The organism is Microcoleus sp. BROC3 (assembly GCF_036702515.1).
Classification (GTDB): Bacteria; Cyanobacteriota; Cyanobacteriia; order Cyanobacteriales; family Microcoleaceae; genus Microcoleus.
On sequence record NZ_JAUBTQ010000027.1, the window covers coordinates 1 to 57671 of the forward strand.

At 45.9% G+C, this 57671-nt stretch carries 52 protein-coding genes and 1 tRNA gene; 25 read left to right on the forward strand and 28 right to left on the reverse strand.

The genetic code is table 11. The features are described from left to right. Positions 1 to 238: 238 nt before the first annotated feature. Together sppA (QUB30_RS18135) and aroH are read left to right on the forward strand one after the other, a co-directional pair. Entirely contained in the window at positions 239 to 1057 is an 819-nt protein-coding gene (sppA, locus tag QUB30_RS18135) for a signal peptide peptidase SppA (RefSeq protein WP_333335960.1), read from the forward strand. Positions 1058 to 1311: 254 nt separating this feature from the next. Further along, a complete protein-coding gene (gene aroH, locus QUB30_RS18140; RefSeq protein ID WP_333335962.1) occupies positions 1312 to 1737 on the forward strand; it encodes a chorismate mutase in 426 nt (141 codons plus the stop codon). Between the two features lie 158 nt (positions 1738 to 1895). Here the strand turns inward: aroH and crtR are convergent, their stop codons facing one another. Next, positions 1896 to 2786: a beta-carotene hydroxylase gene (crtR, locus tag QUB30_RS18145; protein ID WP_333336251.1), complete on the reverse strand. Its 891-nt coding sequence runs from the start codon at positions 2784 to 2786 to the stop codon at positions 1896 to 1898. 428 nt (positions 2787 to 3214) lie between these two features. On the opposite strand from crtR, the gene pyk reads away from it, so the two are divergent. The 3 genes from pyk to QUB30_RS18160 all read left to right on the forward strand — a co-directional run bounded on the left by pyk (position 3215) and on the right by QUB30_RS18160 (position 6814). Then, positions 3215 to 5002, forward strand: coding sequence for a pyruvate kinase (gene pyk, locus QUB30_RS18150; RefSeq protein WP_333335965.1), 1788 nt, complete (start codon positions 3215 to 3217; stop codon positions 5000 to 5002). Between the two features lie 94 nt (positions 5003 to 5096). Further along, positions 5097 to 5168, forward strand: a tRNA-Thr gene (locus QUB30_RS18155). Positions 5169 to 5608: 440 nt separating this feature from the next. Further along, a complete protein-coding gene (locus QUB30_RS18160; protein ID WP_333335968.1) occupies positions 5609 to 6814 on the forward strand; it encodes a phytochelatin synthase family protein in 1206 nt (401 codons plus the stop codon). A gap of 448 nt (positions 6815 to 7262) precedes the next feature. Here QUB30_RS18160 and QUB30_RS18165 read toward each other — a convergent pair whose 3' ends face one another. The 7 genes from QUB30_RS18165 to QUB30_RS18195 form a co-directional block, all read right to left on the reverse strand. After that, positions 7263 to 8321 carry a potassium channel protein gene (locus tag QUB30_RS18165; protein WP_333335971.1) on the reverse strand — a complete coding sequence of 353 codons (1059 nt, stop codon included), beginning with the start codon at positions 8319 to 8321 and terminating at the stop codon, positions 7263 to 7265. A 257-nt stretch (positions 8322 to 8578) separates the two neighbouring features. Continuing rightward, positions 8579 to 11464: an AAA-like domain-containing protein gene (locus QUB30_RS18170; protein WP_333335974.1), complete on the reverse strand. Its 2886-nt coding sequence runs from the start codon at positions 11462 to 11464 to the stop codon at positions 8579 to 8581. Positions 11465 to 11474: 10 nt separating this feature from the next. Continuing rightward, positions 11475 to 12002 carry a type IV pilin-like G/H family protein gene (locus QUB30_RS18175; protein ID WP_333335977.1) on the reverse strand — a complete coding sequence of 176 codons (528 nt, stop codon included), beginning with the start codon at positions 12000 to 12002 and terminating at the stop codon, positions 11475 to 11477. 106 nt (positions 12003 to 12108) lie between these two features. Further along, a complete protein-coding gene (locus QUB30_RS18180) occupies positions 12109 to 12633 on the reverse strand; it encodes a type IV pilin-like G/H family protein (protein ID WP_333335980.1) in 525 nt (174 codons plus the stop codon). A gap of 116 nt (positions 12634 to 12749) precedes the next feature. Beyond that, on the reverse strand, positions 12750 to 13268 hold the full coding sequence (locus tag QUB30_RS18185; RefSeq protein WP_333335983.1) for a type IV pilin-like G/H family protein: 519 nt from the start codon (positions 13266 to 13268) through the stop codon (positions 12750 to 12752). Between the two features lie 116 nt (positions 13269 to 13384). After that, complete coding sequence (locus QUB30_RS18190) at positions 13385 to 13945, reverse strand: SPFH domain-containing protein (protein WP_333335986.1); 561 nt, start codon at positions 13943 to 13945, stop codon at positions 13385 to 13387. Between the two features lie 117 nt (positions 13946 to 14062). After that, positions 14063 to 14608 (reverse strand): NfeD family protein, encoded by a 546-nt coding sequence (locus tag QUB30_RS18195; protein WP_333335989.1) that lies wholly within the window; start codon positions 14606 to 14608, stop codon positions 14063 to 14065. 175 nt (positions 14609 to 14783) lie between these two features. Here QUB30_RS18195 and QUB30_RS18200 point away from each other — a divergent pair, with 175 nt between their 5' ends. The 5 genes from QUB30_RS18200 to QUB30_RS18220 all read left to right on the forward strand — a co-directional run bounded on the left by QUB30_RS18200 (position 14784) and on the right by QUB30_RS18220 (position 20462). Beyond that, positions 14784 to 16586, forward strand: coding sequence for an AAA-like domain-containing protein (locus tag QUB30_RS18200; protein WP_333335992.1), 1803 nt, complete (start codon positions 14784 to 14786; stop codon positions 16584 to 16586). Between the two features lie 569 nt (positions 16587 to 17155). Continuing rightward, a complete protein-coding gene (locus tag QUB30_RS18205) occupies positions 17156 to 17791 on the forward strand; it encodes a type IV pilin-like G/H family protein (RefSeq protein WP_333335995.1) in 636 nt (211 codons plus the stop codon). A gap of 23 nt (positions 17792 to 17814) precedes the next feature. Further along, complete coding sequence (locus QUB30_RS18210; RefSeq protein ID WP_333335998.1) at positions 17815 to 18585, forward strand: sterol desaturase family protein; 771 nt, start codon at positions 17815 to 17817, stop codon at positions 18583 to 18585. Beyond that, a complete protein-coding gene (locus QUB30_RS18215) occupies positions 18575 to 19189 on the forward strand; it encodes a rhodanese-like domain-containing protein (RefSeq protein ID WP_333336001.1) in 615 nt (204 codons plus the stop codon). The genes QUB30_RS18210 and QUB30_RS18215 overlap by 11 nt, the downstream gene beginning before the upstream one ends. A gap of 172 nt (positions 19190 to 19361) precedes the next feature. Then, on the forward strand, positions 19362 to 20462 hold the full coding sequence (locus QUB30_RS18220) for an iron-containing redox enzyme family protein (RefSeq protein WP_333336003.1): 1101 nt from the start codon (positions 19362 to 19364) through the stop codon (positions 20460 to 20462). Between the two features lie 180 nt (positions 20463 to 20642). Here QUB30_RS18220 and QUB30_RS18225 read toward each other — a convergent pair whose 3' ends face one another. Beyond that, entirely contained in the window at positions 20643 to 21362 is a 720-nt protein-coding gene (locus QUB30_RS18225; RefSeq protein WP_333336006.1) for an SAM-dependent methyltransferase, read from the reverse strand. 256 nt (positions 21363 to 21618) lie between these two features. Here QUB30_RS18225 and QUB30_RS18230 point away from each other — a divergent pair, with 256 nt between their 5' ends. Then, on the forward strand, positions 21619 to 22251 hold the full coding sequence (locus tag QUB30_RS18230) for a hypothetical protein (RefSeq protein WP_333336009.1): 633 nt from the start codon (positions 21619 to 21621) through the stop codon (positions 22249 to 22251). A gap of 219 nt (positions 22252 to 22470) precedes the next feature. Here the strand turns inward: QUB30_RS18230 and QUB30_RS18235 are convergent, their stop codons facing one another. Further along, complete coding sequence (locus tag QUB30_RS18235; protein ID WP_333336012.1) at positions 22471 to 22713, reverse strand: ChaB family protein; 243 nt, start codon at positions 22711 to 22713, stop codon at positions 22471 to 22473. Positions 22714 to 23865: 1152 nt separating this feature from the next. Between QUB30_RS18235 and QUB30_RS18240 the strand changes: the two genes are divergently transcribed. Continuing rightward, positions 23866 to 24828 (forward strand): hypothetical protein, encoded by a 963-nt coding sequence (locus QUB30_RS18240; protein ID WP_333336015.1) that lies wholly within the window; start codon positions 23866 to 23868, stop codon positions 24826 to 24828. A gap of 72 nt (positions 24829 to 24900) precedes the next feature. Continuing rightward, complete coding sequence (locus tag QUB30_RS18245) at positions 24901 to 25707, forward strand: DUF4142 domain-containing protein (RefSeq protein WP_333336018.1); 807 nt, start codon at positions 24901 to 24903, stop codon at positions 25705 to 25707. Between the two features lie 185 nt (positions 25708 to 25892). Here the strand turns inward: QUB30_RS18245 and QUB30_RS18250 are convergent, their stop codons facing one another. Beyond that, positions 25893 to 26261 (reverse strand): Lin0512 family protein, encoded by a 369-nt coding sequence (locus QUB30_RS18250; protein WP_333336020.1) that lies wholly within the window; start codon positions 26259 to 26261, stop codon positions 25893 to 25895. Positions 26262 to 26531: 270 nt separating this feature from the next. On the opposite strand from QUB30_RS18250, the gene QUB30_RS18255 reads away from it, so the two are divergent. After that, positions 26532 to 27446: a branched-chain amino acid transaminase gene (locus QUB30_RS18255; RefSeq protein ID WP_333336023.1), complete on the forward strand. Its 915-nt coding sequence runs from the start codon at positions 26532 to 26534 to the stop codon at positions 27444 to 27446. Between the two features lie 196 nt (positions 27447 to 27642). Here the strand turns inward: QUB30_RS18255 and fghA are convergent, their stop codons facing one another. Continuing rightward, on the reverse strand, positions 27643 to 28497 hold the full coding sequence (gene fghA, locus QUB30_RS18260; protein WP_333336255.1) for an S-formylglutathione hydrolase: 855 nt from the start codon (positions 28495 to 28497) through the stop codon (positions 27643 to 27645). Positions 28498 to 28720: 223 nt separating this feature from the next. Next, on the reverse strand, positions 28721 to 29830 hold the full coding sequence (locus QUB30_RS18265; RefSeq protein ID WP_333336025.1) for an S-(hydroxymethyl)glutathione dehydrogenase/class III alcohol dehydrogenase: 1110 nt from the start codon (positions 29828 to 29830) through the stop codon (positions 28721 to 28723). Positions 29831 to 29908: 78 nt separating this feature from the next. Between QUB30_RS18265 and QUB30_RS18270 the strand changes: the two genes are divergently transcribed. The 3 genes from QUB30_RS18270 to sppA (QUB30_RS18280) all read left to right on the forward strand — a co-directional run bounded on the left by QUB30_RS18270 (position 29909) and on the right by sppA (QUB30_RS18280) (position 33854). Continuing rightward, complete coding sequence (locus tag QUB30_RS18270) at positions 29909 to 30592, forward strand: SDR family oxidoreductase (RefSeq protein ID WP_333336028.1); 684 nt, start codon at positions 29909 to 29911, stop codon at positions 30590 to 30592. A 135-nt stretch (positions 30593 to 30727) separates the two neighbouring features. Continuing rightward, positions 30728 to 31777: a type 2 isopentenyl-diphosphate Delta-isomerase gene (fni, locus tag QUB30_RS18275; RefSeq protein WP_333336030.1), complete on the forward strand. Its 1050-nt coding sequence runs from the start codon at positions 30728 to 30730 to the stop codon at positions 31775 to 31777. 256 nt (positions 31778 to 32033) lie between these two features. After that, positions 32034 to 33854 carry a signal peptide peptidase SppA gene (sppA, locus tag QUB30_RS18280; protein WP_333336034.1) on the forward strand — a complete coding sequence of 607 codons (1821 nt, stop codon included), beginning with the start codon at positions 32034 to 32036 and terminating at the stop codon, positions 33852 to 33854. Between the two features lie 229 nt (positions 33855 to 34083). Here the strand turns inward: sppA (QUB30_RS18280) and QUB30_RS18285 are convergent, their stop codons facing one another. Next, complete coding sequence (locus QUB30_RS18285; RefSeq protein ID WP_333336037.1) at positions 34084 to 34356, reverse strand: GlsB/YeaQ/YmgE family stress response membrane protein; 273 nt, start codon at positions 34354 to 34356, stop codon at positions 34084 to 34086. A gap of 427 nt (positions 34357 to 34783) precedes the next feature. Here QUB30_RS18285 and QUB30_RS18290 point away from each other — a divergent pair, with 427 nt between their 5' ends. After that, a complete protein-coding gene (locus QUB30_RS18290) occupies positions 34784 to 35971 on the forward strand; it encodes a tetratricopeptide repeat protein (RefSeq protein WP_333336040.1) in 1188 nt (395 codons plus the stop codon). A 123-nt stretch (positions 35972 to 36094) separates the two neighbouring features. Here QUB30_RS18290 and QUB30_RS18295 read toward each other — a convergent pair whose 3' ends face one another. Next, complete coding sequence (locus QUB30_RS18295; protein WP_333336043.1) at positions 36095 to 36805, reverse strand: carbonic anhydrase; 711 nt, start codon at positions 36803 to 36805, stop codon at positions 36095 to 36097. 330 nt (positions 36806 to 37135) lie between these two features. Between QUB30_RS18295 and QUB30_RS18300 the strand changes: the two genes are divergently transcribed. Beyond that, positions 37136 to 37951, forward strand: a complete 816-nt coding sequence (locus QUB30_RS18300) for an MOSC N-terminal beta barrel domain-containing protein (RefSeq protein WP_333336046.1) — start codon at positions 37136 to 37138, stop codon at positions 37949 to 37951. Between the two features lie 7 nt (positions 37952 to 37958). Here QUB30_RS18300 and ylqF read toward each other — a convergent pair whose 3' ends face one another. Further along, on the reverse strand, positions 37959 to 38825 hold the full coding sequence (ylqF, locus tag QUB30_RS18305) for a ribosome biogenesis GTPase YlqF (RefSeq protein WP_333218923.1): 867 nt from the start codon (positions 38823 to 38825) through the stop codon (positions 37959 to 37961). A gap of 186 nt (positions 38826 to 39011) precedes the next feature. Beyond that, a complete protein-coding gene (locus tag QUB30_RS18310) occupies positions 39012 to 39425 on the reverse strand; it encodes a universal stress protein (protein ID WP_333045478.1) in 414 nt (137 codons plus the stop codon). A 183-nt stretch (positions 39426 to 39608) separates the two neighbouring features. Here QUB30_RS18310 and QUB30_RS18315 point away from each other — a divergent pair, with 183 nt between their 5' ends. After that, positions 39609 to 40808 carry a phosphoglycerate kinase gene (locus QUB30_RS18315; RefSeq protein WP_333336050.1) on the forward strand — a complete coding sequence of 400 codons (1200 nt, stop codon included), beginning with the start codon at positions 39609 to 39611 and terminating at the stop codon, positions 40806 to 40808. A 186-nt stretch (positions 40809 to 40994) separates the two neighbouring features. Continuing rightward, positions 40995 to 41711 carry a pentapeptide repeat-containing protein gene (locus tag QUB30_RS18320; RefSeq protein WP_333336053.1) on the forward strand — a complete coding sequence of 239 codons (717 nt, stop codon included), beginning with the start codon at positions 40995 to 40997 and terminating at the stop codon, positions 41709 to 41711. A gap of 219 nt (positions 41712 to 41930) precedes the next feature. On the opposite strand, the gene QUB30_RS18325 is transcribed toward QUB30_RS18320, so the two are convergent. The 5 genes from QUB30_RS18325 to QUB30_RS18345 form a co-directional block, all read right to left on the reverse strand. After that, a complete protein-coding gene (locus QUB30_RS18325) occupies positions 41931 to 42596 on the reverse strand; it encodes a response regulator (RefSeq protein ID WP_333336056.1) in 666 nt (221 codons plus the stop codon). Positions 42597 to 42908: 312 nt separating this feature from the next. Then, positions 42909 to 44255: an EAL domain-containing response regulator gene (locus tag QUB30_RS18330; protein WP_333336059.1), complete on the reverse strand. Its 1347-nt coding sequence runs from the start codon at positions 44253 to 44255 to the stop codon at positions 42909 to 42911. 132 nt (positions 44256 to 44387) lie between these two features. After that, entirely contained in the window at positions 44388 to 44555 is a 168-nt protein-coding gene (locus QUB30_RS18335) for a hypothetical protein (protein WP_333336062.1), read from the reverse strand. Between the two features lie 285 nt (positions 44556 to 44840). Next, positions 44841 to 45110, reverse strand: a complete 270-nt coding sequence (locus tag QUB30_RS18340) for a hypothetical protein (RefSeq protein ID WP_333336065.1) — start codon at positions 45108 to 45110, stop codon at positions 44841 to 44843. 80 nt (positions 45111 to 45190) lie between these two features. Beyond that, positions 45191 to 47095, reverse strand: a complete 1905-nt coding sequence (locus QUB30_RS18345; RefSeq protein WP_333336068.1) for a serine/threonine-protein kinase — start codon at positions 47093 to 47095, stop codon at positions 45191 to 45193. Positions 47096 to 47398: 303 nt separating this feature from the next. Between QUB30_RS18345 and QUB30_RS18350 the strand changes: the two genes are divergently transcribed. The 3 genes from QUB30_RS18350 to QUB30_RS18360 all read left to right on the forward strand — a co-directional run bounded on the left by QUB30_RS18350 (position 47399) and on the right by QUB30_RS18360 (position 49753). After that, positions 47399 to 48928: a phenylacetate--CoA ligase family protein gene (locus tag QUB30_RS18350; protein WP_333336072.1), complete on the forward strand. Its 1530-nt coding sequence runs from the start codon at positions 47399 to 47401 to the stop codon at positions 48926 to 48928. Between the two features lie 85 nt (positions 48929 to 49013). Continuing rightward, entirely contained in the window at positions 49014 to 49430 is a 417-nt protein-coding gene (locus QUB30_RS18355; RefSeq protein ID WP_333336075.1) for a XisH family protein, read from the forward strand. Further along, positions 49418 to 49753, forward strand: a complete 336-nt coding sequence (locus QUB30_RS18360) for a XisI protein (protein WP_333336077.1) — start codon at positions 49418 to 49420, stop codon at positions 49751 to 49753. Before QUB30_RS18355 ends, QUB30_RS18360 begins: the two co-directional genes overlap by 13 nt. A 41-nt stretch (positions 49754 to 49794) precedes the next feature. Here the strand turns inward: QUB30_RS18360 and QUB30_RS18365 are convergent, their stop codons facing one another. From QUB30_RS18365 to QUB30_RS18390, 6 genes are all read right to left on the reverse strand, one after another. After that, positions 49795 to 50532 carry a Uma2 family endonuclease gene (locus QUB30_RS18365; RefSeq protein ID WP_333336259.1) on the reverse strand — a complete coding sequence of 246 codons (738 nt, stop codon included), beginning with the start codon at positions 50530 to 50532 and terminating at the stop codon, positions 49795 to 49797. Between the two features lie 153 nt (positions 50533 to 50685). Continuing rightward, positions 50686 to 51780 (reverse strand): Rho termination factor (modular protein), encoded by a 1095-nt coding sequence (locus QUB30_RS18370; protein ID WP_333336080.1) that lies wholly within the window; start codon positions 51778 to 51780, stop codon positions 50686 to 50688. A gap of 239 nt (positions 51781 to 52019) precedes the next feature. Further along, positions 52020 to 52949, reverse strand: a complete 930-nt coding sequence (locus QUB30_RS18375; RefSeq protein ID WP_333336083.1) for a ParB N-terminal domain-containing protein — start codon at positions 52947 to 52949, stop codon at positions 52020 to 52022. Next, on the reverse strand, positions 52946 to 54451 hold the full coding sequence (locus QUB30_RS18380; protein ID WP_333336086.1) for an AAA family ATPase: 1506 nt from the start codon (positions 54449 to 54451) through the stop codon (positions 52946 to 52948). The genes QUB30_RS18375 and QUB30_RS18380 overlap by 4 nt, the downstream gene beginning before the upstream one ends. A gap of 182 nt (positions 54452 to 54633) precedes the next feature. Then, on the reverse strand, positions 54634 to 55686 hold the full coding sequence (locus QUB30_RS18385) for a fatty acid desaturase (protein WP_333336089.1): 1053 nt from the start codon (positions 55684 to 55686) through the stop codon (positions 54634 to 54636). A 257-nt stretch (positions 55687 to 55943) separates the two neighbouring features. Further along, positions 55944 to 56225, reverse strand: coding sequence for a hypothetical protein (locus tag QUB30_RS18390; RefSeq protein ID WP_333336093.1), 282 nt, complete (start codon positions 56223 to 56225; stop codon positions 55944 to 55946). Between the two features lie 120 nt (positions 56226 to 56345). On the opposite strand from QUB30_RS18390, the gene thrC reads away from it, so the two are divergent. After that, complete coding sequence (gene thrC / locus QUB30_RS18395; protein WP_333336095.1) at positions 56346 to 57470, forward strand: threonine synthase; 1125 nt, start codon at positions 56346 to 56348, stop codon at positions 57468 to 57470. Positions 57471 to 57671: the final 201 nt, after the last annotated feature.

The following is a 57671-nucleotide window of genomic DNA, read 5'->3' on the forward strand; positions in this document are numbered from 1 at the left end:
GCGGCCATGAGGAACAGGCATCTTGCCTGTTCCACAATCGAGAATTTTCTTGTGCAACAGGCATCTTGCCTGTTGCGGCCATGAGGAACAGGCATCTTGCCTGTTCCACAATCGAGAATTTTCTTGTGCAACAGGCATCTTGCCTGTTGCGAACACAAGCACAACATCTACCCCGATGAATAAGGCACACTATAAGAAGTTAGCTACAAAAATCCGTAACATTGCCTGTACACTGCCCATGATTTGGCCATTCAAGCCCCGCTACCGCAAACAAATCGCCCGTATCGAAATCACCGGAGCCATAGCCGGAGAAACCCGCAAACGAGTCCTAGAAGCTCTCAAAACCGTTGAAGAACGCAAATTTCCCGCCTTGCTGCTGCGGATAGACAGCCCCGGCGGCACTGTCGGCGATTCCCAGGAAATTTACAGCGCGCTCAAGCGTCTGCGCGAAAAAGTCAAAATTGTTGCCAGTTTTGGCAATATTTCAGCTTCTGGCGGAGTTTACATCGGCATGGGAGCCGAGCATATCGTTGCTAATCCCGGTACAATTACTGGCAGCATTGGCGTGATTATCCGGGGCAACAATCTAGAACGGCTGTTAGAAAAAGTAGGCGTTTCTTTTCAGGTGATTAAATCGGGGCCGTATAAAGATATCTTGGCATTCGATCGAGAATTGACAGATCCTGAACAGCAAATTCTGCAAGACTTGATCGACACCAGCTACCAGCAATTCGTGGAAACCGTTGCGGAAGCCCGGAAATTGGCTGTTGAGAAAGTGAAAAGTTTTGCCGACGGTCGGGTTTTTACCGGTCAGCAAGCCTTAGAATTGGGTTTGGTCGATCGACTGGGAACAGAAGAGGACGCTCGCCGCCTTGCCGCCGAACTCGCAGGCCTCGACCCGGAAAAAACCGAGTCTTGCACGCTAGAAAAACAAAAACCTTTCCTAAATCGCGTTTTGGGGAGTAGTCTGGATATATCCGGGCTTTGGGCTTACAATAATTTGCTGGAATTCGAGCTTTCTACTAGCGGTTTGCCGCTGTGGATGTATCGCCCGTGATTAAATAAATTAGTCATTGGTCGGGAGTCAGTAGTCATTAGTTACCCCCTGGATGATTGGACGATTGAAAATCTGTTGACCTCAAACTCCAATGTGGCGCTTCGCCCGTCATAAGCGCTTCGCGCTGGCTTCGCCTAAGAGTTGGAGGTCAAACTACACAAACGAAGTCTGCTCAAGCGGGGGCTAAGAAATAAAGTGGGTATTTAAGCCTAATTTAGTAGGACTAATGACTAATAACTAATGACTAATGACTAATGACTAATAACAAAAATATGGAGGAAATTTGCGTGGAGTGGCAAGTGCGGGGGATTCGTGGGGCAACTACTGCTAGCGAGAATTCGGTGGCAGCAATTCGAGAAGCGGTGAAAGAATTATTAGATGAATTAGAAGCAAAAAATGATATAAATCCAGATTTAATTATTAGTGCTACGTTTTCTGCTACTCGCGATTTAGATGCTGTGTTTCCGGCCGCGATCGCCCGCGAACGTCCTCACTGGTGTAATGTTCCTTTGTTGGACGTACAGCAAATGCACGTTGAGGGTGCTTTGGAACGCTGCATCCGGTTTTTAATTCACGTCAATTGGCCGGCACATACTGAAATTTATCATCCTTATTTGCGGGGAGCTCAAAATTTGCGCCCCGATAGGAATTTAGCGGTGGCGGTGTCTGGGGAAAAATAATAGATTCACTTTGGGCTTGATTTAAAAGTTAACTCACCATTACAGGTGGGTTTATTTTTTACGGGATTTGACACATTACAAAACCTGCCCTGCGGATATATGGTTAAAAGCTTTTATTATAAAAAAAACCCGGCTTCTCAAAGAAACCGGGTTTTTTGTCAATCAAGGGCCTTCCTGTGATGCAGCCTAATCCCTAAAAAGATGTCATATATAAAACTCCAAAAGTCCTTTTTCCCTTCCAATATTCCTAAACTTTGAGGGGAACCTTTCTCATCCAACAGCGGCTTAACAGCCTCATAAGCAGGCTTGTAATTGTACCAAGGAATCGAAGGCCACAAGTGATGAATCAGATGATAATTCTGCCCCAAAATCAAGATATTTAGAATAGGGCTAGGATATACTCTGGCATTTTTCCAGCGATCGCGCTCGTGAAATGGACGGTGCGGCAAATAATCAAAAAATAATCCCAACGCCAGTCCCACCACCAAAGCCGGAGAAAACCAAAAGTTCAGCACATAACCTAGTTGGTCGTATTGAATGGAGATATACACCACTGCTACAACAAACAAACGGCTGAAAAACCATTCCCAAAGTTCATTTTTCCGCCACAGTTTGCGCTTAAAAAAGAAAATCTCGTGGTAAAAAAACCTCGCAGCAATCAACCACAGAGGCCCGCCTGTCGAAACATAATGGTCTGGATCGTTATCGGGATCGTTAACGTGGGCGTGATGCTGGATATGTACCCGCGTAAACACAGGAAATGCAAAACCCAACATCAGCGCGCTACCGTGTCCCAAAATAGCGTTAATTGTGCGATCGCGGTGCGCTGCATTGTGAGACGCATCGTGAATCACCGTCCCTGCCATATGCAAAGCCAACACGTTCAATGAAAAACAGCACCATTGGGGCCATTCCCAAAACCAGAAACCCCAGTAAGAAATCACGATAATCACCACTGCACTCAAAAACAGCAGTAGTGTCGGATTGAAGTCACCGGGAGGACTCAGAAACTCTTTAGGCACGGTCAGCGGCCGTCCTGCCTCCGACATCTTTGTTAGCACTCCTTAATATTTCACACTTGCGTAGTATAAGATACAAGCCTCTAAATAGTAAAGTTTTATGAAATCACTGTATATAATCTCGATCGCCCGTCGTCTGCACAACAATCAAACTATTGTTGTTTTGCAAGCATACCGATGTTAGATTCGCACAACGCTCTTGGGAAACCCGCAATAAAATGGGTATATCTGTATATTTGTCAAGCCTTGGGGCGAAAGTTATTTTTAAGAAAAGGCGCTCCAAAAGAAAAGATTATCGATCGGTAATAAAGTCAGATATTCTAGAGAATGGTCAATGCCCGCTGTTTTGACGATCGAGAAAATTTTAAGAATTAAGACGTGCGTCATTGCTTGTAGTGAAAGATGAAACGTTAGCCGAAAATTAAACAATAAATCCTCCAGCCACCCCATCTCAATTCATGCAACTGCCAAAAGCCCTACGCCGGACTAAAATCGTCGCCACCATTGGCCCTGCCACTTCGGACCCACAAGTGCTGCGCAACCTCATAGAAGCTGGTGCCACAACTTTGCGACTCAACTTTTCTCACGGAACAGAAGAAGACCACCAACGCAGCATTCGGTTAATCCGGCAAACATCCTTTGAACTCAACCAGCCGGTGGCCATCCTCCAAGACCTTCAAGGCCCGAAAATTCGTTTGGGCCGCTTTGAAACCGGGTCTATTGTTGTCAAAAACGGCGACCCTTTCATTCTCACCAGCCGCCCGGTTCCAGGCACCGAGCTAATTTCCTCCGTCACCTACGAACCCCTAGCAGACGAAGTTCCAGAGGGATCGGTGATTCTGCTCGACGACGGGAAAGTGGAAATGCGCGTCGAAAAAGTAGACCGCGGGGCGCGGGAACTGTACTGCCGCGTCGTAGTCGGCGGGCCGCTTTCTAACAACAAAGGCGTGAATTTTCCGGGAGTTTACCTGTCAATTAAGGCGCTAACTGACAAAGACCGCAAAGATTTAATGTTCGGTCTCGACCAAGGTGTCGATTGGGTGGCCCTGAGCTTCGTGCGCAATCCCCAGGATATGCTCGAAATTAAAGAACTGATAGCTAGTGCGGGCAAGCAAGTACCGGTGATTGCCAAGATCGAAAAGCACGAGGCGATAGAACAAATGGAGGAAATTCTCACCCTTTGCAACGGCGTGATGGTCGCCCGCGGCGATTTGGGAGTGGAACTGCCCGCCGAAGACGTGCCGATTTTGCAAAAGAGGCTGATTGCTACCTCCAACCGCATGGGCATTCCCGTAATTACTGCTACCCAGATGCTCGACAGCATGGTAGGTAATCCTCGTCCCACCCGCGCTGAAATTTCCGACGTGGCGAACGCGATTCTCGACGGAACTGATGCGGTGATGCTCTCGAATGAAACCGCTGTAGGCAAGTTTCCTGTCGAAGCGGTGGCGACGATGGCGAGAATTGCGGTGCGGATGGAGAGGGAAGGAATTAAGCGGAATATTAGGAATGTAGAAGATATCGGTCGATCGATCCCCAACGGCATCAGTCAAGCAGTCAGCCAAATCTCCGAACAGTTGAACGCGGCCGCCATCATGACGCTGACCAAAACCGGCGCTACAGCCCGCAATGTCTCGAAATTCCGACCGAAAACTCCGATTTTGGCAGTTACTCCTCACGTAGACGTAGCCCGACAACTGCAACTGGTATGGGGAGTCAAACCCTTGCTGGTGCTTGATTTACCCTCCACCGGCCAGACTTTTCAATCTGCGATGACTGTCGCCCAGGAAAAAGAGTTACTGTGCGACGGAGATTTAGTGGTGATGACCGCCGGTACTCTGCAAGGGGTTGCCGGATCGACAGATTTGATTAAAGTTGAGGTAGTGACAGCGGTTTTAGGCAAAGGCACCGGTGTCGGTTTGGGATCGGTGAGCGGCATGGCCAGGGTTGCTCGTACTGCTGCGGATGTAGGCAATTTCCACGCTGGAGAAATTTTGGTAGTAGAGCACACCAGCGTCGCTTTTGTGGATATGATTCGCAAAGCGGCCGGTGTGGTGACGGAGGAGGATAGTTTGACTTCTCACGCCGCGATTATCGGTTTGCGGTTGGGCGTGCCGGTGATGGTGGGCGTGCAGAATGCCACGCGGGTAATTCGGGACGGAACTATGCTGACGCTGGATATGCAGCGGGGTTTAGTTTATTCCGGGGCCAGAGGCGGCTCAACCGACGGGGAATTGGTCGTTTAACAAGTTTTGAGTTAGGAGTTGTGGAGTTTTGAATTAAATTCTACAACTCGTTGCTTTTTTCGCTTAGGTTGTGCTATAATTCAAAATTGTCTGTGCCGATGTAGCTCAGGGGTAGAGTATTCGATTCGTAATCGAACGGTCGTGGGTTCAAATCCCACCATCGGCTTTAGGTTTCAGCGATTTTGTCCAAGCCCTGGCCTCAATCTGCGTTCAAAAACGCAGTTTAACGGCTCAAAAATGCTCTCAATCTTTACCGAGAGCATTTTTATTTGCCCTCAATCTTTGGTGGTGGATATGGTGTTTTTTTTTAATAAAGAGTAAGTATTTTACAAGGTTGTGTTCCCACCTTGTAAAAATATTTATTTGTTTCTGGAAAGCATTGATAGAGAGAGGATTTGCATTCGTGACTATAGCCACCGCCTTGGCGGTTACTCTATCTCAGAAAAATGGTCGCGTTTGTTAAAGTTTTCACCCAGAAAGTCAAACGTTCACAGCGCTGTATTGGTAAAATGCAAAAAAGGTAGTAGAGATGTGCATTCATCAGTATCAGTGTAGCGATGTTGCATAATATCTATTAGCCGTTAGCAATGAGGGTTAAAACACTCAATGTCCGCTCAAGGGTTTTATCGTCGTTCACTCCCCGATTCTGCTATTGCCTTTTCCTCAGTAGAAGGAAGGCAAATTTTTCGAGAAGCGTTGGCATTCGGAGGTATGGAAGGGTATTTTGCTCTAGCTGAACAGTTTCATACTCAAGCAGAACCCGCTTTTTGTGGATTGGGTAGTTTAGTTGTTGTTCTTAATGCTTTATCCATCGATCCGGGTCGCATTTGGAAAGGGGTGTGGAGATGGTATGGAGAGGAGTTTTTAGACTGTTGCTTACCTCTTTCAGTCATTAAAGAAAACGGTATCACCTTTGATGAGTTTGCCTGTATCGCACGTTGCAACGGTGCTGTTGTAAAACCTAACCGTTACAACCAAAGCAGTTTGGAAAACTTTCGGCAAGCAGTTCAGCAGGTGACTACTGCGCCAGGTGATATTCATCTAGTTGTTTCCTACAGCCGAAAGGTATTAGGACAAACTGGTGATGGCCACTTCTCACCAATTGGTGGCTATCATCGACAGCGGGATTTAGTGCTTCTGCTGGATGTTGCCCGTTTCAAATATCCACCTCACTGGGTTTCTCTGCCTTTGTTATGGAAAGCATTTGAGCCTATCGATCCGGTCACTAATCAAGGTCGAGGTTATATTTTATTGCAGAAAAGTGAAGGGTTGCAAGAAACCTTTTTTCATATTGTTTTTGATTTACATCAGTGGCGTAGTGTTGCCCCTTACTTTGCAGAAATACTGCCAGACATTCTGAGAAAAGAGCAACCTGATTCAATTGCTTCATTTGTCAGTACCATCCTGCACCATTGGCCTGTGGAGTTCACAACTATGCTGCATACCTCCTCAGAGACGCCAGAGACACTTGAGAAATTACGAGCAGCTATTGAGTTAAATTCACTGTTTAATATTGTTCACCAATACTTGTCAAGCGATGACTGGGATGCAATGTCTGTTGTCGGGAAGTGGCGATCGCAACAGCCATTCGTAGCAGCGACAATAACAGTAATATTACTATCCTGCCCCGAAACGCTCTATGCAACTGTTAAACCAGATTTACGACTGTGGTTGAGTGACGTTCGCTACCTTGAGAAACTAATTTATCCCCTGGATATAGAGATATCTAGATTGAGAGAACAAATGTCAGCACTCCAAGATTTTTACACTTTATATTCAAAAGGACATCAGTGCAATATCCATCAGAGTTAGCACCTACCGCCTTTTGAACTCCCCAAACATCGACTAACTACAAAAGTGAAAATTTAATCTCTAATTTCTTGGTAGAAATGGGCTAACTTTCTTAAGCGCTCGCCCTAGTGCTAATCTGAATGCTCAGTTTGTTAATGCAGAGAATTACCACTTTTGTGGCTAGAAAGTCTTTTTATAGCATTTTTTCTAGATTTATGAAGGGAAAACGGTTTCTTTTCCGCTGCTATAGTTTGACGCCCGAATTTCTGAGTCAGAATGCTGGTTTATTTTCCGTTAAAAATGGATATTTAGCAACCCTTAAGCTAGTTAAGATAGAGTAACAGCAGTAGGGTGGCCGCTGATGTGAAAATATTTCTCCTAATCGGATGAGATGAGATGATAGCAGCGCCCTCCCTACAAGAATTTGTCCTAACCGATTTGGCGAATGCTATACAAACCTGACATCGTATTAGTTCGGGGGTCGGGGGAGACGAAAACTCAGGGGACTGAGGATTTGATTGAGAGTTCGCAGTTGTTCGGCGGTTCCCAAACAAATCAGCATATCTCCTCCTTCGATCGCAGTTTCTCCAGTTGGCCCCACAATCAAAGTCCCGCCAGCGCGCCGCACTGCTAAAACCAAGGCCCCCGATTGCGATCGCAACTTGGCATTTCTCAAAGTTTGCCCGACGTAGACACAAGTATTGGGATCGACCAAAAATTCTTCCATGTAAAAAGAACTATCGGTGCCGGTCAAAACACCGTCTAAAAAATCCATAACTTGAGGCCGCAAAGCCGCCGCCGCCATCCGCTTTCCGCCGGTAATGTAGGGGGATACGACGGCATCGGCCCCGCCCCGCTGCAACTTCTTTACGGCTTCTTCTGTGGTGGCGCGGGCGATCGCCCGCACCTTCGGATTCAGAGTTTTGGCCGACAGTACAGTGTATAAATTCTCGGCATCCGAAGGCAAAGCTGCTACTATGCAAATTGCGCGATCGATCCCCACACTCAGCAAAATTTCGTCCAGAGTCGCGTCTCCTTGGACAGCCGTGTACCCCAGCGCCAAAGCTGCCTCAACCGACTGTATCGCCGAATCTATCACCACAAAAGAGATATATTCGGCCTGAAATTCCAAGGCAATTTGGCGGCCAGTGCGCCCAAAACCGCAGAGAATGTAATGCCCGATCAAAGAATCTACCAATCGCCGCTGCTGCCTAATTCTTGCTCCTTCTTGAAAATATCCTTCAATCAGCGCTTCTGTAAAGCGGTTGACGATGAAACCAATCACAATCACGCCCATCAAAATCAGGCATATGGTAAACATTCGCCCGCGTTGGCCGAGGGGCTGAAGTTCACCGTAGCCGACAGTTGCTAAGGTAAATACTGTCATGTAAGCGGCATCGAGCAAAGACCATTTTTCCACCTGCCAATACCAGAGAGTACCCGTGCAGAAAATGCCGCCAAGGGCGATGACTCCGCCCGTTAAGTCTTTTTGCAGGCGCTGGTACTTTTGCTCTAAAGTTGAATACACCGATCGGGCTGACCTATTACCTATTAGCTGCTACCAATTGTAACCATATCAGCCCTAGACGCAGGGGCGGTCAATCGATTTTAGATTTTAGATTTTAGATTTTAGATTGACCCCACGGATCAATGCCGGGGCTTGAGGATTTTCGATTTTGGATTGATTCCACGGATAAATCACGTGGCGGGTACCATCAAAAAATTCGCGGTCAAAAAGCCAGTTTCTGCGTAGATACTTGGCTGCCAAACTCAAGATTTTGACTCTTAACCCTGTTTTTTTTGCGTGAGTTCCGACTGAGTTCCAATCCCATCGCAGAGGTGGCGATTGTTTGGATTGGCGATCGGATTTGTCTGAAAATAATTGCGGGCGACATTGCAGCCCTGCACCAGCAAATCGTCAAGATTAAGATTCCACAGCATCACCGTACCGTCAGCACTAGCACTAGCGATCGCCTTGCCGTCTGGACTAAAACTCGCACTCCAAACAGCATCTTTGTTACCTTTTAAAGTTTGGATCAACGTACCGTCAATGTTCCACAGCCTCACCATTTTGTCTGTGCTTGCAGATAGCAACATTTGACTGTCGGGACTAAAGCTGATATTTGTCAATCCACTTGTATGCTTTAAAATACTTAGCGGTTTGCCGTCTTTGCTCCAAATTCTCGCAGTTCCCCCAGCACTTGCAGTCGCCAGCATTGCTCCGTCGGGACTGAAAGTTACACTCATAATTTTATCACTTTCAATCTGTAAAGTTCGGAACAATTTGATATCGGTGCTGGCTTCGATTGGCTGCTGTTTTTGCAACTTTTCTCTAACCTTTCTCAAACTCCAAAGTTTAACAGTGCCATCAGCGCCAGCCACAGCAATTATCTGACCATCTGGGCTAAAACTGTTGCTGGTTATCCAACCTCGCTCTACTTGAAAACTTGACAATTCTTCACCGTTGATTTTCCATAGTTTCACAGTTCCATCGGCACTGGCTGAAGCAATAATATTACCATCTCGACTCAAAGATACACTTGTTACTTGACCGCTGTGTCCTTTTAAATTATGAATCAACTGGCCATTTTTTTGCCAAATTTTTACAGTTTTGTCGTCGCTGGCTGAGACAATAAGCTGACCGTTAGGATTGAAGATAGCACTTCTAATTTTATCCGTATGCCCTGTTAATGTTGCTTGCAAAGTTCCATTTATTTGCCAAAATTTGATAAAATTATCATCGGTAGCCGTCACAATTGTTTGACTGTCGGGACTGAAACTCGCGAAAGCAAGGGTACTGGTTTGACCGTGCAAGTGCTGCCGTTCCCGAAAGCTGTAAACTGCCTGTTCGAGGGCGATCGCCACTCGCATCTGAATATCTAAACTCACTCCGAGCGATCCTTTCATTTCTGTAACAGCTCTAATGCTTTCTAGCAAAGCTTCCTCTTTTTTATCGGCAGCCAAAAGCGTTTCTGATAGTAGACTGAGAGTGAGAATTTTGTTATTTCTTTCTTCTATTGATGGTTTAATCCAAAAGACTGCTATCAGAATTAATATCAGTATTCCTGCTGCTACTGTAACTGTTTGCACTCTCAGTTGTTGCTCGCGCCAAAGTTTAACTGCAATCACTTTTTTCTGCTTTTGTGCTTCGCTTAGTTCTTCTAGTAACTTTTTTTCGCGACGCAGTTGTTGAATTTCAGCTTGATGCTGTTTTTCTTGACAGCGGAACTTGGCAAATTCCGCTTCTTGACTAGCATTTAAAAATTGATAATCTTGGGTACTCAAGCTTTTATTTGTCGCCCAGTTTCGCGCATCTTCCAATGCTTGACCGCGTAACAATCGAGATTCATCTTGACACTTTGATACTATCCATGCTGTTAAGGATTCGGCATAGGGGCGCAAGTCGCCGAGTGCTTTTTCTACCCAGTTATGGTTGAATATAGCTGCGTAAATGCGGTTGGATACGGTTAATTTTCCGGCTCGTTTTACCACTAATCCGCTGAGCCGCAATTCAGTTTGTTCGGGAGTATCATCGGCCCAGATTCCTCCAGCCCCACTTAACAAGGGGGGTTCTGAAAATTGCTGATTTCCGCTGGGCCGCAATTCAGTTTGTTCGGGAGTATCATCGGCGCAGATCCCCCCTGCCCCCCTTAACAAGGGGGGTTCTGAAAGTGGCAATATTTTTTGGTATAGTCCTAATAACCTACTGGCGCGGTGCTGACTTCTGAGAAGGCGATCGCGAATTGTTTTGATGTGTACAGGTTCATCAGATGACTCCCAATTATCAATAATATGAGATTGCACTATATCGCTAATTAATAATTGGTTTGTAGTAAAAATTTCAGTTTTAATTTCATCTGTTGAGTCTGATATAAGAGAAGCCGAAGTTAAGCTTTTTAGATAGTGCAGAATCAGCTTGCAAAGCTTTTGAGTCAGAAATGGTTGCCCTCCAGTCCAGTCCAAAATCTCTTTTAAAACCTCTTGAGGATTGTCTACTTTTCCCTCAAACCCTTTTGCTAAAGGCAGAGCTTCCTCTAAGTTAAAACCGTGCAATTCAATAGCTAAACCGATATTAAAGGGCGTGCGAGTTGCATCGCTAATTAAATCGGATGGGGTAGCTACTCCCAGCAAAGCAAATGTAATGCGCTGGTATTCTGAATTGTGAGCTCGTTTATTGTAGCAACATCTAATTAATGCAAAGAAATCGTCTAGCGGTTCTTGGAAACTCAGAACGCTATCAATTTCATCAATAAAAATGACCAGGTTTTGAGAAATTTTGACCAGCAGCAACTCTTCAATTAACTCTCCTAAGCGCTGCACCGGCGGCATCAACTCTCTCTCCCGCCACCAAGTCATAAACTCGACTGGGTTAAACAGGTTGAAGCTGCACAAGAGTTTGTAAGCGACGCCGCCGTACCACTTATCTAGAGAGACTTGCTGGTTGCCAATGTCCGAAAGGTCGATCGTAGCACAGGCAATGCCATCAGCCGAGAGTTTTTGTACAGTTCGCACCAGCAAACTGGATTTGCCCATTTGTCGGGAATTGAGCACGTAACAAAACTCTCCAGCTTTGAGGGCTTGATAAAGTTCAGAGTCAGCTTGTCGCACTACATAAGTAGGTGCATTTTGCGGGAGACTGCCGCCGATTTGATATTGGTAATCGACTGTCATAATCTAGCCTCTAGTGATAACTTTCATACAGTTCTATGGTGCCTGTAGCACAAGCAATCTTACCATTTTGATTGGTGGGTTCTGGTGGTTTAATTGTACCAGGAGAATCAGCTCCGCACAATATAGATGTGGTCGTTGTTATATTTTTAGAAGCATTTGACTCAACTTTTGTAGCAGGAATTACAAAGACACCACCCACAAAGCTTTTAAGGTCTTTTTGCTTTGAGACTCCATAATTAAATGTTGCTTTTTTTGTAGTCAGAAGGGAATATTTGTAATTTTCTGTCTCGGTTTTAATAATGCGAATTCCTAAAGCCTTAACAGAAGTGCTAAAAACACTTTTTTCTGCAAAATAGGATTGCTGACGTTTGTTGATTAAACTAATATAATCTCTGGGTTCCCATTGCTTGTTGATCCTAACCCTCATCTGAAAGGGTGGCACAGCTACCGAAGCTAATACTCCAATTAACATTAAAAACACTAAGTATCCACCAACATTCGATGCAATCCTAGCTGATTTAGAACTTTGTTGACTCATAGTTTTGTATCCTCTCTGTTTGTAGTAAAGACTTTAGTCCGGTAAATCTCAAGTGAATGCCGATTTGATATTGTAATCGACTGTCATTAGATTGCGTATAGTTAGATTATTTGGACAGTTGTGTTGTGCCTTTACCACAAGCAATTTTACCATTTTCATAGGTGGGTTCCGCTGGTTTACTTGTACCCGGAAAATCAGCTTCGCACAATATGGACGTTGTAGTTCTTTCCTCTTTAGCAGCATTGGGCTGAAAGTTTTTAGCAGGAACCACAAAAACACCACCGACATAACTTTGGAAGTTGTTTCCCTTTGTTACTGCATAATTAAATGCTGCTTTCTTAGTGGCACGAATTGAATACTTAAAATTTCTTGTCTCTGTTTTCATGCCAAGTCCTAAAGCATCAACAGAAGTAGCAAAAGCACTTTTTTCTATAAATAGGACTTCCTGTGCGCGGTTCATTGAGCCAACATACGGCACTGCTTCCAATCTCCTATCCTTATATGCCGGGCTAGGACTCAGAAATGATGGCAGAGCGATCGCGCCAATTACCCCAATGCCCATTAAAAGCAATAAGCATCCGCAACCGCCATAAGCTGCATTGCTAATACTTGATTCTTGATTTTTAGTCATGGCTTTGTCTCCTTAAAAATATATACAACCTGAACTAAATTTGGCGAGGCAGAGCCTCTGGATATGCGTTACCAGCCGGAGCTTAGTAACGAGGAAGAATGTGGTCTATAGTTAGATTATTTAGTCACTTGTCTTGTGCCTTGACCACAAGCAATTTTACCATTTTCATAGGTGGGTTCCGCTGGTTTAATTGTACCTGGAGAATCAGCTTGGCAGAATATGGATATTGTTGTTATTCCATCTTTAGCAGCATTGGGCTCAACTTCTTTAACAGAAACTAGAAAGACACCGCCGACATAACTCTTAAGTTGTGGTTGCTTGGAGACTCCATAATTAAAAGCAGTTTGCTTTGTGGCGCGAACTGAATACTTGTAATTTGTTGTCTCCGTTTTTATCCCAAGTCCCAAAGCATTAACAGAACTGGAAAAAACACTTTTTTCGGCAAAATATGCTTGCTGAGCTTTGTTCATTGAGCTAACATACTGTTTTGCTTCCGACTGCTTGCTTCTATTGGTATTATTTAGATAAAATGGCAGAGCTATCCCATTCATTACTCCAATACCGGTTATAAGTAATAAGCATCCGCAACCGCGAGAAGCTGCATTGCGAACTATTGATTCTTGATTTTTAGTCATGGTGTTGTCTCCTTAAATGGTATATACAATGCGAATTAAAGTCGGCGAGGCAGAGCCTCTGGATTTGCGTTACCAGGAAGAGCCTGGTAACGAGTAAAACTAGGGAATACTAATCTCTAAGCTCGCAGCTTTTGTACTTCTTTCCGCTCAATGGATGTCGGCTGAACCACTTTACTGCCGATCGCAAAATCGCGCAATTCCACTCTTGTAAACTTCACACCCCAAGGATCTGTCGCTGTATCCAACTCCTCTACTAAAGCATTATTGATTTCATGGCGAGCCGTGTAAAGTTCCTCCAGAGATAATGTCGCAATGTGAGTCCGGATTGAAAGAATCAGCATATTTAACATCGCTTCCTTGAGATTCTGCACTTTGTAGGAAGCTTTTTCTAAGTCAATTATTCGCCAGTAAACAATAAACTCAACGGTGATGGCAAGGCGATCGCGCGTCGTGCATTGTTGGGGTGCTAGGTTTAAAATTTGCTCGCGCAGAGTTTGTTTATAGGCGACTGTTTCGACGAAGGGAATCAAAAATGTCAAACCAGGTTCGAGTTTCTTGCGATCGTACTTTCCGAAAATTTCAACTAAGGCTTCATCTCCTTGACGGACGATTTTTACGCTGCTGGCTAAGGATACTCCGGTAATTGCAAACAACACCATCAAAAAATACTGATACATAGTGAATCTCCTGGTAAATAGTTGACAGTTGATAGGGACTTCTTAGTCTCTTAGAGAGGAACTTTGTTTGGCAAGAAGCGATTTCAATCGCCGAGTCATAAAAGAGCTAACTCAGATTTAGCCGTTGATGTGAATTAATCTGTCAGGTACAACAATCAGCGTGTTTCCTTCGCGGCGCAAAACGTACACTTTTTGTCTGGGTGCGATCGCCCCTTGGGAATCTTCATTGCGAGCTTTCCACGAAGCCCCTTCATAAATCACCATTCCGGTTTCTCCGGGGAAAATTTCGGAGATTGTTGTCGCTTCGGTTGCTTCGGGAATGACAAACTTTTTGCGAACAATGAAAATCGGTCGAATCCAGATGCTCAGCGCGAGGGCTATCCCCATCCAGTAGAAAATTTGCCAGTCAAAATCTTCATACATTATGTTCGCCCAACTAAACTGAAATGCTACAGACCCTCTCCACAAAATAAAGGATTCAATTAAAGCAGAAGCTCCCATCATTAGCAGGTAAAATCTGTATTTTTGGGGCTGAGTTTTGATGATTAATAGCTCGATCGCACTAAGCACAACTCCCAGCAGCAGCCAGAATAGGGGCGGGGTGAAGGCGAAACCGGGTTGATTAGTGGCTGAGGCCAGCGACCAAATTAGGATAGAATGCACAATGCTTTTACCTCGTTGCGATGGGATTCAACCTTGTTATTTCTAATCTAATCAGGTGGTTATTTGAGTTGGCGACTGAGTTATTTGAAAATTCATCGACTTTTCATCGACTTTTCATCGACTTTAGGGACGGTTGGCATTTATGATGGTTTCAGTGTCTTGATTGTGATAAGCAATGCCACGATCGCTAAGGGTGCGCGAAGAGTGCATTCGCGCAGTTAAATCCTGTCTCCTGAGAAATGGCTTTCCCAGTCAAAAAATCCTGGCTGAGGATTTAGGGATGGCGCAATCTACTGTCAGCCATTTTCTGAATGGCAAACCTGTGGATTATGCCAATTTCATCGAAATTTGTCGCGGATTGGGGCAGGAATGGCGCGATATAGCCGATTTTGACGCGAATTCAGAGCCAGAGGAGGTAGGGCTGGTGAGGGCAAAAGTGGCGATCGTCTTCGAGGGCTTTCCTTCGGATCGCTTCGCTAACGCCAACGCCCGATCGACCTCAAACACCACCCTTTCTCAGCAGTTACACCAAGCTTTGAGTGCGGGAGGGCACGAAGTCTTTTTTATTAACAACAGCAGCGACTCAGCCTCATATTTAAAACGTTGCGATTATTTGCTGTTGCTGATTTCCCAAGAATCGGCCGCTAGCGAAATGATATTGGAACAAGTGCAGCTAGCCAAAGAATTGCACCATTTAACTGCTCATAAACCCGCAATTTTACCGATTTTACTTGAATTAAATACACCGCTTTCTTTTGATTTGCTGAGCTATTTAGCAGGAATTCAGCCCTGGCTGTGGCGCGGTGTTGGCGACTCATTTAAGTTATTATCACAAATTTTAACCATTATCAAAGAAGGTCGCACATCGTTAACTGCCGACCATGAATTGGCTGTAGAATGGAAAGTAATTACTAGCACCAAACAGTCAAAAATTCAACCCCTGCCAGCAGCGCCGCCAGAATTGCCGGGAGGACAAGTTGAAATAGCTTCTCGTTTTTATATCGATCGCCCTCCGATCGAATCCCGCTGTTACGAGACGATCGCCCAACCGGGAGCGCTAATCCGCATCAAAGCACCCAGACAAATGGGCAAAACTTCCTTGATGGCGAGGATTTTGCATCATGCAGAACAGCAAGGTTCTCGCACGGTAGCGCTGAGTTTTCAGCTAGCCAATAGGAAAATCTTCGCTAATTCAGATACATTTTTGCAGTGGTTTTGTGCTAGCATCGGTCAAGAGTTAGGAATGCTGGAGCAGTTGCCCAAGTGTTGGGAATTGGCGGATTTGATTGGCAGCAATCAGTGCTGCAAGGCTTATTTTGAACAGTATTTGCTGTCAGAATCCTCAAAACCTCTGACGTTAGGCTTGGATGAGAGCGATCGCCTGTTTGAATCACCGGAAATTGCCGATGATTTTTTTGGCTTATTGCGCGCTTTGCACGAAGAAGCAAAACGGCGAGATATTTGGAAAAAATTTCGTTTGATTGTGGTGCATTCGACGGAAGTTTATATCCCGCTGGATGTGAATAAATCGCCGTTTAATGTAGGGTTGCCCATTGATTTGCCAGAGTTTAATTCCCAGCAAGTGCAAGACTTAGCAGCGCGACACCAACTGAGTTGGAGTGATACAGAAGTTGCCGAATTGATGGCGTTAGTGGGAGGTCATCCCTATTTAGTGCGACTGGGAATTTATCATATTTCGCGTCAAGATGTGACTTTAAATCAATTGGTGAAACTCCCGGCAACTGAAGCGGGAATTTATAGCGCTCATTTGCGGCGGCATTTATGGAATTTAGAGAAATATTCGGAATTAATGGAGGCGATGAGAGAGGTGGTGAGTGTTTCCCAGCCAGTTAGATTGAGGTCAGAATTGGGGTTTAAGTTAAATAGTATGGGATTGGTTAAATTAGAGGGAAATAATTACATTCCGAGATGTCGATTGTATGAGGAATATTTTCGCGATCGGCTAAATGGCAAATAATATCGAATTATTGAACCGCGAAGATGCTAAGGACACGAAGGAAGAACCCCCCCACCCCCAGGGCAGTTTCATTATCAGAAAAACCAGGATTTTGTAGGGGTAGTGCCCCCGTGCCTACCCCTCCCCAGTGACGCGATCCATTGGCATTGCAGCGATAGGGCACGGAGACGGAGGCACCGCCCTACGAAAAATGAAACCGCCCTGCCCCTTGGGGGAAATGGGGGAGAAAAGAAGTAGATAGTTTTCTGCCGGGAAGGGAGTAATGAAAAGTCGATGAGAAGTCGATGAAAACTCACTCAAGTTCTCAAATAGCCACGTGATTTAATAGAAATAGAGTAGAAGCAAGGCGCAGTACGCAAGGTTTGCAAACCCCACCGCACTCAATCGACTGGATGAAAACGACGCTAAAAAGAACTTGCTTGTTTTTCTTGGCATCGACTGTTCGATTAGGCGATATTAGACAAGCTACGCCTGCACTCGCTGTTTGAGTCTACAATCCCCATGTGTTTACGCTGGGGAGTATGTCAATCACTTGAAAACTACTCTGCTAACACATTTGGACAACCACCATGCAGCTTAAAAAAAATCCTCAACTCGATGCACTCAACAAACAAGCAGTATCGAGAACAACCATGCAGCTTAAGACAAACCCTCAACTCGATGCACTTAACAAACAAGCGGCATCTTCAGAAAAAAACCTTCCCCCTGACAAAAAAAGTAAATCTTGGGTAGGAATCTTACTGAGGATCACTTTTATTTACTTTCCTCTGGGCAGCATAATAGTTGGTGCGATCGCCCTCCCTTCTGTTGTCGGTTGTGGTGGCAAGGCGAAGCTATCAGAAGCTAAACAGTATGTTAACTCAATGAACCGCGCCCAACAAGCAAAATACGCCGAGGATGGCGCATTTTCCAATTCCGTTAATGCTCTGGGCCTCGGCATTAAAACTCAGACAACCAACTATAACTATTCAACCATATCTACCAAAAATGCTGCGTTTAGTTATGGTGTAGCCCGCAGCAATAATCTTACTAGCTATGTCGGGGCTGTATTTTTAGTACCTGTTTCCCAAGCAGCTAACAAAGAGAAGACTACTGTATCCATTCTGTGTGCAGCAAATTATGCTGGAAATACCCAACCGCCTGCTCCTATCCTTCAGAAGGGTAATCCTGTCTGCGCTACTGGTACAGAATCATTGGCGAAGTAAACATCGACATTAATCAGAATCTTATGTTACCTGAAATTGTCAAAGGCTTCATCATCTTAGCTTGCATCTTCATTCCCCTCGAAAGAATCTTTTCCTTGCACAAGCAAAAGATATTCCGTCTCGGATGGGCAACCGATGCCACTTATTTTTTTACAGGTCACTTTATTGGCAGATCGGGCGCTATTGTTGTGACTGTAATTTTGTCGCTGATGACTAATTTACTCAACCCGGAATTGCAAAGCCAAGTAGCATCTCAACCTGTCTGGTTGCAGTTGGCAGAAGCCGTTATCGTTTCCGATATGGCATATTATATCGCTCACAGACTACTGCATGAAATACCCTGGCTTTGGCAATTTCATGCAGTCCATCACAGCATTGAACACATGGATTGGTTAGCAGCCGTGCGCGTGCATCCCTGCGAGCAACTCTTTACTCAGATTTGCAAAATTATGCCTCTTTACTGGTTGGGATTTACCAAGGAGAGTTTGGTGGTTTATGCTCTTTATTCGGCGGCAATCGCTTTCTTAATTCATTCTAATATTAAATTAAAATTTGGCATCCTAAAATGGTTCGTAGCAACCCCACAATTTCATCACTGGCATCACAGTAAAATTCCCGAAATCAACAACAAAAACTTTGCTGTTCAGTTGCCACTGTTAGATTTGCTATTTGGCACTATGTATATGCCAGGGAACAAAATGCCTCATAAATATGGAATTTATGATTCTATACCTGTTGGATATGTCGGACAAATATTCTTTCCATTTTCAAGGATGATGAAAAATGCTAGATAAAAATGCAAAACCAGGTATTAATCGCTATTTTCTGATTTTGCTGGTAATTATGGGTTTGGGCTTGACGAGTGTTGCTTCTGTGGGTGCAGTTGCCCTATTTCATCACATGGATATCCTAACTTTTATCGCCAGTTTAAATACGAAACAAGTAACTGTTGCCCAATTGCAGCAGGGTGAGTTGAAACCAGTGATTTTGATTGATGTGCGATCGCCCGAAGAATACGCGGAAGATCGCATCGGTGAAAGTCCGCTGGTTCCCCTAACTGATATTGAGTTAGGGTTCGGTGTCAAGCAGGTGCAATCCATTGTCAAAGCAAGGGTTAAATCCGATCGACCTCAGCCGATAATTGTACTTTATTGTGCCAGAGGAGGGCGATCGGTTAAAGCATACAAACAGTTGGAAAAAGTCGCTTGGTATTCCCAAGAATCGGCGGGAAACGAGACTAATAATATTAAGGATATTACCCTTAATGTTGTTGTCCTTTCAGGCGGTATCAAAGCGTGGCGGCAAGCAGTGCCGGCTGCAAAAGATGCCCAGATATTAGCCCCAATTACTTTGCACAGCTTGATAAAGTCTCCCTCAGTCACCATGCTTTCGGAATGAATCGGGGCAGTTGTGACCAAATAGATTTTTGTCAAATCTCTATCAATAGAAAGGTGTATCGTGCTGAGAGATTAGCTATCTTCAAGAAAAGTAGCCATAATCCTCAGCAATCTGCAACGGTTGGCTGTTTGGGCAGGCAGCACAATAATCAGAGTTAGCATAACTTTATTCCATGCAAAACACCCTAGAGATACTTGCTTCTTCCGACTCGCCGAGTCTTTCCAAAAAGCAACCCGTAATCCCAAATTATGAAGCAGCCGATCGGCAATTTGTCAATTTGCTAGAAGTCGAGGATTTAGACAAGACGGTGGCGACAAAACCGTTACTTGTCAGCGATTTTGAAAGCGCGATCGCCTACGCAATTCAAGCAGCTTACCAACAGGAACCGGGCGATGAGGCCGCTCACCGCTTTTTGCAGCGCGTACTTTACCGCGTCAACCGCCTCAACTTGTTTTGGTACGACGATTTGCGCCGCTACAACAATGAGCGATCGCACTATTTGCGTTCTGTGCGCGATCGCATTGAGGAACCTTGGCAGCAGTGGGAAATCGCGCAAATCGACGTTGCAGCGCTGCAAAAATTGCCTGATGTCAAGCAAGCCCTGCGCGATCGCGCGGCCGCCGATGTCGATCCTCCGCTAACTGAGATCGATCGCTACCAGCGGGAACAGATGACTGAAGAGGGATACAAACACCTGCTGGCGATCGCCTCCTTCGACGGTTTAGTGGAAGCCAGCCGCCTTTCTCGCATCCTCGGCGGTGCTGGCAACGAAATTCAGTGCACCCTTACCCGAGTGCTGATTGAAGAATACGGCGGCGGTCGCCTCCCCCGCAAGCACTCGACCTTTTTTGCCCAAATGCTCGCAGAATTCGGGATGAGTACGGAACCGGAAGCGTACTTCGATTTAGTACCTTGGCAAGTGCTCGCAGGCATAAATCACAACTTTCTGCTGACGGAACGCAAGCGCCATTTTCTGCGCTACAACGGCGGACTCACATATTTTGAGGTGGCGGGGCCCGTCGCTTACCGCAATTATCTAGCCGCCGCCCAGCGTTTGGGCCTCTCGCAAGCTGCGATGGGTTATTGGGAACTGCACATCAAAGAAGATGAACGTCACGGCCGCTGGATGCTGGATGAAGTGGCGATGCCGCTGGTTGACAGATACCCGCAAGAGGCGTGGGAACTGGTGTTGGGCTACGATCAGGAGAAGTCGATCGGCGATCGGGCTGCGGCTGCTGTAGTGCGATCGATCCAAGTGGCAGAAAGGAATTAACGGCTATCTAGGGTGCATCAAAGACTGATGCACCCTATATCTTGCACCGTTCTCAATAATCCTTTTAGGAACAGGCAAGATGCCTGTTCCACAAGAAATACACTCTTTGTGGAACAGGCATCTTGCCTGTTGCTGACAATAATGGTGGAACAGGCATCTTGCACCTACCAGCGATGTATTTTAAAATGCTGTCATTAACTGAATTAGCTCGATCGACAAATCTCTTTGCGACTTTTCCTGTTTCTTAAACAAAACTCCAGCCAGCAGATAGATATTTTCCGAATAAAAAGCCATTCCCTGTTCTCTGAGAGTTGCGATCGCGCTTTTCACCTTCGGTTCCGAACTATAATACCCAAAACTTAAAGGTGCAATCTCAAAATTCGCAACCGAGTAGCCTCGATCCAAGGCATAATCGACCAAACCCACCGGATTAGAATAGCTAGAAACCATCAGCAAAACTTCGTCACTGCCCAGAGATAAAAGTTTTTTAGCAATTGTAGAACCATCACTCCCGCCGTGCAACAGCGGCTGGTAAATTTTATCATCCACCGCAGGCAAGTAAGGGGGATTTGAGATTACACAATCCGCCGACTCGTATAAAGGCGAATCAAAAAAAGAGCAATTGTTGACCGTGTATTGTTCGCTCAGTTCATATTCCTTAATTTGAGACTGAGCAATTTTCCAAGCTACATTATTTAGCTCAAATCCCTGTATTTTCCCGTCAAAGTCAGTTCTCAGCAAAGACTTAATAACAGGACTTCCCTCTCCTGAACCAAACTCTACGATAAGTCGAGAATTGTCGCTGGCATTTAACACTAAACTTTCCAAGCAGTGCGCGTAAAAATCCGATTCTTCCGGGCAGTGGAATACCTGTTTCAGAGGATGGGATGAAGTGAGCATAAATTCGGTCGGTAACAAAGGTGACTGTTTTTAACTTATCGGACAACTAATAGTGCAGCAATCTGTCGCAAGAGCTATTTTCTAAATTTTTAGAATCTATCTCTTCCGGTTTTACATAATATTGCGATTAAATAACTATTACTGCCGATAGATCGTCACTTTAACAAAATTAATCCGTTTGGCAGATAGCAATTATATCGATTACTGTTGAGATAGGTAAAGGAGCCACTAATTATTAATTTTAATAGTGTCAAACATGACTTTTTTTAATTATTCAGTTCCGCCTCTGCGCCGCAAACAGATTAACATTGCCGTTCAGGATTTAGAAGGGCTTTGGCACGTTCAGTTTCCCCTTGGCAAAGATCGATTTTATTCAAAATTTTATACTTGTCTCGATCGAGCTTGCCTCCTATGGAGCTTGCTGTTAATACCCATATTCGGCACGGCACAATTTTTTTCGATGAGTTGGATGCTGCAAGCAGGTTTGTGGTCAACACTCAGCCTCGTAGGTACAGCAGCTATGGTAAGCTGGACATACTATTGGGTTAAAATAGAACGCCTGACTTGGGTGCTTTACGGTTGGGTAATACTGATGTTATTAGCATTGCTGCTAACCGACTTGGCCATTTTTTTGAGTTGGGGAAAAGTGTTGGCCAATCTCTGTCCCCTGTGGTTGGGAATGAGCGGAATCGGCTATTTTTGGACGGGATGGGCAGTGCGATCGCGCGCGATTTTAGCTACCAGTTTATTTCACGTGTTGGGGATTTTAATTTTGCCTTACACTGGCGGTTGGTATTTCCTATTTACGGGAGCCGTAATGGTATTTAGCTTGCTCGTTTTAGCGGAATTGCAATGGGATATGCGCCAGCCGATTAACACCCTGCATTAACTGGTGTACCGCCGCGATTCTCACAGCTATCAACCTCAAGCATTAATCACACTTCATCAGTACCTTGCTAAAAACTGATGATATCATGACCGCTAGAATAACTTCACTCACATTAGTTGGTAGTGAGGATTTGACTCATCATTTAATGAGGAATGAAGTCCTCACTACACACCGGATAACGGTTATTTTAGCGGACAGGAGAAGACTGATAACTGATGACTAATTGCCACCCGACTGTACAGATTTGCGGGTTTGGTTAGTATCGTCGCCCTTGTGATGCCAAGTACCACCTTCGCCCTGAACATATTCAGATTTTACACTGTTCCAAGCAACGCTAGTAGCACCATCGGCGCTCATTCCATCTTCGCTAGCGCTCTTAAAAGCAGCCTGAAAAATTTGTTGAGCTCCTTGGGGGAGTTCTTGTGCTTCCGAAGGTAAGGTATCAAATTGTTGTTCTGGCATAATGACCTCTAATTATTAAACATAAATTTAATCTTATATACTAGAAGCCACTACTTTCCTCTCTCTAAAAGCAAGTTTTAGACCGCATTTTTATCATTCTGAGGACAGATGTAATATTAAATTTATTCTGATCCTAGAAGGCCAGGGGCTTGCCGTTGCTGGTTGGGCAGGATTTGGGTAATTTCCTTGCTCAAACAGCGATTAATCTGATTTCGGCTTTTTAACTTGCGAACTTAGAAAAAGCGATTAACATTAGATAGCGACTTCGGGGAAGAATTCGATGCAGCATAGTTGATGTCCGCTTGGAAAATGTGTTAGAGAACAAGCGCTCTCTGGCATATCTTTGGTTTTACTATATCAGGGTTTAGCCGATCGCACTCACAAGCAATTCTGACGACTGGGCCGCCGCTGGTTAATTTAATCTCGCGCGGGCCCGACTCGGATAGTCCTCACTTCGTCTTCTGGTTGGAGGTAAGTCAAAACCCTGTCACAAGCCTTGCTGTTAGGCGGTTGCACGCGATCGGCCGACTCTGAGCGGTCGATCGTGCGTTTTGAGATAATTTAGTTTCCTGGGAAAGTTTGAGCGGTATTCTGCGAGTGCCCAAATTGCCAGCAGCAAGTTAAGGAAAAATAGCGCTCAAAAATTTTGAAACTAACTCCTCTGGCGTAGCCTTAAGCCAAAATTGACGGTGAGAAAATCAAGAATTTGTACCTCAAAGCACCACCAGCCGGGGAAAATTTATAGGAAGAACCGTGCCCTTGTCTCAGAAATCCGGTTGATTTGTATATGTCTCGTTACTCAACCAAAAATTTTTCAGAGAAACCCGCTTTCTATCCCCGTACACAAATTTTGATTTACCTAGTCGGCCGCCGAATCAAATTTCATCCACCACCTGAAATAAAAAGCCATTTTGTCAAATATTCCTAAAGATGAATGGCGAACTTGAAGCATACGTAATAGCTTATAAACTGTTAACGCGGCGGTGTAATTAATCAGGGAAAAATAATCGAGGGAACGGGAATAAATTTGCTCCCTTACCTTCATTATTCCGCAGCGAAGGTTAGAAAATTTGCACGTTACGCTGTCAATTTGACCCTGCGGTTTTGGCATCACAAGCGATCGCAAGACTCTACGTAAAAGCAAGCATTACCATGAAATCTTCTAAATTGTTGAAAGTTGTTTTAGCAAGCGCTTGTACTTTAGGTTTAGCAACGGTTTCCTTCGCAGTGCCTGCTTCAGCCCAGTCGGGAGGCGGCGGTGCAGGCGGCGGTGCAGGCACAAGCGGTACGGGCACAAGCGGTACGACAGGTACGGGCACGGGTACAAGCGGTACGACTGGCACCGGCACAAGCGGCACAACCGGTACGACTGGCACCGACACAAGCGGTACAACCGGTACGACTGGCACCGGTACGACTGGCACCGACACAAGCGGTACAACCGATACGACTGGCACGGGCACAACGGGTATGGGTACAACCGATACAACGGGTACGGGTACAACCGATACAACGGGTACAACGGGTACAACCGATACGACCGGTACGACTGGCACGGGTACAAGCGGTACAACAGGTACGAGTGACACTGGTACAACGGGTACAAGCGGTACGAGTGACACTGGTACAAGCGGTACAAGCGGTACAACAGGTACGAGTGACACGGGCACAAGCGGTACAAGCGGTACGAGTGACACGGGCACAAGCGGTACAAGCGGTACGACTGGCACTGGCACAAGCGGTACAAGCGGTACGAGTGACACGGGCACAAGCGGTACAACCGGTACGACTGGCACTGGCACAAGCGGTACAAGCGGTACGAGTGACACGGGCACAAGCGGTACAACAGGTACGACTGGCACCGGCACAAGCGGTACAACAGGTACGACTGGCACCGGCACAAGCGGTACAACAGGTACGACTGGCACTGGCACAACTGGTACAACGGGTACGACTGGTACGACAGACGGTACGACATCGACGCCGGCTGATACTAATTCTGGAGTTTTGAGTGCTCGGCGCGATAGCCCGAACAATTTGGGGTGGCTGGGTATCTTGGGCGCGTTTGGTTTGATCAACTTGTTCCGGAAAGGCAGTACACCCTCCCATCGGTAGTTTCGGGCGATTCCCTACGGAATAGCTTCGCACGCGCGGACTTTTGAAAACAACTTAGAGGCTTAGAAATTCATGACTTCACTCAATCGCAAAAGTTTGTTCAAAAAATTGGTAACAGTTGCCGGAATTGCCGGCGTTAGTTCCTTGATAGCTGTGCCGGGATTCGCAGAATTAAACCGCCAGACTCACGGCTTCAACCAGTCGGGCGATCGAGTTTTCGATCTTGCTCAAAACGATTCCAACAATCTTAATCCTCCTGACTCTCCTGTTAGCGATCCCAACAACAACAATCCCGGCGGTCGTTCTCCCAACACTCCAAATACTCCCAGCAACAACAATCCCGGTCGTTCTCCCAACAGCCCAAATACCCCCAGCAACAACAATCCCGGGCGTTCTCCCAACTCTCCAGCAGGTGGCGAAACTTCGCCTAATTCTTTCAGCAGCAGAGACAGAACCTTTGTCATGCAAGCAGGTCAAACTGGTATGCTGGAAGTGGAGCTCGGCAGATTGGCAGTGCAGCGCGGTTCTAGTGCTGGTGTGAAACAATACGGCCAAGAAATGGTAGAGGAACACACTCAGGCAAATCAAGAACTGATGCAGTTAGCAATGCAAAAGCAGGTTGAATTGCCAACCGAGATGAGCAGCCAGAACAAAGCTTTGATGGATCGACTTTCGGGACTCTCCGGTACAAGTTTTGACACTGCTTACAAGCAGGCTATGATCGAGAGCCACAATCAGGCTATTGCATTGTTTCAGGCTCAATCTCAACAGGGACAAGATCCCGACTTGAAGGCTTGGGCCACCCAGAAGTTGCCGAACCTTCAGGCGCACTTGCAAATGGTTAACCAAATGTTGGCAGATACCAGCAAGCCCAAATAGGAGGTAGAGGAAGTAGAGTGCGATCGCCTAAAAGCCCATCTCACTCTGCCTTTGCCGATCGGAGACTTAGCCTAAATCAATCATTTTTTAACAGACAGGCGTACGATCGCCCGATCGCGGAAACAAGCAAGTGCGATCGGGCGATCGTATTTCACCGCCGATTTATTCAAACCATACAAAATTAATTAGTCTTCAGTTTCCACAAACACACTCACAGCCGCCACAGCGATTAGCATTTCATCATTTTTATCATTCAGAGAGGCGATCGCCCTTCCTGGCACAATCATGCCTCCTTGCTCCACAATCAGAGTTTTGCTGCCAAAAGGCAGCACCGCCAACACCTCCTGTTCCCGCACTTGTTGAGGGTAAGGAACAGCCACCTTAACCTCAACAATCATCTGATTGGGGTCAGTCAAACCGGCCACTTCCCAGACGCCCAGCAAAGCATTGTGGGCGATCGCATTCCGTACAGCCCTTGCACAGGCTACAGTCGGTTCCTGCCCGTGCTGGTCTATACCCATCCCCATTTCAATGATGAAACATTTACGTGCCATTGTTGCCCCTTGGTTGATTTTTGTTTGTAGTCGATCGCACTCTTTCCCCAAACAATTATCAACCTAATAGACGGCTTTTGATATTATTTTATCAATCGATATCACAACAAAAGAATAATACCAGTCTCAAAAAAATCCAACTGTGAGCAAGCTTCAAACCCTTATCAAATCAGCCCTTCTCAATCTCAAATCTCAAATGGTATAACTTATGGTAATATAACCAAATTCAGCTTTCCTAGCGGACTGCCAAACTCATCGCCAGCTTGAATCATGGATAGTTTTCTACCAATTGCCTACTTTCAAAACCAATTTCTCCCCTTTACCGACGCCAAAATTTCCATCGCCACCCACGCACTGCACTACGGAACCGGAGTCTTAGGCGGGTTGCGGGGAATTCCCGACCCCCAAAATGCCGATCGAATATTGCTATTTAGATTAGACCGCCACTGTCAAAGATTAAGTCAAAGTGCCAGCTTCCTGCACTGCGATTTACCAGCCAGCAAAATCCAACAAATAATCATTGATTTTGTCCAGAAAAACCAGCCAACAAAATCATTTTATATCCGCCCTTTTATCTACACATCCAGTTTAGGAATTTCCCCCCGACTGCACAACGTAGAAACAGACTTTTTTGTCTACGGATTAGAACTTTCCGACTATTTGCCCAAAGAAGGAGTCAACTGTAGAATTAGCTCTTGGTATCGCCAAGAAGACCGCAGTTTGCCCTTAAGAGGTAAAATTAGCGGCGCCTACATCACCTCAGCTTTAGCCAAAACCGAAGCAGTAGAATCCGGCTTCGACGAAGCTATTATGATGAATACTCAGGGAAAAGTCAGCGAAGCTTCAGGAATGAACATATTTGTCGCCAGAAACGGTAAATTAGTTACTCCCGGCTTCGAGCAAGATATTCTCGAAGGAATTACCAGAGACAGCGTTATAACTATCGCTAGAGACTTAGGCATTGAAGTCATAGAAAGACCCGTTGATAGATCGGAACTGTTGATTGCAGACGAAATTTTTCTCTGCGGAACCGCCGCGAAGATTACGCCAATTAAGCGAGTAGAAAACTATCACTTGCCCAAAAACCGACCCATCACCGAAAAGATTTTGGACAAACTGACGGAGATTATCGAAAATCGCGACAGCAATTATAAAGAATGGGTATTTCCGATTAATCTTAATTAACCGAAAATACCTGTGCTCGTAGAAGCGAGTTCACTCTCACTCGTTACCAGGCAGAGCCTGGTAAAGCAGATCGGGAGGCTCTGCCTCCACATTTCAAGGCAGCCATTCGAGGCAGAGCCTCTGGATATCGGTTCCCACGCAGAGCCTAAGAACCAGTTGTTGTGGAGCAGGCATCTTGCCTGCTTCCTGCTAGGAACTACCCGCACAAAACAGCCGCGTGATGGCGAATGTGATCCTCCATAAAACTCGCGATCGAATAATAGCTGTGATCGTAACCTTCCTGCATCCTTAAAGTTAGCGGCTGTCCCGCTTTTTCACAAGCTGCCCCGAACACTTCCGGCAACAACTGCCCATCAGCAAGAAACGAATCCGCAGTGCCGCAGTCAATCAGAATCGGACGGTTGTATTGCGCCTCAAGCACCAATTCGCTAGCATCCCAAGCCCTCCAAATCTCTTTGTCGCTGCCGAGGTAGTTTGCAAAAGCTTTTTGTCCCCAAGGGCAGCGCATTGGCGCGGAAATAGGCGCAAAAGCGGAAACTGAAAGATAGCGAGCGCCATTTTTTAAAGCGCAAATTAACGCCCCGTGTCCGCCCATCGAATGACCGAAAATTCCCTGTTTTTCCGGTATCGCTGGAAAATTTTTGGCGATAAAATTAGGCAATTCATCAACCGCATAACTGTACATCCGATAGTGAGCATTCCAAGGTGCGGCTGTCGCATCAACATAAAAACCCGCACCACTTCCTAAATCCCAATCGTCATCTTCGCCAGGAATGCCAGTATTGCGCGGGCTAGTGTCGGGCGCAACCAGCATTAACCCGTATTTTGCCGCAAATTGTTGCGCCCCCGCTTTGGCCATAAAGTTTTCTTCCGTGCAGGTTAAACCTGATAGAAAATACAAAACTGGTACGGGTTGAGATAAAGCTTGCGGGGGCTGGTAAACAGCGAATTTCATCTCGCTGTTACAAGCGGATGATTGATGGCTGTAAAAGCCGAGTTTACCACCGAAACTTTTATGTTCTTTGTGCAGTTTTAGGGAGTCAGAGAGCATAATTGGGAATTGGGAATTGGGGATTAAGCTTTGTTCTATCTCACATCTTGCACCATTCTCAAGAACAGGCAAGATGCCTGTTCCACAAAGAGTGAATTTTCTCGCTTCACAGGCATCTTGCCTGTTCATAAAAAGCTTATTGAGAATGGTGCAAGATCTCCGTTCTATCCGTTACATCCGTTACAAAATCCGTTGCCGAACTTCTTCCTTCACCTTCAAAAACTCAAAATGTCAAAACTGTACGAATTACTTCGCCTTTGTGCATTAAATCAAAAGCTTCATTGATTTTGTCTATGGGCATTACCCGAGATACCAAACTATCAATATCAATTTTACCGTCCATGTACCAATCAACAATCTTAGGAACATCAGTTCTACCTTTTGCCCCCCCAAAAGCCGTGCCTTTCCAAACTCTGCCAGTTACTAGCTGAAACGGGCGGGTACTAATTTCTTGACCGGCTCCCGCTACCCCGACAATTACGCTCACACCCCAACCTTTATGGCAGCATTCCAAAGCTTGTCGCATCACATTAATGTTGCCGATACATTCAAAACTGTAATCAGCTCCGCCTTTGGTTAAATCTACTAAATAAGGCACTAAATCGCCTTCCACTTCGCGGGGATTGACAAAGTGAGTCATGCCGAATTTTTCCGCCATCTCTCGCTTGTCGGGATTCAAGTCTACGCCGACAATCATGTTAGCTCCCACCATGCGAGCCGCTTGAATTACATTCAAACCCACGCCGCCCAAACCGAAAACTACCACATTAGAACCAGGTTCTACTTTCGCCGTATTGACGACCGCGCCGATGCCAGTTGTTACGCCGCAGCCGATTAAACAAACTTTATCAAAAGGAGCATCTTCGCGAATTTTTGCTACTGCAATTTCCGGCAATACTGTATAATTAGCAAAGGTAGAAGTTCCCATGTAATGGTAAAGTTTTTGCCCGTCTAGAGAAAACCTGCTGGTGCCGTCGGGCATCACTCCCTGGCCTTGAGTCACGCGAATTGCTTGACAGAGATTAGTTTTTTTGCTCAAACAATATTCGCAGTTGCGACATTCAGGAATGTAGAGAGGAATTACCCGATCGCCCACTTTGACGCTCGTGACTCCCGGCCCAACTTCTGCGACAATCCCGGCTCCCTCGTGGCCTAAAATAGCCGGAAACAAACCTTCAGGATCGGCACCGGAAAGAGTGTAAGCATCAGTGTGACAAACACCCGTGGCTTTAATTTCCACCAGCACCTCTCCAGCCCTCGGCCCATCCAGATCCACCGTTTCAATGCTCAAAGGTTGGCCGGCACTGCGAGCAACTGCTGCTTTAACTTTCATGCTTTCTCCCTGCGATCGATTTGTAAATTCACCAGTCAATATGTATTGTATTACTTAATGTCAAAATTCAGCAAATCTATGACAAAATTAATTGTAATTACCGGAGTTAGTCGCGGTCTTGGTCTTGCCATGACCGAAAAGTTTATTGAATTGGGACATACAGTTGTGGGATGCGCCCGTTCTTCCGAAGCCGTGGAAAAACTCAACCAAAAATATAGTGCGCCCCATTATTTTACTTGTTTGGATGTCACCAAAGACGATCGAGTAAAAGCTTGGGCAACAGATATTCTGGCAAAAAATGAGCCGCCAGATTTGCTCATCAACAATGCAGCTTTAGTCAACCATCCCGCGCCGCTTTGGTTAGTCAGCAGCGAAGAATTTTCCCAGCTAATAGATATTAATATTAAAGGTACGGCTAATGTAATTCGCCACTTTGTGCCGGCAATGATTGCTCGAAAAAACGGCATAATTGTCAACTTTAGTTCTGGTTGGGGAAGGTCAACTTCGCCGGAATTCGCGCCCTATTGCGCTTCTAAGTGGGCAATAGAAGGACTTACGCGATCGCTTGCTCAAGAATTGCCCGCAGGTATGGCAGCAGTTCCTTTGAATCCGGGGATAATTCACACCGATATGCTGGACATTTGTTTCGGCGAAGATGCAGCAAGTTACACGTCAGTCAAAGCCTGGGTGCAAAAAGCAGTTCCTTTTTTACTAAAATTAAAACCTTCCGATAACGGAATGCCGCTGACTGTTCCTGGATAATACAGCAACCCTTACAGGATTTGCGAACATCTCTCTTTTCTTCTCCTCAGCGCCCTCTGCGGTTCATTAAAAAATTCAAAAATGAAATAAAATTGCTATATTCCCAAATCACAACTCTTTCCCCAAATAGCCACTGTGAACTTGCCGCTAACCTCCCCCTCGCAAACCGAAACCCGCAAAGCAGACCACCTGCGGATTTGCCTCGAAGAAGACGTACAATTTCGCGAAACTACCAGCGGCCTCGAACGCTACCGTTTTGAGCACTGCTGTTTGCCAGAACTCGATCGCACTGAAATCGATTTAACCTCCACATTTCTCGGCAAAAAACTAGCAGTTCCCCTGCTAATTTCCTCGATGACCGGCGGCACAGAATTAGCCCAGACAATCAATTATCGCCTCGCCGATGTCGCTCAAGAATACAAACTGGCAATGGGAGTCGGTTCCCAGCGAATCATCGTAGAAAAACCTCAACTAGCTCCTACATTTGCCGTCCGCCGCCGCGCTCCAGATATTCTGCTGTTTGCCAATATCGGAGCCGTTCAATTAAACTACAATTACGGTTTGGAAGAGTGCCAAAAAATTGTTGATATTTTAGAAGCCGATGCCCTAATTTTGCACCTCAATCCGCTGCAAGAGTGCGTTCAAACCGAAGGCGATACTAACTTTAAAGGACTGCTAGAGAAAATTGCCAAATTGTGCGATAAATTACCAGTACCAGTTATTGCTAAAGAAGTCGGCAACGGTATTTCAGGAAAAATGGCAAAGAAATTGCTCGCTGCAGGGGTAGGTGCGATCGACATTGCCGGGGCCGGAGGCACTTCTTGGGCGAAAATAGAAGGAGAGCGAGCTAAAGATGGCAAGCAGCGCAGGTTGGGCGCAACCTTTGCCGACTGGGGAATACCAACAGCCGAGTGCATTGTCAGCACCCGCGCCGTAGCGCCGGATGTTCCTCTGATTGCCTCTGGAGGCTTGCAGAATGGGCTGGATGCAGCGAAGGCGATCGCCCTTGGCGCGGATATTGCGGGACTGGCGCGGCCGTTCCTGCAAGCTGCAGCGGAATCGGAATCAGCCGCAGCCCTCCTAGCTGAGGCTTTAATTGCAGAAATCGCCACCGTGATGTTCTGTACGGGCTGCGGTAATTTGGATGAGCTAAAACAATCTGGGGTTTTGGAAAGGTTAAGATAAAAGTGAGTCAGCAGTCAAAAGTCATTAGTCAGCAGTCAAAAGTCATTAGTTAATAACTAACGACAGCGGAAAATTGCTAAATCCTAGTTACAGGAATTACCAATAATATCGTTTCCGCTGGCATGGGAATAATATTTTTCCGAGTGCAGTGCGAGCGGGACGCTCACCTCGGTATCATTCCACTCTCACCGGATGTGCTCTAACTAATGACTAATGACTAATAACTAATGACTAATAACTAATTACCAATTATCTAATGAAAGATTTCCTAAAATATACCTGTGCAAGTTTACTGGGAACCTTCCTAGGACTGCTGCTGCTGGGCAGCATCGGATTGGGAGGACTCGTACTGCTAATTGCTATGGCGGCATCGTCGTCTAAAGATTCAGGCCCGCAAGTTAAAGATAAGTCGGTATTGGTATTAGACCTTTCTTTAAATATTACCGACAGCAAACCGAGCCGTAGCACGGGCGCGGCGATTGAAGAAGTGCTTTCGGAAGATTCCGGCGATACAGTGACGCTGCGGACTGTTTTAGACACGATCGAATATGCGAAAAAAGACCCGAAAATCGTTGGCCTTTATCTTGAAGGCAGCTCGGATTCGAGCAGCAGCGGGTTTGCAAATCTCAAAGAAGTTCGATCGGCCTTGCAGCGTTTCCGAGATGCCAAAAAACCCATTTTTGCTTACCAGATGGACTGGAATGAGCGAGATTATTACCTCGGTTCCGTTGCTAATACAATTGCCGTCAACCCTTACGGCGCTTTGGAAATCAACGGTTTTAGCAGTCAGGGAATGTTTTTCACGGGTGCTTTGGAAAAATACGGCGTGGGAGTGCAAGTGACTCGCGTCGGCAAATACAAGTCAGCCGTTGAGCCGTTTTTGCTCACAAAAATGAGTCCCGAAAATCGCCAGCAAACTCAAAAGTTGCTCGGAGATATGTGGGGAGAATACCTGAAAACGGTCGCTCCGAGCCGCAAAGTGACTGTTCCGCAACTGCAAGCGCTTGCAGATAAGGGCGGAACTTTGATGGCTGACGAAGCTCTCAAAAACAAGTTAGTTGATAAAGTTGTATACTTTGACGAAATATCGACCGAACTCAAAAAACTCACAGGAACCGATCGCGAAAACAAATCTTTCAAGCAAATTAGTTTGAAAAACTACGCAAGAGTTGCTGAGGATAAAAACTCAACTCGCGCTAACAAGAAAAACCAAATTGCTATACTTTACGCCGAGGGAGAGATTGTAGACGGCGAAGGGGGCCCGACGGAAGTAGGAGGCGATCGCATCGCTCAAGAAATGCGGAAAATTCGAGAAGATAACGACGTAAAAGCAGTGGTTTTGCGCGTTAACAGTCCCGGAGGCAGCGCGACGGCGGCCGAAGTCATTGGACGCGAAGTTATGCTGACGGGCAAAAAGAAACCAGTTATCGTTTCGATGGGCAATTTAGCAGCATCCGGCGGTTATTGGATTTCGATGGGTTCCAGCCGCATTTTTGCCGAACCCAATACGATTACCGGTTCGATCGGCGTTTTTGGAATGCTGTTTAACGCCGAAAAGTTGGCTGCTAACAACGGCCTAACTTGGGACGTTGTGAAAACCGCCCGCTTTGCGGATACTAACACGGTTTCCCGTCCCAAAAATCCTCAAGAATTGGCGAATATTCAGAGGATAGTCGATCGCATTTACGATCGATTTATTACTAAAGTCGCCAACTCCCGCAAACTGCCGAAAAACAAGGTACAAGAAATTGCTCAAGGCAGGGTGTGGTCTGGTACGGCTGCGAAACAGTTGGGTTTAGTCGATGAAATTGGCGGGCTTGAAGATGCTGTCAGAGAGGCGGCGAAGCAAGCTAAACTCGGCGACGATTGGAAGTTAGAAGAATATCCCAAACGCCGCACTTTGGAGGAGCGAATTTTGGAAAGAATTTCAGGCGTTCACGTTTTGAAACCAGCCACCAAACTCGACCCGCTAACGGCAGAATTTAAGAAAATGCAAGATGAATTGGCTGTGATCAAGTCGATGAACGACCCGCAGGGGATTTACGTTCGCTTGCCTTTCAATTTGCGGATTGATTAATTAATACCAAGTCCGGGATTTTTACCTCTTTATTCTTCAGTCCCCCTCTGTGCGGACGAAAGTTTTGCTCTTGAACCGTTGCAAGCGCTGAGTCCGATCGGGGTTTTTAACCCGGATTTGGTAAAAGTAGGCTGACGCATCCTACCAACAACTGAAAAACCCGGTTTCTGGAAGAAACCGGGTTTATGAATACCCTAAAAGTCGATCGACTGGGAATTGGCAATATTTATTATGCTGCACGCTGAGTTAACAATCCCCAGATGAAAAGTAGAACGAGCGCACCTATGACTGCAAAAGCTATGCTGGGAATACTCAATGCTCCGACAGAAGCTCCGCCGCTCCCCCCCAAAAACATGTTACCTAGATAACCTCCCACTAGGGCGCCCAAAATTCCTAAACCTGTTGTTGCCAGAAAACCGCCACCTTGAGTTCCCGGATAAATGGCTTTGGCGATCGCACCAGCAATGAGTCCTAGAACAATCCAAGCAATAATATTGCCCATTTCTCTTTCTCCTGAATACTTAAACTTTTCTCGTCCCTTGTCTTATGTTCTTAGAATAACAACCGCTATTGAGCCTTTACCTCTACCGTAGGGAGGAACCGAAAGTGGTAGGATTTCTCATCAATCGTCCCAGTTTGAGGCTTTTTAATATCTCAAAAGAGTTAACCTCACATCTTGCACCATTTTCAAGAACAGGCAAGATGCCTGTGAAGCGAGAAAATTCACTCTTTGTGGAACAGGCATCTTGCCTGTTCCTAAAAAGCTTATTGAGAGTGGCGCAACATCTCAGTTAACCCACTTTTTCTAGCGAAGAAAGGTACTTATGCTCAAACCAAAAGGAAATAGGAGAATCTTTTCTGGGACTTTTTGTGTTTTCGTGGTTAAAAAAATTACAATATTTCTGTGAAATGAGGAAAGTTTGCGCCCGATGGATCTGACTCTGTGCATGATTGTGAAGAATGAAGAGGCAACACTGTCGCGGACTTTGGACAGCGTTAAGGGTGTTGTTGACGAAATGGTGGTAGTGGATACGGGATCGGGCGATCGCACCCGTGAAATTGCCCGAGAATCCGGGGCGAGGGTTTATGAGTTTGAATGGTGCGACGACTTCGCAGCGGCGCGCAATGAGTGTCTGAAGCACGCTCAGGGCGACTGGATTTTGGTATTAGATGCCGATGAGGTTTTGGTACCGGAGGTTGTACCTCAAATAAAGCAGGCAATTGCGAGCGATCGGCTGCTGCTAATCAATCTCATCCGCCAAGAAATCGGTGCCTCTCAATCTCCCTATTCCCTAGTGTCGCGCTTGTTTCGCAATCGCCTCGATATCCGCTTTTCTCGCCCTTACCACGCCATGGTAGACGACAGCGTGGCTGAGATTTTGCAGAGGGAACCACAATGGAAAATAGCTTCTCTCCCCGATGTGGCGATTTGGCACTCTGGTTATCAAAAAGATGCGATCGCAGCAAAAAGTAAATTCCAAAAAGCTCAAGCAGCAATGGAACGCTATATCGCTTATTATCCAAACGATGCTTATGCTTGTAGCAAATTAGGCGCGCTGTATGTAGAAAGCGGGCAAATCGGGCGGGGAATTAATTTATTAACCAAAGGCTTGACTGCCGAGTCGATAGATGATTCTATTGTTTACGAATTGAACTATCATTTGGGAATTGCTTATCGCCAGCAGCAGCAGTTTGCTAAAGCAAAAGAACACTATCAAGCTGCAATTAATACAGATGTTTTCCCGCCCCTCAAGTTGGGTGCTTACAATAATTTGGGCAATTTGCTCAAAGATGAAGGAGATTTGAAATCTGCTGAAAAAGCTTACAAAGCAGCTTTAAAAATTGACCCAAATTTTGCAGCAGGTCACTACAATTTAGGACTGACGCTGAAGGCAGCCGGAAATATAGCAGATGCGATCGCCTATTACCGACAAGCGATTAAAATCGATCCCGAACACGCGGAAGCTCATCAAAACTTGGCAGTAGCGCTGCTGAAAATTGGCAAAATGCCAGAGAGTTTAGCAGAATTCAAAAGAGCGATCGCCCTTCACGAACAGCGCCGCCCATTTGAAGCAGAACGCCTGCGCCGGGGACTACAAGAAATGGGTTTAATGTAACTGAAATTATGGCTTTTATGGGCGGGCAGGATGCCCACCCTACAATCAAATTCTCGGATTGTGGAACAGTCATCTTGCCTGTTCATTAAAAATATTCCAAGATATGAGATGCAACCAGCAAAATCAAGCAATTATCTCTACTTTGCCGCTATCCAAATCGTAGCGGCCCCCAACAACTTTAAGCTTGCCAGCTTTGACTGCTTCCGCTAAAAGAGGCGACGAGGATTCTAACTTATTTACATTCATTTTCACATTAGCTGTGACTGCGTTATCCCACGCATCGCCTGTTTGACCTTTGGTCGAATCAACTGCCGGTTTAATCGCCGCCACCAAAGTGCTAATGTGACCCGGCACAGCTTTGCCATCTAAAGCTGCTTTGACAGCACCGCAGCGTTCGTGACCCAGAATTACTAATAGCGGCACGCCTAACTCTAAGGTGGCATATTCTATATTCCCGAGAACCACATCGTCGAGAAAATTGCCAGCTATTCGGATATCAAATAAATCCCCCAATCCTTGGTCGAAAATAATTTCGGGAGCAACGCGCGAATCAGAACAGGCCAGGATGGTTGCAAACGGATGTTGACCCTGTGCTACTTCTACAACTCGCGATCGAGCTTGGTCGGGAAATGTCCGTTTTTGCTCAATGTAGCGTTGATTCCCCTCGATCAATTTCTGGAGAGCGCCCTCGGGAGTAATGTCAGAAATTTCCTCTGCCTTTGCGGGTTGGATTTGCAAAAGCGCAGGTGCAAAGCTTGCCGCCACCATCCCTGCACCAGCCCTCAAGATTAAATTCCGTCGCGAAATCATACCTGTTCTTTCGCTTTTAGTCATTGCTTGCAACTCGGTTCAATTGTTTGTATTTGTTAGCATAATATATACCTTAAGCTCAGCCAGACTTCTTTAATTTTTCTTTACACGCAGCTCCCGCCAAATTTAAACTTCCAAAAAGTTGCCCCTTTTTATTTCATAAACAGTCCTGGACACACGCTAACAAAAAAAAACCGCTCGCTCGTTGTCGCGAGCGAGCTAATATGACCAAATTACGTGCAGAAACCGGGTTTTTGCGTCAGTCCCGATCGAGGTAACTGCGGCCATCCTTTGGCCGGCAGAGGATGCTAGAATGTATCTAAAACGACGACAATTATTTGTCAATAAATCGAAATGTCTTACGTCGCCAGCATTCATATCTATCCGGTCAAGTCCCTTGACGGCATAGCTGTCAGTCAAGCCACTATTCTTGCCAGCGGTGCTCTGGAAGGCGATCGCTCTTTTGCAATCTGCGATGAAGCAGGAGAATTTGTTAACACTAAGCGCAACAGCGGAGTCTCTTTTCTGCGCTTATCCTTTGACATCAAAAAGAGAATAGCCGGCCTGAAAATTCAAGACACCGAACAAGAATTTTTTTTTCATGTAGATAGAGAACGCCCGGGAATAGAATATTGGTTGAGCAACTACTTCGGTTTCCCCGTCAAGTTAATTGAAAACTTGCTGACAGGCTTTCCCGACGATAGCGCTGCACCAGGGCCAAGCATTATCAGTACCGAAACAATTGCCGAAGTTGCATCTTGGTTTCCGAGAGTTTGCGTTAACGAGATGCGCCATCGCTTGCGAGCTAATATTGAAATAGGAGATGTCCCGGCTTTTTGGGAAGACCAACTTTTCTCACAATCCGATGAAATTGTGAGGTTTAAAATAGGAACAGTAATATTTGAAGCTATTCATCCCGGTCAGCCATGTATCCTATCTACGCGAAACTATGGGGCGAAAGCAGGCGATCTAAATTTTAAAAATATACTAACAGCCAAGCAGAAGGAAATCATGCCTGACTTGGTAAAAAAAGGGCATTTAAATCACTTTAGTCGGCTGATAGTTAACACGCGACTCGCACCTCAAGCCGCCGAAAAAATATTACACATAGGAGACGAAGTTCACATTCTCAGCGTCAGCAACTCTCTATTGAATACCATTTCTGATTAGTTGTAGGTTACGAGTCTGATCGAGCCGGCGGCAACTCCAAAGAAAGTTGACCCAAAACACCAGTTCTAAAATCGTTTAACATCTGTCGCGCCGTTCGTTCGACATCTCCTTTATACTTGTCTTTTGCGACCTCGTGCAAATAATCTTCACCATTACTAGATGCTGGATCTAATTTATACCTGGATTTGAAACCAGATAGTGATACCAACGTGTCATCAGTCGCCTCCAGCCCTTGCAGCAAATCTACCATCGCTGCTGCTACTACCTGATTGTCGTAAGCTGCTTCGCCAATATCTTCGCAAATAGCTAATTTTATGGCATTTTCTTGATTGTTAATTCGGGTTGGGATCACTCCAGGCGCGTCTAATAATTCAATTTCGTCAGAAATGCGAATCCATCGGAGCGATTTAGTTACTCCAGCTCTGCGGGCACTGTCCACCACTCTCCGCCCTAACAGCCGATTAATTAGAGCAGATTTTCCCACATTGGGAAAGCCCATCACCACTGCACGGACTGGACGGGGCAGCATACCTCGATCGAACCTTCTTTTATTTAGCTGCACCCCAGCATTCTGCACCGCATCCGCCACATCATCTACTCCTTGACCGTGCTCGGCATTAGTAAAATACGCAGTTTCCCCCTGGGCCTCAAACCATGTTTCCCACGCCTCGCGCGATCGAGGTGTAATCATATCCATGCGGTTGATGACCAAGACTCGCGGCTTGCCGCCCACCCAGCTCGGCATTTGGGGGTGATAAGTAGCCAATGGAATGCGGGCATCTCGGACTTCGAGCACCACATCTACCCGCTTTAGCTGTTCTTTTAATGCCCGTTCAGCTTTGGCAATGTGACCGGGATACCAGTGAATTTTCATTAGTTAGTTGACTGTTGACTGTTGACTGTTGACTGTTGACTTTTGTTACTTGTTAGTTGTTATTAGTTAGTGGTTAGTTGTTAGTTGTTAGTTGACAGTTGTTATTGGTTAGTTGTTGAATGACAACAGTCAACAGTCAACTGCCAACTACCAACTGTCAACTGTCAACTGACAACTGCCAACTGACTAAGGCACAATCAAAACTGCACAAGGAGACAGATTGATCACCCGATTGGTAACGCTGTCAGACGCCCCATCATCGGTTAAACCCATCCCCCGACAGCCCATCACAATCAAATCGGCCCCAATTTCGTCAGCCACATCGCAAATCGTGAAAGCAGGTTTGCCTTCCCGTTCGATGATTTCAGCTTCAATTCCCTGCTGGGAAAACATCGATTGGGCCTCAGAAAGAAGTTTGGCGACTGCTTCGGGGGAAGTCATCACCTCTCGCGCGGGGGCGTCGGCCTCCTCGGCTGGGGGCTCGACTACCGAGAGAATTACTAAGCGAGAGGCGTAGGTTTTCACGATATTGACCACCTTTTCGGCAGCTTCGCGGGCTTCTCGGCTTTGATCTACAGGAAATAAGACAGTCTTGAACATACTGCGCATCTCCGGGACGCGGACTCCGATAAAATGTTTACGTTGAGCCAATCAGTGCCGTTTGTTTCATCTTCCGTTTTTTGTACGGACGCGGTTGAATGCGTCCGAGGCCCAAGTGCAAGTGACCAGTGCCGCCATTTCAACGGAATTCGACAAAAACACACATATTAGGAGGTTAATCCTGTGACAAAAAAAACTGTAGCAAATTTATCGGCATCGGACTTATCGGGCAAACGGGTATTGGTGCGGGCGGACTTTAACGTGCCGCTCGACAACGGCAATATCACCGATGATACTCGCATCCGGGCGGCTCTGCCGACAATTCAAGATTTAGCGTCCAAGGGCGCTAAGGTGATTTTGTGCAGCCACTTCGGCCGTCCCAAGGGTGTGACGGAGAAGTTGCGCTTGACGCCGGTTGCGAAACGGCTGTCGGAATTGTTGGGTAAAGAAGTCAAAAAGACTGACGACTGCATCGGTGATGAAGTCGCTGCTACAGTCGCCGGGATGCAAGATGGCGATGTGGTTTTGCTGGAAAATGTCCGCTTCTACCCAGAGGAGGAGGCCAACGACCCGGAATTTGCTAAGAAGTTAGCTTCTGTGGCCGATTTGTATGTCAATGATGCTTTTGGTACGGCTCACCGGGCTCACGCTTCTACTGAGGGCGTTACTAAGTATCTGAGTCCTTCTGTGGCTGGGTTTTTGATGGAGAAGGAACTGCAATATCTCGGCAGTGCGATCGACAATCCTCAGCGTCCTTTAGCTGCTATTATCGGCGGTTCTAAGGTTTCCAGCAAGATTGGAGTCATCGAAAAACTTCTGGAGAAGTGCGATAAATTGCTGTTGGGCGGTGGGATGGTTTTCACGTTCTACAAAGCTCGCGGTTTGAGCGTTGGCAAGTCTTTGGTGGAAGATGACAAGCTGGAACTGGCTAAGTCTTTGGAAGCTAAGGCGAAGGAACGGGGAGTTACTTTTCTGTTACCTACTGATGTGGTAGTTGCTGACAAATTTGCTGCGGATGCTAACACTCAAACAGTCCCTGTTGAAAGCATCCCCGACGGTTGGATGGGTTTGGATATCGGCCCGGATTCAGTGAAAACTTTCCAAGATGCTTTGGCCGATTGCAAAACAGTAATCTGGAACGGGCCGATGGGCGTGTTTGAGATGGAGAAGTTTGCTGCTGGAACTGAAGGGATTGCTCATTCTTTGGCTGGACTTACTAAAACTGGTACTACCACAATTATCGGTGGTGGTGACTCGGTGGCGGCTGTGGAACAGTTGAATTTAGGCGAACAAATGAGCCACATTTCCACTGGTGGCGGTGCTAGTTTGGAACTGCTCGAAGGTAAGGAATTGCCTGGTGTTGCTGCTTTAGATGAAGCTTAATTAAGTTAAGTAGGGCGGGCTTTGCCCGCCTTGCTGTCAGCAGGTCTAAATCCTTGGCTGCGAATCTTTTTTTATTTACCGCAGAGGGCGCAGAGAACGCAGAGCAACAGAAAAGAGAGCAGGATATGGGTTTAAATTCTACAGTTTGCTAGTATAATTTATTTGAAGTAGCAGTGAGGTTTGTTTGTGAAACTTAAAATCTTGGCAACTGTAACGGCAAGTTTAGCTTTGTTTTGGCTGGCAGCTCCTGTCAAAGCTCAAAATCCAGATCATGTTAGGCAATTGCTGGAAACTAAAGAGTGCGAGGGCTGTGACTTGAGAAATGCTGATTTGTTCAAGGCTAGCTTGTACAGAGCTAATTTAAGAGGAGCGGATTTAAGCGGAGCAAATCTCTATGAAGCTAATTTGCTAGAAGCGGATTTAAGTGATGCTAATTTGGCAAATGCTAACTTAGTTAATGCCGAGATGTACGGTGCTGAATTGAATGGTGCTAATCTGCGAAATGCGGATTTGTCTAATGCTTTTTTGGGGCGAGCGAATCTGACGAGTGCTGATTTGCGCGGTGCTAAACTTTTTAATGCGAATCTGGGCGAAGCTTATCTGCTGCAAGCTAATTTGTCGAATGCCGATTTGAGACGTTCGCTGCTGTTTAGAGTTAATTTGAATCGTGCGAATTTAAGCGGAGCGGATATGTCTTTCGCGGATGTGCGCGATACTAATTTGCAGAATGCTATTTTGTCAAATACTAGGCTTCCTCGGGTTCAATTGACCGGGACAAATATTGATGCGGCGAATAACGTGCGACAGGCTGATTTGGAACGTGCCAACTTGCGAGGTACGAATTTGGGGCCAGGGGTTTGCGTGAGCACTAATTTTCCTTATTGTGTTTTGAATGTGGAATAATCTGCTTGCTGAGTGCGTCAGCCTCCATTTTTTGGCAGCTACGGGAGTTTTTGATTCCGACCAAAAACGGATACAAGCCCGCGACTTAAGTCGTGGAAAGATAAAAATTTTAGAATAAAGTTTTAGCTCCCAAATGAATCTGTGGAGTAAATCTAAAATCTAAAATCTAAAATGGGCTGACTCGCTGGCTGGCTGGCGCACCCTAAGTTGAGATACGAGCTAAGTTTGAGGTGGTTTGTATCCTCTTTCTAGGGCAAATCTCACAAGCTGGGCACGATTTTCTAACTGTAATTTACTGAAAATGCTGCCTAAATGAGCTTGCACAGTCCGGGGGCTAATAAACAGCCGATCGCTAATTTGTTTGTTAGTATAACCCTGGATCACCTCCCAAAAAACTCTTTCCTCGGCTGGTGTTAAAGGCAAAGGTGCAGGTGCTGGCAATACTGCCACAAATTTTGGTTCCACCGCCCTACCGCTAGAAGTTTGCAGCAGTCGGACAATTTCGGCGTGAATGCGGTGAGAGCGCTCTAACTGCGCCTTTACCTTAGCTAAAATTTCTTCAGACTGAAAAGGTTTCACCAGATAATCGTCACCGCCGATCGAATGACCTTCAACTTTTGACTCAATCTCGCCTTGACCAGACAAAAATATAAAGGGAACTAACTGTCCCAAACGGGTAGTTCGCAAACGGCGACAAAACTCAAACCCGTCCATTTCTGGCATCATCACATCTGAAATTACCAAATCTGGGGGGGCATTTTCAAAAATCGAGAGCGCCTCAACCCCTGAATTAGCGCATTCAACTCGATATCCTTGGCTTTCCAGGTACATTGCTAAGACTGTTTGACAGTCTGCTTCGTCGTCAACCACTAATATTCTTTCCATGACAGGCTTGCACCAATTCCAGTTGACAGTTCTTGAAACTGCCGGTCCCAAAGTAGGAACTTAAATGAGTTTACCTGCTGCAACTTGATAAAGGCTCCCAATTTCAAGACGCCACAATTCCTCAAATAGTCCAATTACAGGCGCAGATAGCATAAAAGGGGAAGAAGTAGAGGAATATGGGGGAAAATTTGCTTCTTTGATTCGCCTTTCCTAAAAAGCTACAACTTTTTAGGAGGAGTCGTCAACTTTTCTGCTGAAAAGAGAAGGTAAAAGAAATAATTTTATTTTATTAAACAGAAATATTGGTTACAGTTACACTATTCCTAGACCAGACATTGAAAGGTTTTTAGATTTTTCTGGTTCGGACACAGGTACAAAAGGGACAACGCGAGCAGGTGCTGCTGCTGGCGGCTGCGCGAACAAACCCGGGTCGGCAACCAACATACTTTCAAGTATCGGTGCTGGTTCGGGGCGGCTGAACAGATACCCCTGCATGATATCGCACTGATGCTGTTTCAAAAAAGCTAATTCTGCTTCGGTTTCCACTCCCTCAGCAATTACTGTCATCTTCAAACTGTGACCCAGTAAAATTACTGCTGTAGTAATAGCAGCATTTTGAGTATCTTCGTTGGCATTACGGACGAAAATTCGATCGATCTTTAAACTGTCAAAAGCAAATTGCTTGAGATATCCTAAAGTAGCGTAACCGGTACCGAAGTCGTCAATAGCAATCCTGATTCCTAGAGCTTTTAGTTCATTTAAAGTAGCGCCTGCAACTGTCGCATTTTCTACCAAAGCGCTTTCAGTCATTTCTAATTCTAAATTAGCAGGCTCCAAGCCTGTAGTTTCCAATATTTGCACGATTCGCGCCTTGAGTGCCGGGTCGGACAACTGCCGGGCCGACAAATTTACTGATATTCTAAAGGGCGAAAACCCTCCCGCCAGCCAGCTAGCGGCTTGAGCGCAAGCTGAAAGCAGTACCCATTCACCAATCTGAATAATTAAACCTGTTTCTTCTGCTAAGGGAATAAATTCGCAGGGAGAAATTATACCTCGATCGGGATTTTGCCAGCGCACCAAAGCTTCAGCGCCGACAACTTGTCCGGTAGCAATATCCACTTGTGGCTGATAGTATACCTGAAACTCACCTTGTGCCAAAGCGCGGCGCAGCAGAGCTTCCAGAGCCAACTTTTCAGGAGAAAGGGTGGAAACCTTGGTCGATTCGTTAACTAAATCTTTGAGTCTGGCTTCTGCTTGGTGAAGCGCGGTTGTCAGCGGTTCAGTAATAGTTTGGTGTTTCAAGACGCGAGAAGCAATGGCCCCCAACAATTCAGCCTTGGTAAACGGCTTTGTCAGGTAATCGTCGGCCCCCAATTCCATCCCCCGACGAAAATCGGTTTTGTCACTTTGAGCCGTGAGAAAAATAAATGGAATTGTTCCAGCTAGGGAGTTTTGCCGCAGCGTCCGCAACACGTCATAACCGTCGAGTTCCGGCATCTGCACGTCGCACAAAATTAAATCCGGTATTTCCGCAAGTGCCATCTGCACCCCAAAGCGACCGTTTTCTGCGACAATCACCCGGTAGCTTTGAGATTCCAGGAGTTGCACAAGAGTTTCCCGGATTAATTCGTCGTCCTCAATTACCAAAATTTTGAGCATGATACTTAGATAATAGATGGCACTATATATCAGAACCTGACTAACTCTAGCATATTCAAACTAAGGAATTACTGAGTCGGCCAATTAGCCAATAAACCATTAGCCAAATGGCTGAATATTTTCCCTCGCTTCTTAAGTCACAATAAAATAACTGCCAAAATAGGGAAGAATTTTATATTTTTCAAGAGCAGAAAACTGCTGCGCCAGGCTCGTTTGATAAATTTTCATTACAAAATACCCGGGTTTTCTCATAAAAAAAATTGCCGCCAACACTTTCACTGCGCGGATGGTGGCAATCACTCAGACAATCACTTATATGATGTCCGGTTAATTGCTCGTAATTAGCCCGTGTTTGTACGGAGGGCTTTAGTTTTCTATCGATGGATGAATCAGGATGCTGCGTCCTGATTCCGCCCACAAACAGATACTTGCTTTCAGACTACTTTTGGGGAGAGATAAAAATTTTAGACTGAGGTTCAAGCTTCCAGAATCATCGGTGAACTAAATCTCAAATCTCAAATCTCAAATCGACTGCCGGAGACCTTAATTATGGTTGTATAACCCGACATCATATTATGCACGGTCTTAATGCACAGGCTTAGTAGAATTGGCGCAAAACTTTTCATCTACAATTGCCGAACTAATACTGACAGCTTGCATTGATGATGACGGAACGATCTGGTCTTGCGGAACTACGACCGTCTTTTTGCAAACAAGCTCGCTGCTGCCTACAGAGGCAAAGTTCCAAGCATAAAATTCGGGAGTGCTGACTGTCGCATTGGCCGGATGTAAACCTAGTGCAGTCAACAATACTAATCCAAAAGTCACTAAAGCTACGATCGCGAATTTCAGCATATTCTTTGTTTGAACCGGACAACTTATCTGATTGGTATTACCTTATTATTGCCTAGGTCGATCGGGAGCGTCAATAGCAGTTATTCCGCCGTCAGATTCAACTGGTAAGCGATCGGCTCCGAGGCCTGAGAAACTACCACGAATTCATAATAACCAGAATCATCGAGCAATCCCGACCAACTAAGCCCCTCTGCATCTTGCAGCAAAGCCCGGGCTTTGTTTGTCCGCCCGGGAGAATAAATTGACAGCAGAGTAGATTTGGGCGGAGCTTGCAAATTCACCCGCAAAGTTTGATTTTGAGCGAACCTGGCAATGTAAGCTTTCCCTTCTCCGGGTTTGAGATTGCCTGTGAGGCTTTTGCTGTTCGACAGGCGGTCAAATTCAACGCTTTCGACAGTTGCTCCAGCTTGCAAAGATGCGAGGGCGTCGGCGGTAATTGCTTGCCAAATTTGTCCGATCGGCAAACCAATGATATTGCGATCGCGCGGCTGTTCTGGAAACCAATAAAAGAACTTAGCATCAGCCAAATCGTACAAAGCCCGACTGCTCAAATTCAGCTTGTTAACCTCAGTTTTCCAGCGATCGATATCGGCGGTGTCGTAACTGCCCAACCGCGCTCTAGCGTCGCTGCTGAGATTTTCCAGCTTATCGAGCAACTCGTCGCCGATTTTCTGCCACCTTTCGCGCCACTGGCGATCTTCATCGCCTTCTTTTAACAATCGTCCCCCCAATTCCGGGTATTTGGCATAGAAAGTCTCGTCCACGAGGTTGACGTAACCGCTATAGAATCGATCGTCAATTTTGAGCTTGACAAAGCGATCTTGCAAAGCATCTTCTTGCTGCTGCTTCGGGTTGGGAGGCTGGGGAACTTTCTGTACTTTTGATTGCAGATTTAACAAAGAATTGCCCGCAAACCAGCCAACTCCCCCCATAGTTGAGAGCACCGCCACCACCAACAAAACCATTTTCCAAGCAGGCATTTTTTGCTGATTGCCAATAGCAGCAATTCGCACCGGAGTTCCCGGCAGTTTTGGCGCGGGGGCGGGCAGGGGTATAGGCGAGAAATCCGGTGGCTGCGTGGGTCCAAAATCCGGGGCTGGCGGCAAAGGTGGCTGTAAAGGCGGATTGCCGGAAAGAGCAAGCATTACCTCGCGAGCCGAGGAGTAACGCTGGCTCGGCTGTTGAGCGAGCATTTTATCCAGCACCAGGGACAAATTCGGAGACAGAGAACATTCCGCCCGCCAGTTCCAATTCAGCGTCTGGCTGTCGAGCAACTGATGCGGTTCCTTCCCAGTCAGCAACACCAAAACCGTGGCCGCCAGAGCGTACAAATCGCTGTGGGGAGAGACGATGCCCATCTGCATCTGTTCGACGGGAGCATAGCCGAGCTTGCCGATGCGAGTCGCGGGGGCGGGAGCGCCGTTAGCCTCAGCGAAAAGAGACTCTACGGTGGCGGCGACTTGTTTTACTCCGCCAAAGTCGATGAGCACGGGCATTCCGTCAGAACTCCGCAGAATCAGGTTGTCCGGGGAGATGTCGCGGTGAATCACTCCCAAAGAGTGAATGTATTCGAGCACGGGCAAAATCTGCAGCAGCAATTGATTGATTTCTGCTTCTATAAACCGCAAACCCTGACGCTTGCGGGCGTCGAGCAGAAAGCGGTAGGTTTGGCCGGGCACGTAGTCTTGGACTAGAAATAGGTAGCCTCGATCGCTGATACTGACGCGGAAGAGTTCGCGGAAGCGCGGGATTTGATTGTGTTGCAGCTTGTAGAGCACTCCCGCTTCCCGCTCGAACAGTTCCTCGGATTTTTGTAAAGCGTAACTTCCATGTACTTGGGGCGCAAATTCTTTTAAAACGCAGGGTTCGTTAAATCGGTGGGCATCTTCAGCGAGGTAGGTGCGCCCGAAGCCTCCGTGTCCCAATTCGCGGACGATGCGGTAGTGGTTGTTGAGAGTTATGCCGGGGTAGATGGGATTGTTCATTGGAACTTGCTGCGTCGGATTTTCACGCTTGACTGAGACTAGGAGTTTTGGGCGATCGCTGAATTAATCTTGACATAGTGTGTCAGTGTTGATTAGTCGATCTGCAGCTTGGCTATCCCCTGTGGTTATTGTGAAAACAGCGGTTTCGTGCTATGGAAGTTTATCCACTGCGACATATTTTCGAGCGACCTCAAAATGTGTTCAAATTTTTAGTGTCCAGCCCAATGTGCCATCCGGGCGTTAGCGCTACTAATTGAATCTTGAGCGATCGAGGTGCAAAATACCCATTTTAAGGAGCCAATCATGCAGCCAGAACAGCGTCAGCGAGCAATTGGGGGGTTTGAAGAGTTTTTGAGGGCGCCGCTTGAGGAACGATTGCAACACCAGCAGAATCGAGTTGCCGAATCCGGGGCGATCGCGCTTTTCCAAAAAGTCGCTGCCACAGTACCAGCTTACCAGACTTTCCTAGCTGCACTCAACATCAATCCCGCCTCAATTCAAACCTTTGAAGACTTTCAAAAATTGCCGCTAATTACCAAAGAAAATTATTTACGCTGTTACCCGCTACCTCAGTTGTGCTACCAGGGGAAATTAGAAACTTGCGATTTCATTGCTGTTTCATCTGGTTCGACAGGAAACCCGACATTTTGGCCGCGTTTTATCAGCGACGAGTTGCAAATTGCCGCTCGTTTTGAACAAATATTTCACGACAGTTTTTACGCCGACACTCGCTCAACTTTAGCTGTCATTTGCTTTGCGTTGGGAACTTGGGTAGGCGGAATGTACACGGCAAATTGCTGCCGCTATCTAGCGAGTAAGGGTTATCCCGTTACAGTTGTGACGCCTGGGAATAATAAGACTGAAATATTCCGAGTTGTGCAGGAACTTGGGGAGCATTTCGAGCAAGTAGTTTTGTTGGGATATCCGCCATTTATCAAGGATGTGATTGATAGCGGAATTGCTGGGGGTGTGGAGTGGCAAAAATATCGAATTAAGATGGTGTTTGCGGGGGAAGTGTTTAGCGAAGAATGGCGGGGTTTGGTGAGCGATCGCACTAATTCTGACAATCTATATTACAACTCTGCGAGCCTTTACGGTACTGCAGACGCGGGCGTTTTGGGCAACGAGACACCGCTGAGCATTTGCATCCGTCGCTTTTTAGCAAACAATCCCGAAGCAGCACGCAATTTATTCGGGGAATCGCGGTTGCCAACGCTGGTGCAGTACGATCCGAAAAGTCGCTTTTTTGAAGTGAATAATGACGGCACGCTGTTATTTTCGGGCGACAACGGCATCCCGCTAATACGCTATCACATCTCCGATAACGGCGGTTTAATTTGTTACGAAGCAATGCTCAATTTTTTGGCTGAATGGGGGTTTAACCCTGTGGCACGTTTGCAGCAAGCAGCAGGTATGAAAGTTTCTGATTTCCCCAGAGGAATTCGCTGCTTGCCATTTGTGTATGTATTTGGGCGATCGCACTTTACCGTTTCCTACTTCGGTGCCAACATTTACCCGGAAAATGTCACCGTAGGTTTAGAAGTTCCCACCATTCGGGAATGGGTGACGGGGAAATTTGTGCTGCAAGTCAGGGAAAATGCTGATCAAAATCGGTTTTTATCGGTGGTTGTGGAATTAGCAGCGGGGGTGGAGGGCGATGAGGAGATGAAGCAGGCGATCGCATCTTCAATTCTCGCGCAATTGCGGCGGCTAAACAGCGAATTTGCTAATTACGTGCCACCCGAATATCAGTTACCTGTGGTGACATTAACTGCGACGGGTGATGCGGAGTATTTTCCGATTGGGGTGAAGCACCGATACACGCGACAGTAAGTAGTTTGAATTGATGAGTTATCCGTGTTCAAAAGTCTTGTGTTATTCTATAATTAGGGTGACATTTGATGGTTCAGCTTAGAATATGCCAGCAAAAGACATCTACCACAATACTGTCAGAACAGCTCTAGAAAAAGACGGCTGGACGATAACAAACGATCCGCTAACCCTAGAAATTGGCGATCGTTCCCTCTACGTCGATTTGGGCGCAGAAAAAATACTGGCTGCCGAAAAGCAAGGTCGCAAAATTGCTGTAGAAGTAAAAAGTTTTTTGAGTATTTCACCCGTTCATGACTTAGAAGAAGCTTTGGGACAGTATATTGTCTACGAAGATATCCTAGAGCTTTCGGAACCAGAACGGAATATATATCTGGCTGTTCGGGAAGAAGTTTATCTAGATATTTTCTCTGAGCCACTGGGGCAACTTTTGTTGCGAAAAAAAAGACTAAAATTAATTGTTTTTGATTCATCAAAGGAGATAATTGTCAGATGGATAGACTAGATGAATATCGCCAATTTATTCAGAACATCTTAGATAGTTATGCCCAGATTCCTTACCCATACGGGCAAGTGAAAAACAGCGTTATTGTTGACCGCGAACAAAACAATTTTTTACTGATCCACGAAGGTTGGCAAGGGCCTCAAAGAATTCACGGGTGTATCGTTCATGTGGAAATTAGGGACGGGAAAATTTGGATTCAACAAGATGGTATAGAAACGGGAATTACCGCAGAACTTGTAGAATTAGGAGTGCCTAAAGACAAGATAGTTTTAGGGTTTCATCCGTATCATGTTCGGCAACATACGGGATATGCGATCGCCTAAACCAGTTTACAATACAGGAAAATTGAATGAAAGGACGAGCGCTAAATTGTATCGGGATCAATATTTAATTCTCGCAGTTTCGCGGCCAGGCGATCGGCTCGTTGAGCTTCTTGTCCGGCTCGTTGAGCCTCTTCGTCGGCTCGTTCAGTCTCCCTTTCTGCAACCTCTTCAGGAGTAGGGACAAGCTCTCCTTCTGCTGTAAAGAAACGCAATTTTCCGCCACAAATTCCGAGACTCAAATCGAGTTGTTGACTCCGCAGATGCCCGGATTCATTCGGTGCGATTGGTTCATATTCCCCGTCAACTAAATGAAACCCAGCTAATTCTAAAGTTTCTGGGTCAAACCAAAAGTAATCATGAGTACGAAAAGTATCTTGATAGAGTTGTTTTTTAAAGTTTTTGTCTATATCCGCTGTTTTGGGAGACAGGATTTCAACGATAATATTGGGGTACTTTCCCTCTTCATCCCAAACTACCCAACTTTTCCGAGTTTTTCGTTCTGTTCCGAGTACCACAAAAAAGTCTGGCCCTCGGAAGTCTTTCGATTTGAGTTGCTTGGGACTGTAATAAATGGTGAGGTTTCCAGCAGCATAAAAATTGTTTCTATCTCGCCACAGCCATTCTAGACAGTTGAGGAGTAGGATTATTTGTCGGAGATGCAGTTCTGTTTCCACGGGAGGTTCGTCACTGTATAAATCGCCTGAAGGAAAGATAACATTTTCTGGTATCTCTTGTTCTGGTATTTCTTGGGTAGTAGCTAATTCTGCGGTTGCGGACATGGCTGCTGGGTGAGGAGTAAGAGGTTGTGTGTCTATTTTAGCAAGCTTTTCATATCTCAGCAGAGGACTATTCTGAAAGCCCGATCGCGCTTTTTGCCCAAAAACGCGATCGAACACCGAATAATTAGTTTTTAACTATTAGCAATTAGCGTTTTATTGACCGTCAGTTTGTCTGAGAGCCAGCAGAATTTCCGGTCGCTTCATGCGCGCGTAGCCCCGCACTTTACGGTCTTTGCCGATCGCCTTCAACCGTCTCAGCGACAGACTTTCGTAGTCTTCTTCTGGGGACGGGGACGGAAACGGCAACTCTAACTGCAACTGCGGTAACTGAGGTTTCTGCTGAGCTTTCGACGGCTTCTTCGGCTGCGTTTTTGACTGCTTCTTCGGCTGTGCATCGGGCTGTCTTTCTGAGTGAGTCGTTGCGCCTCCCAGTTGGCTGCGGAGCGTTTCAATTTGATTTTTCAGGTCATTTTCTACGTCTTCAATGGCGTCGGAAACAAACTGATTAATTGTTTGGACTGTGCGTTCTAATTTTATTGACAGCAGTTTTTCCAGTTCATCCAACTGTCTCAAAGCGGATTCAATATTTACCTCAGAAATAACAGCCGATGTCGGCGGACGGTTGCTGCTCGATTGTTCAATTTTTTTAGCCATTTTATCTACCTTTTCATGAAATGCTTTTTCCACTTGTTCGAGCAAATGCTTAATCTGTTCTATTTGGTTACGCTCAAAGTTTTGCTCAGTTAGAGCTTTTACGTGCTTTTTTAGCAGGTCTTCATTTTTTTTAACAGATTGTTCTATTTGTTTTGTTAGACTATCTACCTTTTTTTGAAATGATAGCTCAAATTGTTGCAGTATAGTCTCAATTTGTGCTGTTTTATGAGTCGGTTGCGGAGCTAAATGTTCCATTTCTGCTTGAGCAACAGCTACCTCCTCGTCGGTCATTTCAAATACCCACGCCCACATTTGCTCGATGCCGAGTTCTTTAGCAACAATACACCAATCTGAGCCGCAGACAACTTCATATTCTTCTTCGTTGCTGTAAGCTTCTGTGCGACGTACAATTAAAGGAATCAAGTTGCTGCCTTGCTCGATCAGACTTCTCCTGAGAGCTTCGCGGCGTTCGCGAGGAATTTCGCCCCGCTGAGGCTCTGGTATTGCAATTTGGGAAGTGTAAATCTGAGTGTGACTAATGGGCTTAATCCGCAAATATTCAACTATTCGGTTTTGATCGGACGATCGATCCATCTTGTTACAAGTCCCCTTTTGTCATGAAAATTTGGTATTTGGGTATTTATGTATATCTACGCGGCTTCCCGTGGGGTGACATCCCTGGCGGCAAAAGTTACTGCAATTCCTAAAAAAAGCGACTGTGAAGAGTTTAACTGCCTACGGGACACCAATGATCCACTGCTTTACTCATCTTTACTTTTTTTGGAGTAGAGACTCACTGAGTCAAAGTTGCGAGTGACCCCAGGAGTTGCGAGTTATGAGTATTTTTGCCACTTGTCAATTATTTTAATCATTGTTTTGTCGGTTAACCCTTTAACACGTTCCACCACATTTGCAAATGAGACAAACGGCCGCACATCTCGCTCTTTGAGTATTATTTGGATTATTGGAAGCTTCAAGCCAGCATCTTTCAAATTAGCCGACAGTTGATTTTTCTCTAAAGTATTGAGTGCTTCCAACAGCGACATTGATTCGGAAGTTACGTTGTCAACTTCTGGTATCCTCTCTACCACCACTTGTTTTTCGGGTGGCAACTCTGATTTCAACTCATTAATTCTGTTGGCTAACCCAGCTTCAACTAACAGAGGTACTTGTTGTAAGAGTCGGTTTTCAAGTTCTTGGATACTCTGGGCTAAAACTTTTTGTTCGCGGGCATACTCGGCTTTTAATTCATTAATTTGACTGGCAAACTGGGCTTCAATATTTGTTAGTCGCTGTTCTAAACTAGATGACTCTTCGGGAGTTTCATTTTCACCTAAATTAGGGACTTCGACCAAACAAACCGCGTTAGTTATTGAATCTGCGGGCTGCGACGAAGGATTTTCGTACAAAAACCCGGTTTCTGGGTTCTCAACTAAATTCTCAGTGATTGCGGTTTTTCTGAGAATTTCAAGTTGTTTGAGGAGAAGCTCTTCATTTTCTTCTTCCAGGATGAATGCTCCGATTGTCTCGCCTTTGGGAGCATCTATTTCCTTTGCTCTCGCGGCCGCATAATATTCAAAGTCTCCGTCTACTATTTCGTAAGCATCCATACCGTTGCGGCGGACAATTATCGGATTAATCAATCCTCCTGACTCTAAAATCAGTCGCGCTAATTTCTCCAAATCCGGCTCTGCAAAATTGGAACGGGGAACTGCGGATGTTATTTTTTTAACTGCAACCAGTGACGGAGATAATTTTTTCATGAGTTTTTACCTATTTTTTCCAAAACTTCGAGTGCTAGCATTTCAAATTCTTGGGATGCGATGCAATCAGGCTTAAAGTCTAGCACTGAAATGGGATCGGCGATTTCCATATTTCCCACGATTTGAAATTGTTCTGCACACTTTGCTAAATCGTCTCTCTCGTAAATTACGCTGTCGATGATTTCAAAGCCGTAGCGTTTGGGAATTGCCTCTCTCCGCTTGGGCAAACTGTACTGTACAAATTTAGAATTTGTGGAGATTTTGCAAGCAAGTACACCTAAAACTTCTAGATGTTTCTTGCCAATTTGTTTTTTGAATCCATTAACTTTTTTAATAAAATCCTTGACATTAATCAGTCCTTGATTCGCAAAAGGTTTTAAGTCAGAAGGAATAATTAAATAATCCGCAGCAATTAGGGCAACTCTAGCATAAAAATTCAACGATGGTGGCGTATCGATCAGTACAATATCATATTTATCCTGTACTTCTGCTAGTTTCTGAATTAAAATCATTCGGCTGTAATCTAGTTGATTGAGTTCCATTTCATATTGCATTAAATCAATGTGGGAAGGAATCACATCTATTTCGGGATTGCAAAAATTAGACTTGCGAGCTACTTCTTCGATAGAGAAAAAGTCTTCTGATTGCAAAACTTGAAGAATATTATTATCTTTCAAATCATCTTGTTCTTCATCCTCAAATTTTCCTAAACCTGTCGCAAATGTTGTATTCGCTTGACTGTCTAAGTCTATCACCAAGACTCTCTTACCTTTCTTGCTCAGCGCAGCAGCTAAATTGACTACTGTTGTAGTTTTGCCAACGCCGCCTTTATTGTGGTAAACAGCAATAATTTTCATACTATTTTGAGTTTTTGAGGGAACGGTTACATCGGATTTAACTTGAGGCTTAACTGGATAATTTTCAGGTATTTGTTCCGGTTCTGAAATTTGACTTGGCTCAGGTTCTGCGGTGGCGGGATTGTTGGGCTGTACTGCGACTTCGCTAATTAACTCAGGACTAACCAAATTAATTTTACTATCTTCCAGTTTGAGTTTCTCGGGATTTTTTATAAATTTTAAACGCTCTCTGCCAATTAAAGCGATAATTTCATCAATTCTATTTTCAATGTCTTTTCCCGCACACTTAAAGACTAGCGGAATATCATCGGCTACTCGTTCATAAATTCTAATTTCTTTACCGTTAGTTAGGACTCCATAGCGGATGCTCAAACTTGTTAAATAGCGATGGAGTTTTCGCAGGTGGCGGTCTAAATTTTCCTTCGGATGTTTAGCCTCCATAACTACACTCATCGGCGAGTCTGCATCGACAACTATGGGGATAACTTGAGTGGCAAATGAGAGGAAGTCTAGACGAATATTCCCAAATGCGATTTCTTGGTGCCAAGTGTCGGGCGTATACCCTAGTTTTGGTAGCAGATAGCTGACAATGAGTTTGCTTTCTACTTCGCTTTCGTTGCGACAGTTATTGGGATTGAAAGTCATTCGATTTTAGATTTTAGATTTTAGACTTTAGATTGGGAATGACTGATTTAATAATGGTAGGGATTGTGATATTGACGGTGTGGCGCGCATTCCGTCCCTGACAAAGGCTACGGAATGTAATATCGAAAAACCCGGTTGTGTTTGACAAACCGGGTTTTTCTGGCATTTATCGCGTTTAAAACTTACTTGGTTTTAGCATTAAATTCCTGCAATGTTTGATAGCCACCAGCGGGATTGTACAAGTGACAGTTGTCGGCAATCCGCTTCATTAAAGACCACGAAAATTCTGTTTCGTAGAGATGATCTTGCCAATTTTCCTTTAAGCTGCTGTGGGCGAGGCGCAAATTGTACCAGGGAATAGCAGTTGAAAGGTGGTGGGGAACGTGGACGTTAATGTCGTGGCACAGAAACTCTACCCAGCGGGGATAATCGCAGTGAACTGTTCCCGACAGTTGCGCTTGGGCTTCGTCCCATTCTTCCGGTTCTTTAAAGGAAATATCTGGTGCTGTGTGGTGAACGATCGTAAAAGTGCTCATCCAGAAATGGTAAACCAGCCAGGGCATCAACCAAAATTTGACAAATCCCCAAATGCCTGTGGTTGCAATTAAAATCGGAAATCCGATCGCAGCACCGATTAACACCACTAACACAGAAAACCGCACTTGTTCTTGTTTCTGTTGTCCTTTGAACCGCCACCACATAAAGTGTACTTTTGCCCAGTGGGCGATCGAGCCGATCCACCACATTGGACCAAATATTAAACTATAAGCTATTTGTAATGCCTTGGGCGCGCCAGCGTAGTCTGCTGCTGTCATCGGGTGCCAAGCATTATCCTCACCAAGTTTGTTGGTGTGTTTGTGGTGATAATTATGACCGTGCCGCCATGCGTGAAACGGGAAAATTAACGGCAGAAATGCAATATGTCCGACTAAATCGTTTACCCAGCGGCGGTTAGCAAATGACCGATGACCGCAGTCGTGGCCGATCACAAAAAAACCGGTTAATCCGGTGCCTGTGAAAATCCACATTAGGGGTAGTAGAAACCAAGGAGAGACTGCTATGCCCCAGTAACCGACCGCAACTAAAAGAACGTTGACGATTACTTTTGTCCAAGCTTTGCGGGGGTTTTTGACGAATACTTCCCGCGGCAGGGTTTTGAGAATATCTTTCAGGCGCAGGTTGGAAGTGTCACTTGCGGATGTCAAATTTAGTGGTTTTTCGATCGATGCTGTCATAAACTGATTTCGATTCTCCGTATGCCATGAGGATGGCTTAACAAATTAGCGCCATAAAAAAGCGCCATAAAATGTCAGCTCGTTGCCAGCAAGCAGCAGACGAGTTGAGCTGTAGGCAAGCGCGTTTTAGCAAAAGCTAGCGATCGCTATCCGCAGTTAGGAATTTCTAGCACTTTTGGCAAAAAATACTGCGGGTAGCAAAACCTTTGTTTTTATAACACAGGGGCAGGACAATTAGCATTAGCGACTGTTGTCTGCTAATTGCTGTTGCTGCCAGAAATGGGGTCTAGATCCCGCAAGCCAGCGATCGAGCGTTGCTGTTTGAGGCTTTGCACTTCCAGCAGCAAGGATTCGATTTCCGCTTGCAAGTGCAGGAACTTAACTTGCTGATCGGCTTGGTAGGGGCACTTCACCGAATCTACTTTGCGGGCAAAAGTGGTCGATAGGGTAGAAGAACTAGCCATTTCGGGATTGCTCGCGGTAACTTGAGGCCGGGAAAGAGTGGATGAATTATTTGACATTAGTAATTGAGTAGACATATCTACACATTCACACCATTAAGTTACTTTAACCTGAACCGATCGTATTAAACATCAAATTAACCGATCGAGCTAAAATTAGTGTAAATTCTTCGGCCATTGCCTAAAACCATTGACACCGTGACCCTGATTCTACCTGCTACTGACTCTGCTCCTAACTCCGCTGCCCGCGCCACCGAGCCGAAACGCTACGGCTGGCCCGGCTTGATCGAAGCTTATCGCCCCTACCTGCCGGTGACGGAAACCACGCCGGTAGTGACGCTCCAAGAAGGCAATACTCCCCTGATTCCAGCACCTGCGATCGCCTCTCTCATCGGTAGAGACGTGCGCGTATTGGTCAAATACGACGGCCTCAACCCCACTGGTAGTTTCAAAGACCGGGGGATGACAATGGCGATTTCCAAGGCGAAGGAAGCTGGTGCCGAGGCAGTAATTTGCGCCAGTACCGGCAATACTTCGGCTGCCGCCGCCGCCTACGCCAGACGCGGGGGGATGCGAGCTTTCGTGTTAATTCCCGAAGGTTACGTGGCTTTGGGCAAGCTGGCGCAAGCTTTGCTTTACGGTGCGGAAGTCATTTCGATTGGCGGAAATTTCGATCGAGCTTTAGAAATTGTCCGCGAAATGGCCGTTAACTACCCCGTGACATTGGTCAACTCTGTCAATCCTTACCGCTTGGAAGGTCAGAAAACCGGAGCTTTTGAAGTGGTGGACGCTTTGGGCGACGCCCCCGACTGGCTGTGCATTCCCGTCGGAAATGCGGGAAACATCACAGCATACTGGATGGGTTTTTGTCAATACCACCAAGCCAAAAAATGTTCGCGCTTGCCGCAGATGATGGGATTTCAAGCCGCCGGGGCTGCACCGTTGGTAACGGGCTCACCGGTATCGCACCCAGAAACCCTGGCGACAGCAATTCGCATCGGCAACCCTGCTAGCTGGAAACAGGCGATCGCAGCTTCCGAAGCCAGCCGCGGCAGTTTTGCCGCAGTCACCGACGCCGAAATTCTCGACGCTTACCGTTTGTTAGCATCACAGGAAGGAATTTTCTGCGAACCGGCGAGTGCAGCTTCTGTGGCCGGTTTGCTGAAGGTAAAAGACCAAGTTCCGACTGGGGCGACGGTGGTTTGCGTGCTGACTGGTAACGGTTTGAAAGACCCGGATACCGCAATTAATCACAGCAACAATCTGTTTAAAAGCGGCATTGCTCCGACTTTGGATGCAGTAGCTGGGGCGATGGGATTTTAGAAGAAGGAAGAAGGAACAGGGAAGAAGGAAGAAGGAAGATAGAGACAGGCAAGATGCCTGTTCCACTCTTAGTTAAAATCTCTTGTGGGGTGGGCATCTTGCCCGCCCGTAAGCCCATCGAAACAGGCAAGATGCCTGTTCCACTCTTAGTTAAAATCTTTTGTGGGGTGGGCATCTTGCCCGCCCCTAAACGTATCAATA

Bases quoted from the DNA above. Each gene is read 5' to 3' on its own strand.
- QUB30_RS18385 (WP_333336089.1), bottom strand. From the start codon at position 55,686: ATGACAGCATCGATCGAAAAACCACTAAATTTGACATCCGCAAGTGAC.
- QUB30_RS18255 (WP_333336023.1), top strand. From the start codon at position 26,532: ATGGATAGTTTTCTACCAATTGCCTACTTTCAAAACCAATTTCTCCCC.
- crtR (WP_333336251.1), bottom strand. From the start codon at position 2,786: ATGTCGGAGGCAGGACGGCCGCTGACCGTGCCTAAAGAGTTTCTGAGT.
- QUB30_RS18265 (WP_333336025.1), bottom strand. From the start codon at position 29,830: ATGAAAGTTAAAGCAGCAGTTGCTCGCAGTGCCGGCCAACCTTTGAGC.
- QUB30_RS18215 (WP_333336001.1), top strand. From the start codon at position 18,575: ATGCTAGATAAAAATGCAAAACCAGGTATTAATCGCTATTTTCTGATT.
- QUB30_RS18240 (WP_333336015.1), top strand. From the start codon at position 23,866: ATGAAATCTTCTAAATTGTTGAAAGTTGTTTTAGCAAGCGCTTGTACT.
- ylqF (WP_333218923.1), bottom strand. From the start codon at position 38,825: ATGAAAATTCACTGGTATCCCGGTCACATTGCCAAAGCTGAACGGGCA.
- QUB30_RS18160 (WP_333335968.1), top strand. From the start codon at position 5,609: ATGTCCGCTCAAGGGTTTTATCGTCGTTCACTCCCCGATTCTGCTATT.
- QUB30_RS18390 (WP_333336093.1), bottom strand. From the start codon at position 56,225: ATGTCTACTCAATTACTAATGTCAAATAATTCATCCACTCTTTCCCGG.
- QUB30_RS18235 (WP_333336012.1), bottom strand. From the start codon at position 22,713: ATGCCAGAACAACAATTTGATACCTTACCTTCGGAAGCACAAGAACTC.
- QUB30_RS18360 (WP_333336077.1), top strand. From the start codon at position 49,418: ATGGATAGACTAGATGAATATCGCCAATTTATTCAGAACATCTTAGAT.
- pyk (WP_333335965.1), top strand. From the start codon at position 3,215: ATGCAACTGCCAAAAGCCCTACGCCGGACTAAAATCGTCGCCACCATT.
- aroH (WP_333335962.1), top strand. From the start codon at position 1,312: ATGACTAATAACAAAAATATGGAGGAAATTTGCGTGGAGTGGCAAGTG.
- QUB30_RS18340 (WP_333336065.1), bottom strand. From the start codon at position 45,110: ATGCTGAAATTCGCGATCGTAGCTTTAGTGACTTTTGGATTAGTATTG.
- QUB30_RS18355 (WP_333336075.1), top strand. From the start codon at position 49,014: ATGCCAGCAAAAGACATCTACCACAATACTGTCAGAACAGCTCTAGAA.
- QUB30_RS18375 (WP_333336083.1), bottom strand. From the start codon at position 52,949: ATGAAAAAATTATCTCCGTCACTGGTTGCAGTTAAAAAAATAACATCC.
- QUB30_RS18365 (WP_333336259.1), bottom strand. From the start codon at position 50,532: ATGTCCGCAACCGCAGAATTAGCTACTACCCAAGAAATACCAGAACAA.
- QUB30_RS18380 (WP_333336086.1), bottom strand. From the start codon at position 54,451: ATGACTTTCAATCCCAATAACTGTCGCAACGAAAGCGAAGTAGAAAGC.
- QUB30_RS18345 (WP_333336068.1), bottom strand. From the start codon at position 47,095: ATGAACAATCCCATCTACCCCGGCATAACTCTCAACAACCACTACCGC.
- QUB30_RS18285 (WP_333336037.1), bottom strand. From the start codon at position 34,356: ATGGGCAATATTATTGCTTGGATTGTTCTAGGACTCATTGCTGGTGCG.
- QUB30_RS18300 (WP_333336046.1), top strand. From the start codon at position 37,136: ATGTCTTACGTCGCCAGCATTCATATCTATCCGGTCAAGTCCCTTGAC.
- QUB30_RS18200 (WP_333335992.1), top strand. From the start codon at position 14,784: ATGCCACGATCGCTAAGGGTGCGCGAAGAGTGCATTCGCGCAGTTAAA.
- QUB30_RS18220 (WP_333336003.1), top strand. From the start codon at position 19,362: ATGCAAAACACCCTAGAGATACTTGCTTCTTCCGACTCGCCGAGTCTT.
- sppA (WP_333336034.1), top strand. From the start codon at position 32,034: ATGAAAGATTTCCTAAAATATACCTGTGCAAGTTTACTGGGAACCTTC.
- QUB30_RS18245 (WP_333336018.1), top strand. From the start codon at position 24,901: ATGACTTCACTCAATCGCAAAAGTTTGTTCAAAAAATTGGTAACAGTT.
- QUB30_RS18290 (WP_333336040.1), top strand. From the start codon at position 34,784: ATGGATCTGACTCTGTGCATGATTGTGAAGAATGAAGAGGCAACACTG.
- QUB30_RS18175 (WP_333335977.1), bottom strand. From the start codon at position 12,002: ATGAGTCAACAAAGTTCTAAATCAGCTAGGATTGCATCGAATGTTGGT.
- QUB30_RS18370 (WP_333336080.1), bottom strand. From the start codon at position 51,780: ATGGATCGATCGTCCGATCAAAACCGAATAGTTGAATATTTGCGGATT.
- QUB30_RS18205 (WP_333335995.1), top strand. From the start codon at position 17,156: ATGCAGCTTAAAAAAAATCCTCAACTCGATGCACTCAACAAACAAGCA.
- QUB30_RS18170 (WP_333335974.1), bottom strand. From the start codon at position 11,464: ATGACAGTCGATTACCAATATCAAATCGGCGGCAGTCTCCCGCAAAAT.
- QUB30_RS18230 (WP_333336009.1), top strand. From the start codon at position 21,619: ATGACTTTTTTTAATTATTCAGTTCCGCCTCTGCGCCGCAAACAGATT.
- QUB30_RS18295 (WP_333336043.1), bottom strand. From the start codon at position 36,805: ATGACTAAAAGCGAAAGAACAGGTATGATTTCGCGACGGAATTTAATC.
- QUB30_RS18270 (WP_333336028.1), top strand. From the start codon at position 29,909: ATGACAAAATTAATTGTAATTACCGGAGTTAGTCGCGGTCTTGGTCTT.
- QUB30_RS18310 (WP_333045478.1), bottom strand. From the start codon at position 39,425: ATGTTCAAGACTGTCTTATTTCCTGTAGATCAAAGCCGAGAAGCCCGC.
- sppA (WP_333335960.1), top strand. From the start codon at position 239: ATGATTTGGCCATTCAAGCCCCGCTACCGCAAACAAATCGCCCGTATC.
- QUB30_RS18250 (WP_333336020.1), bottom strand. From the start codon at position 26,261: ATGGCACGTAAATGTTTCATCATTGAAATGGGGATGGGTATAGACCAG.
- QUB30_RS18325 (WP_333336056.1), bottom strand. From the start codon at position 42,596: ATGGAAAGAATATTAGTGGTTGACGACGAAGCAGACTGTCAAACAGTC.
- QUB30_RS18185 (WP_333335983.1), bottom strand. From the start codon at position 13,268: ATGACTAAAAATCAAGAATCAATAGTTCGCAATGCAGCTTCTCGCGGT.
- QUB30_RS18190 (WP_333335986.1), bottom strand. From the start codon at position 13,945: ATGTATCAGTATTTTTTGATGGTGTTGTTTGCAATTACCGGAGTATCC.
- QUB30_RS18210 (WP_333335998.1), top strand. From the start codon at position 17,815: ATGTTACCTGAAATTGTCAAAGGCTTCATCATCTTAGCTTGCATCTTC.
- QUB30_RS18225 (WP_333336006.1), bottom strand. From the start codon at position 21,362: ATGCTCACTTCATCCCATCCTCTGAAACAGGTATTCCACTGCCCGGAA.
- QUB30_RS18330 (WP_333336059.1), bottom strand. From the start codon at position 44,255: ATGCTCAAAATTTTGGTAATTGAGGACGACGAATTAATCCGGGAAACT.
- fghA (WP_333336255.1), bottom strand. From the start codon at position 28,497: ATGCTCTCTGACTCCCTAAAACTGCACAAAGAACATAAAAGTTTCGGT.
- QUB30_RS18350 (WP_333336072.1), top strand. From the start codon at position 47,399: ATGCAGCCAGAACAGCGTCAGCGAGCAATTGGGGGGTTTGAAGAGTTT.
- QUB30_RS18180 (WP_333335980.1), bottom strand. From the start codon at position 12,633: ATGACTAAAAATCAAGAATCAAGTATTAGCAATGCAGCTTATGGCGGT.